This window comes from Spongiibacter thalassae (genome assembly GCF_012272835.1).
Taxonomy (GTDB): Bacteria; Pseudomonadota; Gammaproteobacteria; order Pseudomonadales; family Spongiibacteraceae; genus Spongiibacter; species Spongiibacter thalassae.
The window spans coordinates 113,546-171,216 of sequence record NZ_JAAWWK010000004.1 but is presented as its reverse complement, the minus strand read 5'-3'; the positions used below and the strand labels follow the sequence as shown (position 1 = coordinate 171,216).

At 58.3% G+C, this 57,671-nt stretch carries 45 protein-coding genes and 1 riboswitch (2 of these 46 running past the window's edge); of the genes, 33 read left to right on the top strand and 12 right to left on the bottom strand.

All coding sequences use genetic code 11. The features are described from left to right. A protein-coding gene (locus tag HCU74_RS12020; protein WP_168450661.1) for a ketoacyl-ACP synthase III crosses the window boundary here: on the top strand, positions 1-639 show its 3' portion. 456 nt of this gene lie to the left of the window's left edge; 639 of the gene's 1,095 nt are visible here — the last part of the coding sequence; the start codon falls outside the window, past its left edge; its stop codon occupies positions 637-639. Positions 640-682: 43 nt separating this feature from the next. Here HCU74_RS12020 and HCU74_RS12015 read toward each other — a convergent pair whose 3' ends face one another. From HCU74_RS12015 to HCU74_RS12005, 3 genes are read right to left on the bottom strand one after another with little or no spacing between them, the layout of a single operon-like run. After that, the gene (locus tag HCU74_RS12015) at positions 683-1,921 is read right to left on the bottom strand and encodes an SAM-dependent methyltransferase (protein ID WP_168450660.1); all 1,239 of its coding nucleotides are present in this window, start codon (positions 1,919-1,921) and stop codon (positions 683-685) included. 29 nt (positions 1,922-1,950) lie between these two features. Further along, complete coding sequence (locus HCU74_RS12010) at positions 1,951-2,727, bottom strand: DUF1365 domain-containing protein (protein WP_168450659.1); 777 nt, start codon at positions 2,725-2,727, stop codon at positions 1,951-1,953. Next, on the bottom strand, positions 2,724-4,067 hold the full coding sequence (locus HCU74_RS12005) for an NAD(P)/FAD-dependent oxidoreductase (protein WP_168450658.1): 1,344 nt from the start codon (positions 4,065-4,067) through the stop codon (positions 2,724-2,726). The genes HCU74_RS12010 and HCU74_RS12005 overlap by 4 nt, the downstream gene beginning before the upstream one ends. A gap of 201 nt (positions 4,068-4,268) precedes the next feature. Here HCU74_RS12005 and HCU74_RS12000 point away from each other — a divergent pair, with 201 nt between their 5' ends. From HCU74_RS12000 to HCU74_RS11980, 5 genes are all read left to right on the top strand, one after another. Beyond that, a complete protein-coding gene (locus tag HCU74_RS12000; protein WP_168450657.1) occupies positions 4,269-5,498 on the top strand; it encodes an MFS transporter in 1,230 nt (409 codons plus the stop codon). After that, positions 5,491-6,033, top strand: coding sequence for a chalcone isomerase family protein (locus HCU74_RS11995; RefSeq protein ID WP_168450656.1), 543 nt, complete (start codon positions 5,491-5,493; stop codon positions 6,031-6,033). Before HCU74_RS12000 ends, HCU74_RS11995 begins: the two co-directional genes overlap by 8 nt. A gap of 154 nt (positions 6,034-6,187) precedes the next feature. Further along, positions 6,188-8,620, top strand: coding sequence for a TonB-dependent receptor (locus tag HCU74_RS11990; protein WP_168450655.1), 2,433 nt, complete (start codon positions 6,188-6,190; stop codon positions 8,618-8,620). 165 nt (positions 8,621-8,785) lie between these two features. Then, the gene (locus tag HCU74_RS11985; protein ID WP_168450654.1) at positions 8,786-11,221 is read left to right on the top strand and encodes an acyl-CoA dehydrogenase; all 2,436 of its coding nucleotides are present in this window, start codon (positions 8,786-8,788) and stop codon (positions 11,219-11,221) included. 198 nt (positions 11,222-11,419) lie between these two features. Beyond that, positions 11,420-14,032, top strand: coding sequence for a TonB-dependent receptor (locus HCU74_RS11980; RefSeq protein ID WP_345889688.1), 2,613 nt, complete (start codon positions 11,420-11,422; stop codon positions 14,030-14,032). Positions 14,033-14,496: 464 nt separating this feature from the next. Here HCU74_RS11980 and HCU74_RS11975 read toward each other — a convergent pair whose 3' ends face one another. After that, on the bottom strand, positions 14,497-14,958 hold the full coding sequence (locus tag HCU74_RS11975) for a hypothetical protein (RefSeq protein ID WP_168450653.1): 462 nt from the start codon (positions 14,956-14,958) through the stop codon (positions 14,497-14,499). Between the two features lie 226 nt (positions 14,959-15,184). Between HCU74_RS11975 and HCU74_RS11970 the strand changes: the two genes are divergently transcribed. The 6 genes from HCU74_RS11970 (at position 15,185) to HCU74_RS11945 (ending at position 20,955) form a co-directional block, all read left to right on the top strand. Then, complete coding sequence (locus HCU74_RS11970) at positions 15,185-16,567, top strand: glycosyltransferase family 4 protein (protein WP_168450652.1); 1,383 nt, start codon at positions 15,185-15,187, stop codon at positions 16,565-16,567. Beyond that, the gene (locus HCU74_RS11965; RefSeq protein WP_168450651.1) at positions 16,554-17,267 is read left to right on the top strand and encodes a class I SAM-dependent methyltransferase; all 714 of its coding nucleotides are present in this window, start codon (positions 16,554-16,556) and stop codon (positions 17,265-17,267) included. The genes HCU74_RS11970 and HCU74_RS11965 overlap by 14 nt, the downstream gene beginning before the upstream one ends. Next, a complete protein-coding gene (locus tag HCU74_RS11960; RefSeq protein WP_168450650.1) occupies positions 17,264-18,346 on the top strand; it encodes a prenyltransferase/squalene oxidase repeat-containing protein in 1,083 nt (360 codons plus the stop codon). The genes HCU74_RS11965 and HCU74_RS11960 overlap by 4 nt, the downstream gene beginning before the upstream one ends. Positions 18,347-18,834: 488 nt before the next feature. Then, positions 18,835-19,251 carry a hypothetical protein gene (locus HCU74_RS11955; protein WP_168450649.1) on the top strand — a complete coding sequence of 139 codons (417 nt, stop codon included), beginning with the start codon at positions 18,835-18,837 and terminating at the stop codon, positions 19,249-19,251. 355 nt (positions 19,252-19,606) lie between these two features. Beyond that, entirely contained in the window at positions 19,607-20,011 is a 405-nt protein-coding gene (locus tag HCU74_RS11950) for a hypothetical protein (RefSeq protein WP_168450648.1), read from the top strand. A 116-nt stretch (positions 20,012-20,127) separates the two neighbouring features. Beyond that, positions 20,128-20,955: a DUF547 domain-containing protein gene (locus tag HCU74_RS11945; protein WP_168450647.1), complete on the top strand. Its 828-nt coding sequence runs from the start codon at positions 20,128-20,130 to the stop codon at positions 20,953-20,955. Positions 20,956-20,985: 30 nt separating this feature from the next. Here the strand turns inward: HCU74_RS11945 and HCU74_RS11940 are convergent, their stop codons facing one another. The 5 genes from HCU74_RS11940 to HCU74_RS11920 all read right to left on the bottom strand — a co-directional run bounded on the left by HCU74_RS11940 (position 20,986) and on the right by HCU74_RS11920 (position 33,196). Next, positions 20,986-24,096 (bottom strand): efflux RND transporter permease subunit, encoded by a 3,111-nt coding sequence (locus tag HCU74_RS11940; protein ID WP_168450646.1) that lies wholly within the window; start codon positions 24,094-24,096, stop codon positions 20,986-20,988. A 3-nt stretch (positions 24,097-24,099) separates the two neighbouring features. Beyond that, entirely contained in the window at positions 24,100-25,134 is a 1,035-nt protein-coding gene (locus HCU74_RS11935) for an efflux RND transporter periplasmic adaptor subunit (RefSeq protein WP_168450645.1), read from the bottom strand. Positions 25,135-25,289: 155 nt separating this feature from the next. Continuing rightward, positions 25,290-28,028 carry a class I adenylate cyclase gene (locus HCU74_RS11930; RefSeq protein WP_168450644.1) on the bottom strand — a complete coding sequence of 913 codons (2,739 nt, stop codon included), beginning with the start codon at positions 28,026-28,028 and terminating at the stop codon, positions 25,290-25,292. Positions 28,029-28,099: 71 nt separating this feature from the next. Further along, positions 28,100-30,091, bottom strand: a complete 1,992-nt coding sequence (locus HCU74_RS11925; protein WP_168450643.1) for a hydantoinase/oxoprolinase family protein — start codon at positions 30,089-30,091, stop codon at positions 28,100-28,102. A 105-nt stretch (positions 30,092-30,196) separates the two neighbouring features. Continuing rightward, a complete protein-coding gene (locus HCU74_RS11920) occupies positions 30,197-33,196 on the bottom strand; it encodes a transglycosylase domain-containing protein (protein ID WP_168450642.1) in 3,000 nt (999 codons plus the stop codon). A 275-nt stretch (positions 33,197-33,471) separates the two neighbouring features. Here HCU74_RS11920 and mutM point away from each other — a divergent pair, with 275 nt between their 5' ends. Continuing rightward, positions 33,472-34,287, top strand: a complete 816-nt coding sequence (gene mutM / locus HCU74_RS11915; RefSeq protein ID WP_168450641.1) for a bifunctional DNA-formamidopyrimidine glycosylase/DNA-(apurinic or apyrimidinic site) lyase — start codon at positions 33,472-33,474, stop codon at positions 34,285-34,287. Between the two features lie 3 nt (positions 34,288-34,290). Here the strand turns inward: mutM and ggt are convergent, their stop codons facing one another. Continuing rightward, entirely contained in the window at positions 34,291-36,042 is a 1,752-nt protein-coding gene (gene ggt / locus HCU74_RS11910; RefSeq protein ID WP_168450640.1) for a gamma-glutamyltransferase, read from the bottom strand. Positions 36,043-36,207: 165 nt separating this feature from the next. Here ggt and glyA point away from each other — a divergent pair, with 165 nt between their 5' ends. From glyA to HCU74_RS11835, 15 genes are all read left to right on the top strand, one after another. Then, a complete protein-coding gene (glyA, locus tag HCU74_RS11905) occupies positions 36,208-37,470 on the top strand; it encodes a serine hydroxymethyltransferase (protein ID WP_168450639.1) in 1,263 nt (420 codons plus the stop codon). A gap of 202 nt (positions 37,471-37,672) precedes the next feature. Continuing rightward, positions 37,673-38,167, top strand: a complete 495-nt coding sequence (nrdR, locus tag HCU74_RS11900; protein ID WP_168450638.1) for a transcriptional regulator NrdR — start codon at positions 37,673-37,675, stop codon at positions 38,165-38,167. Beyond that, positions 38,164-39,303, top strand: a complete 1,140-nt coding sequence (gene ribD, locus HCU74_RS11895; protein WP_168450637.1) for a bifunctional diaminohydroxyphosphoribosylaminopyrimidine deaminase/5-amino-6-(5-phosphoribosylamino)uracil reductase RibD — start codon at positions 38,164-38,166, stop codon at positions 39,301-39,303. Before nrdR ends, ribD begins: the two co-directional genes overlap by 4 nt. Continuing rightward, a complete protein-coding gene (locus tag HCU74_RS11890) occupies positions 39,304-39,963 on the top strand; it encodes a riboflavin synthase (RefSeq protein ID WP_168450636.1) in 660 nt (219 codons plus the stop codon). A gap of 1 nt (position 39,964) precedes the next feature. Further along, complete coding sequence (gene ribBA, locus HCU74_RS11885; RefSeq protein WP_168450635.1) at positions 39,965-41,092, top strand: bifunctional 3,4-dihydroxy-2-butanone-4-phosphate synthase/GTP cyclohydrolase II; 1,128 nt, start codon at positions 39,965-39,967, stop codon at positions 41,090-41,092. A 40-nt stretch (positions 41,093-41,132) separates the two neighbouring features. Further along, the gene (gene ribH, locus HCU74_RS11880) at positions 41,133-41,594 is read left to right on the top strand and encodes a 6,7-dimethyl-8-ribityllumazine synthase (RefSeq protein WP_168450634.1); all 462 of its coding nucleotides are present in this window, start codon (positions 41,133-41,135) and stop codon (positions 41,592-41,594) included. 68 nt (positions 41,595-41,662) lie between these two features. Further along, positions 41,663-42,154: a transcription antitermination factor NusB gene (gene nusB / locus HCU74_RS11875; protein WP_428480341.1), complete on the top strand. Its 492-nt coding sequence runs from the start codon at positions 41,663-41,665 to the stop codon at positions 42,152-42,154. A gap of 32 nt (positions 42,155-42,186) precedes the next feature. After that, positions 42,187-43,146 carry a thiamine-phosphate kinase gene (gene thiL / locus HCU74_RS11870; RefSeq protein ID WP_246864617.1) on the top strand — a complete coding sequence of 320 codons (960 nt, stop codon included), beginning with the start codon at positions 42,187-42,189 and terminating at the stop codon, positions 43,144-43,146. Positions 43,147-43,175: 29 nt separating this feature from the next. Further along, on the top strand, positions 43,176-43,649 hold the full coding sequence (locus HCU74_RS11865; protein WP_168450633.1) for a phosphatidylglycerophosphatase A family protein: 474 nt from the start codon (positions 43,176-43,178) through the stop codon (positions 43,647-43,649). 27 nt (positions 43,650-43,676) lie between these two features. Beyond that, positions 43,677-44,858, top strand: coding sequence for a formate-dependent phosphoribosylglycinamide formyltransferase (purT, locus tag HCU74_RS11860; protein WP_168450632.1), 1,182 nt, complete (start codon positions 43,677-43,679; stop codon positions 44,856-44,858). Between the two features lie 83 nt (positions 44,859-44,941). Further along, positions 44,942-45,054, top strand: a riboswitch (TPP riboswitch). 83 nt (positions 45,055-45,137) lie between these two features. Then, positions 45,138-47,024: a phosphomethylpyrimidine synthase ThiC gene (gene thiC, locus HCU74_RS11855; protein WP_168450631.1), complete on the top strand. Its 1,887-nt coding sequence runs from the start codon at positions 45,138-45,140 to the stop codon at positions 47,022-47,024. A 159-nt stretch (positions 47,025-47,183) separates the two neighbouring features. Then, positions 47,184-48,257 (top strand): glycine oxidase ThiO, encoded by a 1,074-nt coding sequence (gene thiO, locus HCU74_RS11850; RefSeq protein WP_168450630.1) that lies wholly within the window; start codon positions 47,184-47,186, stop codon positions 48,255-48,257. Continuing rightward, on the top strand, positions 48,254-48,457 hold the full coding sequence (gene thiS / locus HCU74_RS11845; protein ID WP_168450629.1) for a sulfur carrier protein ThiS: 204 nt from the start codon (positions 48,254-48,256) through the stop codon (positions 48,455-48,457). Before thiO ends, thiS begins: the two co-directional genes overlap by 4 nt. A 49-nt stretch (positions 48,458-48,506) precedes the next feature. Further along, positions 48,507-49,307: a thiazole synthase gene (locus tag HCU74_RS11840; protein ID WP_168450628.1), complete on the top strand. Its 801-nt coding sequence runs from the start codon at positions 48,507-48,509 to the stop codon at positions 49,305-49,307. 2 nt (positions 49,308-49,309) lie between these two features. Next, on the top strand, positions 49,310-50,038 hold the full coding sequence (locus HCU74_RS11835) for a thiol-disulfide oxidoreductase DCC family protein (protein ID WP_168450627.1): 729 nt from the start codon (positions 49,310-49,312) through the stop codon (positions 50,036-50,038). Between the two features lie 190 nt (positions 50,039-50,228). Here HCU74_RS11835 and HCU74_RS11830 read toward each other — a convergent pair whose 3' ends face one another. After that, positions 50,229-51,347 carry a helix-turn-helix transcriptional regulator gene (locus HCU74_RS11830; protein ID WP_168450626.1) on the bottom strand — a complete coding sequence of 373 codons (1,119 nt, stop codon included), beginning with the start codon at positions 51,345-51,347 and terminating at the stop codon, positions 50,229-50,231. A gap of 465 nt (positions 51,348-51,812) precedes the next feature. On the opposite strand from HCU74_RS11830, the gene HCU74_RS11825 reads away from it, so the two are divergent. The 4 genes from HCU74_RS11825 to thiE all read left to right on the top strand — a co-directional run bounded on the left by HCU74_RS11825 (position 51,813) and on the right by thiE (position 56,536). Then, positions 51,813-52,223 (top strand): hypothetical protein, encoded by a 411-nt coding sequence (locus HCU74_RS11825; protein WP_168450625.1) that lies wholly within the window; start codon positions 51,813-51,815, stop codon positions 52,221-52,223. A 178-nt stretch (positions 52,224-52,401) separates the two neighbouring features. Further along, on the top strand, positions 52,402-53,901 hold the full coding sequence (locus HCU74_RS11820; protein WP_168450624.1) for a YiiX/YebB-like N1pC/P60 family cysteine hydrolase: 1,500 nt from the start codon (positions 52,402-52,404) through the stop codon (positions 53,899-53,901). Positions 53,902-54,209: 308 nt separating this feature from the next. Continuing rightward, the gene (locus tag HCU74_RS11815; protein ID WP_168450623.1) at positions 54,210-54,848 is read left to right on the top strand and encodes a glutathione S-transferase family protein; all 639 of its coding nucleotides are present in this window, start codon (positions 54,210-54,212) and stop codon (positions 54,846-54,848) included. A gap of 191 nt (positions 54,849-55,039) precedes the next feature. Beyond that, positions 55,040-56,536 carry a thiamine phosphate synthase gene (gene thiE / locus HCU74_RS11810; protein WP_168450622.1) on the top strand — a complete coding sequence of 499 codons (1,497 nt, stop codon included), beginning with the start codon at positions 55,040-55,042 and terminating at the stop codon, positions 56,534-56,536. Here the strand turns inward: thiE and HCU74_RS11805 are convergent. After that, positions 56,526-57,380 (bottom strand): sterol desaturase family protein, encoded by an 855-nt coding sequence (locus HCU74_RS11805; protein WP_168450621.1) that lies wholly within the window; start codon positions 57,378-57,380, stop codon positions 56,526-56,528. The genes thiE and HCU74_RS11805 overlap by 11 nt on opposite strands. A 93-nt stretch (positions 57,381-57,473) precedes the next feature. On the opposite strand from HCU74_RS11805, the gene HCU74_RS11800 reads away from it, so the two are divergent. Then, positions 57,474-57,671, top strand: the start of a protein-coding gene (locus HCU74_RS11800) for a LysR substrate-binding domain-containing protein (protein WP_168450620.1). The gene runs 711 nt beyond the window's last position; 198 of the gene's 909 nt are visible here — the first part of the coding sequence; the start codon lies at positions 57,474-57,476; the stop codon falls past the right edge of the window.

Genomic DNA, 57,671 nt, shown 5'->3' with positions numbered 1-57,671 from the left:
TCCGTGCTGTTTGGCGATGGTGCCGGGGCGGTGATTCTTGAGGCCAGCGAGCAAGAGTGCGGTCTGCTGGCGGAAAAGCTTGGCTGCGACGGCGATGCCCGTGACATTCTTACCGCCCGCGATGCGGGTACGGCGCGGGAGCGCTTCGGCGGCATTGACGGTTATTTTGACGTCAACTTTGAAGGGCAGGAAATCTTCAAGCGGGCTGTTCGCGGGATGGGCCAAGCGATTACTGAAGTGCTGGAAAAAACCGGCCTTCAGGGCGAGGACATCGACTTGATGGTACCCCATCAGGCCAACCTCCGCATTATTGACACTTTGGCCAAGCGGCTGAGAATGCCGCCGGAAAAGGTGGTGGTCAATATTGAGAAGTATGGCAATACGTCCGCCGCGACAGTGCCGATTGCCTTGTGCGAGGCGTTGGATGAGGGGCGGATCAAACCGGGTGACACACTGTTGACGGCGGCCTTTGGCGCCGGTCTGACCTGGGGGGCAGCACTTATCAAGTGGGGTGATCGGGTGACGCCGATTGCCACCAGCGACAAGGAATTGCCCGCCAGCGACCTGACGGCCCTGCAAATCATGGAGCCGTGGATCAAGGGCTGTCAGGCTGCCGCCGCGGCGAAGGCAGCCAAATAAGCCAGCAGGACAGGGGGTCTGTCCCCGGGGACAGACCCCGGGATTATGCGGGCTTGCTCAGTACAAACTGATAGACGTCGATGGACTCGGCGCGAAAGCCCCCTTCGCAGTAGCCCAGATAATACTGCCACATTCGCTGAAAGCGCGTGTCGAAGCCCAGTGGCACAATGTCCTGCCACTGTTTATTGAAGGCGTCAGCCCACGCCGCCAGGGTGCGGGCGTAGTCCAGGCCAAAGTTGAATTCGCTGTCTATTGTAAAGCCCGCGTTGCCAGCCTGTTCGCGGAAGGCGGTTGGGCTGGGCAACATGCCGCCCGGGAAAATATAGGTTTGAATAAAGTCGGGTTCGCGGCGGTAGCCCTCAAACCGGGATTCGTCGATGGTGATTACCTGAATGGCGGCCTTGCCACCGGGGCGCAAGCGCTTCATCAGCGTTGAGAAGTAGCTCGGCCAGTAGTCTTCTCCCACGGCCTCCAGCATCTCGATGGACACAATAAAATCGTAGTGACCTTCGATGTCGCGGTAGTCGGTCAAATGGAATTCCGCGTGTTCCTCAAGCCCTGCTCTGGCGATGCGTTGTCTGGCGTAGTCCAGCTGTTCCCGCGAAAGGGTGACACCGTGCAGGCGAGCGTCTACTTGTCGGCATAACTGTTCGGCAAATCCGCCCCAGCCACAGCCGACTTCCAGCACCCGGTCTCCGTCGCCAATCGCCAGCTCGTCAATAATCCGCTGGTATTTGTTGTGTTGCGCCTGCTCAAGGCTGTCTTCGCCGCTGCGAAAGATGGCCGCCGAATAGGTCATGCTGGAATCCAGCCACTGGCGGTAGAAGTCGTTGCCGAGGTCGTAGTGGTAGGCGATATTGCGGCGGCTGCCGCGCTTGCTGTTGGCGTTGCGTCGGTGCTGCCAGCGTTGCAGCAGTCGTTGCCAGCGGCCACTGGCCAGCATGTCGCCAAAGTCGCCCTCATTGCGGGCAATCCACTCGACGAGCACGGCAATATCTGCGCACTCCCAGTCGCCATCCATAAAGGCTTCACCCCAGCCGATGGCGCCGCCGGTAAAGGCCTTTTTAATGCAGTTCCAGTTATTCAGGGTGATGGCGGGGTTGAGGTATTCGCAGGGGTGTTGCCCAAGTGTCATGGTACTGCCATTGGGCAGGGTGACACTGAGCACCCCCCGCTGGGCGCGGGCGAGGGGGGCGAGAACTTTTTCCATCAACAATTGCTGGCGTTTCGCCCACCAGCCGGAGGGGGCGGTGCGGTCGAGGGGTAGTGAGGCTGATTTCATAGTGAACCCTGTACGGCAAGTAACGTAATTTACTGATCAGTACGGGAAATTCGCCGTTCCGGTTCATCGGGTCTGGGCAAAATTCGCAGTCCTTTGATAAATAACTTAGCAGCCTGCCAGTGGATCGCCAGCACAATGCGCAGGGTCATCATCGGCAGGCGACAAAAGCTGCCCAGCAGGCTGCGATCGCTCAGTGACTGACGCTCGCCGCGAAATACTGCGTGGAGCAGGGCTCGCTGGTTTTCGGTTTCGCGTATCGCCAGTAACAACTGTTCGCCGGGTCGCCGCAGGCGAAAGTGATAGCGCGCCTCCATTGGAATAAAAGGCGACACGTAAAAACCCTTGTTGCAGGCCTGGCGGAGATAGTCGGCTTGCTGCTGTTCGGTCTTGACCGGCAGAAAATAGCTGTGGCGTTGACCAAAGGTGTTACTGACCTCATACAGCACCGCAAACAGGTCGTCGCTGCTGCTGTAACAATAATAGACGCTCAGCGGATTAAAGGTGTAGCCGAGAATACGCGGATAGCACAGTAACTCAATGCGCGCCGGATGTTGGTCGCAGCCCTGCTCGGTCAGCACGCCTTCAATATACTGGCGGCCAGTGGTGCCGTCGCTGTTGCCGAAGTCGCGGTGGTAAAAGCTGAACAGATTAAACCGATCGACGGAAAACCAGCGCAACTGGCTGCCTTCCTCTTGCAGGGTGTCGAGATTGAATAAAAAGCTGTCTACCTTGTAAATAAAGCGATGCCGCTTCGGGCGAAAGCGATGATGCATCACTTCGCCGCGGTAGATCGCACTGTGGCTCATGCCGCGGCACTGGCTCGGGAGGGCGTTGGCGGCGCACCGACGCAGATGCGGTCGCTGGCATTGCTCAATGACCAGGGGCGGGGGCGCTCACCCAACTGCTCGGCCACCGCGAGGCCGGACTGTATTCCATCTTCATGGAATCCGTAACCAAAGTAGCTACCGCAGAACCAGCTGCGTTGCTGGCCCTGGAGGGACCACAACTCCTTTTGTGCCGCCAGTGCCGGTTCATTGAACACCGGATGCTGGTAGCTGAATTGGCCGTAAATAGCCTGGGATCGGGGCGGACGCAGTGGGTTGAGACTCAGCACCACCGGCTCGGCACAGGGCAGGTGTTGTAATAGATTCATCCAGTAACTCACCGACACGCGCCGACTATGGGCGTCGCTGTTGGCCAGGTAATTCCAGCTCGACCACACCTCGCCCCTTTTAGGCATCAGCGCCTCGTCCCGGTGCAGTACTGCCTCGTTGTGTTCGTAGCGGAATGCGCCCAACAAACGTTGCTCTTCGTTGCTGGCGTCGCTGAGCATGGCCAGGGTCTGGTCAGCGTGGCAAGCAAAAACGATATGGTCGAAATAATGGGTTTCGCCCTGTTCGTCGCGAACTTCAACACTGTCGGCATGGCGTGTCACCATGGCTACGCCGCAGTTCAATTTGACCCGGTCAGTGAAGTCGGCGCTGATCCGTTTCACATACTCCTGGGAGCCGCCGATCACGGTTTGCCACCGGGGACGCTCTTTAACCTTGAGCAGGGCGTGATTGTCGCAGAAGCGCAGAAAGGCCTTGGCGGGGTATTCCAGCATTTGATCCACCGGTGTTGACCAGATCGCCGCACCCATGGGCAGCAGGTGGTCGTCACAGAAGCCGGGGCCGAATTTCTCCTGGCGCAGGAGTTCACCCAGCGTCATGGTTTCCGGCAGGGTGTCCAGCCAGTGTTCGCTGCTGCGATAAAAGCGCAACAGGTCGATCAGCATTTTCCAGAAGCGGGGTCGGAGCATATTACGCTTTTGGGCAAACAGGGTGGCGATGGAGTCAGAACCGCTGTACTCAAGGCGGCCGTCGTCAATGGACACCCCGAAGGACATTTCGGTCCCCTGGTAGGGCACGCCAAGGTGTTTGAACAGGGCAACCAGATTGGGGTAGCACACCTCGTTGAATACGATAAAGCCGGTATCGACGGCGATGGTGCCTGCCGTCGTGCTGATATCAACGGTATTGCTGTGGCCGCCGAGACGGCTGTCTTTCTCAAAAACGGTGATATCGTGGTGTTGGTTCAACAGCCAGGCACTGCTCAGGCCTGATATGCCGGTGCCGACAATGGCGATCTTTTGCTTATGCTGCATACGGTTATGTCTATGTCTGATTTATTGGTTATGTACGTAGTTTTACATAATTGAGATCACAATGCAGATGCGGTCGGGGTCGATAAATTGTCGGTGAGACCTGGCGCATGATTTTATGCGGTGTGGCTCAATCGGTTGACGGCGGAACTGCGTACAGACCAATAATCAAGCAGCTCTGCGCTGCACTCTGACCGGAGACTTATGGCCGCCGTACAACAATTGCGTTATGCCCTGCCCGGCTTGTCCCTGGCGATACTCGGGCTGCCCTTCTATATCTACGTGCCGCTGTGGTTGGCGGAAGAGGGCGGCTATGGCTATGGCGCGATAGGCGCTATCTTCTTTGCCGCCCGGCTGGGGGATATTGCCACCGACCTGCCGGTGGGCAGTATTGCTGACCGAGGTTTCGGGCACCGTCTGCCCCTCCTGGGCTGGCTGCTACTGGTCGCTTCGGCGGCGGTGCTTATTGGCGCACCTCATCCCTGGCACAGTGGACTTCTGGTGCTGGCATTGGTGGTGCTGATGCTGGCGTGGTCTTTCATCACCATTCCCTGGTTGGCCTTGCCGGTGCTGCTGAGCAAAAACCGCGACGAGCGGCTGGCCTACAACAGTAGCCGCGAGGGCATGCTGCTGTTTGGTACGCTCATCGCCATGCTGGCCCCAGGCATCTTTGACGCGAACACCCTGCGTGTCACGCTGGCGGGTATGCTCGGATTTCTACTGCTGAGTTTACTGGGCTTGCCCAGTGCGCCGAAAGGACGCTCGGCGTTGACCAGCAGTTATCGCCAGCTGCTGGCCGATCCACGGGTGCGCCACCTCGCCGGGCCGTGGTTTATCAATATGCTTGCCAACGCCATACCCGGCACGGTGCTGGTGCTGTTCATGCGTGAAGTACTCGGCGCAGAGGCGCTGATTCCGCTGGCCCTGCTCAGTTATTTCGCTGCCGGCTTTCTGGCCATGCCAATCTGGTATGCGGTGGCGCGGCGTTGCGGCAGATTGTGGAGCTGGCGGCTGGGTCTGTTGCTGTCGGCGGTGCTGTTCAGCCTGGGGCTGGGTCTTGGCGACGGCGATGGCTACTGGTTTATCGCCATCAGTATTGGCACCGGCATGATGCTCGGGGCAGATCAGGCCATTCCCTCAACCATGCAAACGACTCTGGCTCAGCGTTTAATGGCAGAGCAGCCAAATACCGCAGTGGCGGCGCGCCTGTTTGCCCTGTGGAGCATGCTAAACAAGGCCGCGATGGGGCTGGCGGTGGGGGTTGCCTACCTATGGTTGGGCACGCAACAGACCGGCGTTGGCACACCCCCGCCGGAATGGGCGATCTGTGCCGCGTATATTGTGGCGCCGGTGGTGCTCAAATTGCTGGTGTTTGCATTACTGGGGCGGCCGCAAATGGCTTATCTGGGACACGAGGATGGTGGTGATGTCTAAGCGAGCAAAATACCTGTGGTGGATGTGCTTGCTCATGCTGAGTACGGCGGCCTCCGCCGAATGGCGTACAGTGGGCAGTGACGAGTTCAAGCTGCTGTGGAAAACGCTGGTTCACACCGAGTTGCAGGTGAACCCCGAGCAGCCATTGCCCGACAGCGGAGACATACTCGACAGCGGCTACGACAAGCGCATTATTATTCGCTACCACGTGGGAGTGTCAGCGGAGCGTTTTCGGGACATGACGCTGGATGCACTGCGGGATAATATTTCGCCGGAACGCCTGGCGCCCCACTGGGCAGAGATCGAGGAGTTCGCCAACTGGTATTTGCCGGTAAGCAAAGGTGACCACTACCAGCTCAGTTGGCAGCAGGGCGAAGGCTTGAGCCTGGTGCACAATACTCAATTGCTGGGGCGTATTGCCCAGCCGGAAGCTGCGGCACTGATTCTCAGTGTGTGGCTTGGCGAGGCGGCGGTGAGCGAGGCGCAACGGGAGGCCTTTCTGCAGGCGTGGCGGCAGAGCTTGAGCAAAAAGTAATAAGCTTATAACCAACTAATCTTAAGTCTCGCTGAACTGAATCAGTGCATTTGCTAGCATTCCGGCCTTTTTACCGGGTGGCGCGTCTGCCGCCGCTAAAGAGGCTTTTACCTTGTATCTCAATCGACCTGTAAACCTCCTTCTGACTGGTGTTTTGGCGGCGACTACTGCCTTTTCGGCGGCAGCAGCGCCGGGCAACCGGGGCCTCAATATCGAAGAAATACTGGTGACCGCCCAGAAAAAGGAAGAGGGCGCGAACAGCGTGCCCCTGGCGATTGCCACCTACACCGGGGAAGATCTTAGTGCCCTGGGGGTGACAGATACCCGCGATCTGGGCCGATTGTTACCGGGGTTCTTCTATGCCGATGGTGGCTTCAATGTGCCGATATATACCCTGCGCGGTGTCGGCTTTAACGAAAACAGCCAGACCGCCAGCGCGACGGTCGGGGTTTACCTCGACGAATTTAATTTGCCCTTTCCGGTGATGAGTAAGGGTGCGAGCCTCGACCTTGCGCGGGTCGAAGTGCTTAAGGGCCCCCAAGGCACTCTCTACGGGCGCAATACCACCGGGGGTGCGGTGAACTATATCGCCAATCGTCCGAGCGATGAGCTCGAGTACGGCGGCGAAGTAAGCTATAGCCGTTTTGAAACCTGGACCAGTGAAGCCTTTGTCAGTGGTCCGCTGAGCGAGGGGCTTAAGGCTCGGTTGGCGGTACGTCATATACAGTCAGGGGATGGCTGGCAACGCAGTCGTACCCGACACCCCGACAGTGACGCCTACAACGGTGACACCGGCCGAAATATCGGCGGCCAGTACGAGCAATTCGGTTACGACACTCTGGGGCAGGTAGACAAGGCCAGTGCCCGGCTGCTGCTGGACTGGGCCGGCGCAGAAAGCTGGCGTCTTAGCATGCACCTGAATGGCTGGCGGGACCGTTCAGAGCCGCAGGCACTGCAGGTGATTGCCATTGAGTCGCAGAATGCGACCACCGGCGAGGCGGGACTGCATCCCGATGTGGCGAATTACCCGGTGAATGATGCGAATACCGACGATAGTCGCGCCGCTGACTGGCCGAACAACGGTATGCGCTTTTTACTGAATGACAGCTTCTACTCCGGCGGGCTGCGTTTTGACCAAACACTGACCGAGTCTGTGGAAATGGCCCTGTTGGTGTCGTCGGGAAAATTTGAGTCTGACGGCAGCTTTATTCCCCAGTCCGGGGTCGATACGGTGAACACCGAGCGCAATGTGTTCGCCACCAGCGAGTTCTACAATATCGAGCTGCGGTTCAGCGGCGAGCCCAGCGATAGCCTGTTCTGGCAGTTTGGTTTTAACTACAGCGAAGACGACGTCCAGGAGTTTCAGCGCCTGCACCACGACACAGTGAGCATTGTATTCCCGGTGGATTCCCCGGACGGTGATGGTGAAGCCGGGCTGGACAATCGCTCCGGTTTTGGCGGCAATCAGGTCGCCGAGGTCGCAGCGGTATTTGCCCACGGTGAGTGGCGTTTTGGCCGTGATTGGAAACTGAGCGGCGGGCTGCGATACACCGATGAGGTGCGTGACTTTAACGGCTGCTCTCAGGATGTCGATGTTGAAGATGAACCGGGGGCGGATCAGGATGCGCCGGGGGCCCGCAACGAGGGCACCGGCCTGAATAATGCGTTCAGTGGCATCAGTGCGTTACAAGCACCTGCTGCCGGGTTTGCCCCCGGCTCGGCGGAATCCGGCGGGTGTTTTACCCTCGACAACGAAAGCCGTCGGCCCCAGCGTTTTTACGGCGTGCTGGGAGAGGACAATGTTTCCGGGCGCGTCGCCCTGGATTGGGAGTTTGCTGCGGATAAGCTGGTATACCTTGCCCTGAGCCGCGGCTATAAATCGGGCAGCTTCCCGGTGATTAATATTTCCGACTCGGTGCAGTATGAGCCGGCGACCCAGGAGCGTCTCGACGCTGTGGAGTTAGGCAGCAAGCTGCGCCTTATGGACATGGTGCAGTTGAACAGCTCCGTGTTTGACTACCGCTATCGGGACAAGCAGCTGGTCACCAATTTCCGCGACCCCGTATTCGGTGCCTTGCCGGTGTTGCGCAATGCGCCGCGATCGCGGGTCAGTGGCGCGGAGCTGGATCTGAAAATCACCCCGGCAGAGGGCTTGTTTATCGCCCTGCAGGCCAGCTATCTGGACACCGAAGTCGAGGAGTTCGTCAGTGGTGACAGCAATGGCGACGAGTTTGACTTTGCCGGTAAACCCTTCAACTACAGCCCCGACTGGGAGTACACCCTGATAGCGGAATATCGCCTGAACGTGTTCGATCACTACGAGGTGTCGCTGGGGGCTGATGTCAGTTATCGCAGTGAAACCAACGCCTCTCTGGAGGAGGATGACCGTTTCTTTATCGACGATTACACAGTGTTTAACGCGCGCCTGGGTTTCTCCTCCTACACGCAACCCTGGCAGCTGCAGCTGTGGGGCCGCAATATCACCGACGAGTACTACTACAATAATGTCACCAACCAGCTGGACACCATCGGCCGCTATACCGCCATGCCGGTGGTGTGGGGTGCGACGCTTAGCTACCGAAACTGAGTGCCATCAGGGCGGGGGGCATCCGCCCTGATTAAAACAGCACGTTAATTCCCGCATTGTAATAAACCGGCGATGGCGCTGTCCCAACACTGGGCCTACACTCAATCGACACACGCTTGGGTATGTGCCCGGTCACGGCGTGTGTCCTCAGCGAGGGAGCGAGCTATGACGACGGTATTATCACTACTTTTATTGGTGGCTGTGTTATTGGGGATTTTCGCCGCGGGCTTGTCGCGGCGGGCGGGGGCTGCTGGCTTTACGGTGGCCTATTTGTTGCTGGGCATAGTGCTAACGCCGGTGCTGCTGCATCCGTTATTACTGTTGCTGCTGTTTGCGGTATTGGCGGTATTGCTGATTGATTCCCTGCGTATTCGCTTGATCAGCCAGCCAGCACAGGGGGCGCTGAAAAAAATGATGCCCCCCATGAGCGCCACGGAAAAAGAAGCACTTGAGGCGGGCACCACCTGGTGGGAAAAGGACCTGTTCTCCGGTAAGCCGGATTGGCGGAAATTTGCCGGCATGAAGTTGCATCGACTGAGCCAGCGGGAACGGGCTTTTCTCGATGGCGAGACCGAAGCGCTTTGCGCCATGCTGGACGAGTGGCAGATTCACCACGAGCTTAAAGACCTGCCCGAGGACGCCTGGCAATTTATCAAGGACAAGGGCTTTCTCGGCCTGATTATTCCCGAGGAATACGGCGGTCTGCATTTCAGCCCCTATGCCCAGAGCCGGGTGCTGAGCAAGATTGCCAGCCGTTCCAGTGTCGCGGCGGTGAGTGTCATGGTGCCGAATTCGCTCGGCCCGGGAGAGCTGTTGGCCAAATACGGCACCGACGCGCAAAAATGCTACTGGCTGCCGCGCCTTGCGCGGGGCGAGGAGATTCCCTGCTTCGGCCTGACCAGTCCCGAGGCGGGGAGCGACGCCGGGGCGATTCCCGACAACGGCGTGGTCTGTCGCGGTACCTACGACGGTGAGGAGGTGCTGGGGATTCGCCTGAACCTGTCCAAGCGCTGGATCACCCTGGCCCCCATTGCCACGGTCGTGGGGTTGGCCTTCAAATTGCGCGACCCCGACGGTCTGCTGGGCGATCAACAGGATCTGGGGATTTGCTGCGCGCTGGTGCCCGCTGGGCTGGAGGGCATGGAGATTGGTCGTCGCCACAACCCCGGCGCGGCATTTATGAACGGCCCCATCACCGGGCGCGATGTATTTATCCCGATGGATCTGCTGATTGGCGGCCAGGACTACATCGGACGCGGTTGGCAGATGCTGGTGGAATGCCTCGGTGCAGGACGGGGAATTTCCCTGCCGGCCTTGTCGACGGCGGCGGGCGAGAGCGCCTATCTGCTGGTGGGGGCCTTTGCACGGATTCGCCGTCAGTTCGGGATACCGGTAGGCAAGTTTGAAGGGGTGCAGGAAGCCAGCGCCGAAATTGCCGCCAGTGCCTATACCCTTGAGGCCTACCGGGCCTTTGTAACCCGGGCCCTGGACGACGGTGCGCCCTCGGTGCTGACCGCAATGGCCAAATACCACGCCACGGAAATGATGCGTCAGGTGGTCAACCTGAGTATGGACATTCTCGGTGGTCGCGGCATACAACTGGGGCCGCGCAATTTTATGGCGTTGACCTATCAGGTGGTGCCCATTGGTATCACCGTGGAGGGGGCAAATATTCTCACTCGGTCGATGATTATTTTTGGTCAGGGCGCGATGCGCTGCCACCCCTATCTGGCCGATGAGCTGGCAGCTCTGGATGACGATAGTCCGGCGGGGGTGGCCCACTTCGACCAGCTATTTACCGCCCATATCGGTCACACCCTGTCGGTGATCAGCTGCGGGATTCTTCAAGGTTTGGGGCTGGGCTGGTTGAGCAAATACGACTTTGCCCCGCCGATCATGCGGCGGTGGTATCGCCGTTTTGACCGGCTGGCCGCCGTATTTGCCGCCACTGCGGATATTGCTCTGGCGACTCTTGGTGGCGACCTCAAGCGTCGGGAAATGTTGTCTGCCCGCTTGGGGGATGTGCACAGCCAATTGGTGATTGCCTCTGCGCTGATAAAATTTCACAGCGAGCAGCCTCACTCCCGGGACAATGACGAACACGCGGAATATGCCCTTCAGCGAGCGCACGGTGCTGCCCTGCAGGCCCTTGATGGCCTGTACCGCAACTTCCCCCAGCGCTGGCTGGGTTGTTTGCTGCGGGTAGTGTTCTTCCCTCTGGGGCTGCCGACAGCGCCAGTGACCGATGAGCAGCGCCGGCGTCTCGGCGATGCCATGCTCAAGGATCAACCGGTGCGCCGAATGCTGGCGGAGCGGGTGTCTCTGAATACCGAGCCGGACGACGCCATGGGCCGGGTTCACGCCACCTTTGCCCTGTTGCAGGAGGTGGAGCCCTTCTACGAACAGTATTTGCGCGCCGAGGACAGCTTGCCGGGGAGCAGCGTTGCTGAAAAGCTCGACGCTGCGGTGAAGTCGGGGATTGTCACTGCGGAGCAGGCGGAGCAGCTCGCACGCTACGATGCCATGCGCTACGACTGTTTGCTCACTGACGCCTTTGATCGCAATCTCGAAAGCCTGGATGTGCGCCCGAACCGGCCCTGAGGTCGAGGGCTGGCTGCATTGATTTGACTCAAACGTCTCTACTACGCCGTCGGTGCAGCCAATGCACCGACCTTCCTTTTGCCAGACACTTCCCAATCTGCCCGTGATGTGCGGGCAACATCACTGCACATAAAAAAACAGGCCCCTTTAGCGGGTCGCCCAAAAATAACATTTGAACCGGCATACCAAGAGGTCTCAGTGAAATTCATCAACGTTGAATCTGTTACTCATACACCCGAAGCGCCTGTTGGCACCCCCATACTCCCCCGAGGGCTTGCCGGGATGTTGCTGCCGCTGTTCATGGTGGCTCCTGCTGCTGTTCAAGCCGCACCTATGCTTGAGGAGGTAGTGGTCACGGCCCAGCTGCGCGAGCAAAGTCTGCAGGATGTGCCGGTGTCGGTCAGTGCAATCAGCGGTGACAAAATGATGGAGGCCGGACTGGCCAAAATTGAAGATTTGCAGGCCTATGTGCCCAATTTCACCATGTCCGAGTCGGGTATCGGCACCGATATTTATATTCGCGGCATCGGCTCGGGGGAAAACCAGGGCTTTGAGCAGTCAGTGGGGATGTATGTCGATGGCATCTATTACGGCCGCGCCCAGCTTGCGCGGGCGCCTTTCCTCGACCTGGCGCGGGTAGAGGTATTGCGCGGCCCGCAGAATATTCTGCTGGGTAAAAACAGTATTGCCGGCGCCATCAATATCAAAACCGCTGATCCTACCGAGTATTTCGAGGGTAGCAGCCAGGTCACCTACGAGCCGGTACAGAACGAGCGCATCGTCGACCTGATGCTCAGCGGGCCGCTGAACGAGCGCTTTGATTTTCGCTTTGCGGTGCGCAAGCGCGAGCTGGATGGCTTTATGGAAAACCTGGTGTTGGACCGGGATGAAACCCAGCGGGATGAGCTGACCCTGCGCTTCAAGCTGGCCTGGGATGTCAACGACGAGGTCAGTGCCTCGTTGAAGGCGGAAATGGGCAGCTTCGATGTGGTTGGGCGGAACTCGGAAATTATTACCAACTATCCGTCCAACTCCGATGTCTTTCTGTTCTCTGGTCGAACCTATGGCGAAATCATGGATCGCACGGTGTTTCCCGATGCCGGGGCCGGGGGCGCGGCCATTGGTCTGTTGCCCGCAGCGGTGCTGAACGTGCTGCAAATTCAGGGCAATGGCTCGGTGATTGATATCGACTCCGACTCCGGGGTGTTAAACAATACCGCCGACTACAAGCGCCACTCCAACGGCGATTACAGCAACAACGACACCTACAACCTGACCCTGAATCTGGACTGGTATCGCGAGGGGCATCAATTCACCTCCATCACCGGGGTAATGGGCTATGAATACGATGAGGATTGCGATTGCGACTTTACCGGTGCGCCTCTGTTTCAGGTGGAGTTTGCCGAGCAATACCGCCAGCTGAGCCAGGAGATTCGCTGGATCTCCCCAGGTGCAGAGACCTTTGATTTCATCGGTGGCATGTACTTCCAATACAGTAAACTGGATTTCTTTGACTCCCTGTACCTGCCCTCGGACATCGTTCCACAACTGGTGAACGCCGCCGACTTGTTGGAAGGGGGTGCCCGCGGTGATCGCGACCCCGGTGCCGATGGCAGCACCGGCTTTGAGGCCCTGGGCTTTGGCGATGCGGGTAACGCACTGCGGGGTATCCGCACTCCCCGTGACTTTACCAGTGAGTCGAAAATAGTCTCGGCGTTCCTGCAAACGACCTGGAATATGGCCGATGCCTTCCGTATGACCTTTGGTGGCCGGTTGACCTGGGAGAACAAGGCGGGGGCGCGCCAGCTGGAATTCGGCTTTGATGACGGCAGCATCCAGCCTCTGGGTGAAGTGGATACCGCCGCTGCGGTGAGCTTTGCGGCGGAACGGCACAACCTCAAGGGCAAGCGCACCGAAGTGCAGTTCGCACCGCTCATCAACGTTCAGTGGGACGTCAATGATGTGATGATGAGCTATTTTTCTGCCAGCCAGGGCTTCAAGTCCGGCGGCTTTGATGCTCGCTCAAACTCCTCGCCCAGTGCTGAGCCCACGCCACTCAATCCCAATGCCCCCGGCGGCACCAACCAACAGGTACTGATCGGCAGCTTCGAATATGACGAGGAAGAGGCTCTGAGCATGGAGCTGGGGCTGAAAACCACCCTGCTCGACGGCGCGGCGGAGTTAAACGTCGCCCTGTTCCGCACCGAGTTCGATAACCTGCAGGTCAGCGTGTTTGATGGCACCCTCGGCTTTAACGTCGGCAACGCTGCCAGCGCGATTTCCCAGGGTATTGAATTCGATGGTCGTATGGCCCTGACGGAAAATCTGATGCTCGCCGGTGGCCTGGCCTTCCTCGACTTTGAATTCCAGGATCACCCGCTGGGCACCTGTATTCAGGATCAGGCGCCCGATAACCCCAATGGCATCAACTGTGATTTCAGCGGGAAGACCAATCAGTACGTGGCGGATTATTCGGGAAATGTGCTGTTGGCCTATGAGAGTCCGCTGGGTGATGAGTTTATGCTGAGGGCTAACCTCGATGCGATCTTCACCGGCGCCTACCATCCCTCACCCAACCTGGATGATCGCATCAAACAGGATGCCTATGTGCAGTACAACGGTCGAATTGCGCTGTCGTCCATCGACGGCGTGTGGGAAGTGGCCCTGCTGGGTAAAAACCTCAGCGACGAGCTGGTCGTTGCCTACGGTGTCGATGCACCTACGGCCAAAACCATCACCGGTGCGACAACGCATCATGGTTTAATCAACCCACCTCGCACTTTGGCGCTTCAGGCGAGCTATCGCTGGTAAAAAACACGCTACTCGCGCTCCGCGGTCTTGCCGCGGGGTCTGCACCGTGTAACAATCGGGTCACTTAGGCTGAGAATGTCGGCTGTGTCGCCGATTCTGGACCGCAGTCAATTATAATAATGAAGGGCCGGGTCCATTCGGTCCTGCTGGCAGAAAATGCTTGGTAAGGCTATGAAAATTCAGTCGTTTCTCTACCCCAGCAAAGTTTTATGTACCTTTCATGCCTGCTTTCAGCCGAGTTTGCGCGCCAGTGGATGGCGCGTGGGCTGTGAGAACTACGGATAGACGTTAGTGCACCAAGGATTTTTACTGTTGCTGTCAAGGCTGCCCAGTGCGGCGCTGTGACGGATGATTTGGGACGGGTGGCATCACCATAGGGGAAATTGCCGATATGGGCGGCAGTGGACTGTTATGATGGCACCGGATTTTTGGGGCTCCTTTGGAGCCCCTTTTTTTCACCTGCGTCAGCGGGACGTGCTCTCCTGATAGCGGCATTCGCCGCGAATTTTGATTTCATCCAGCACCACGTACTCATCCAGAATGATATAGCCGTTGGGGCAGTACTCCTTCACCCGCGAGTCGCGTTTTAACAGTAGCTTGGCGTGGTGTAACTGGTTTTCGGGCTTGAGCATTTCCCGCTCGCGGGCGAGTCTTTCAGGGTCGGTGGTATGGGTGATGGGCCGGACCTGCTGCTGTGGCCGTCGAAATTCGTATTCAAACAGTCGCAAACCGCCATCGCGCTCCAGTTGGGTAAAGCGACCGAACTCCTGACGGCGGCTCTGTGGGCCGCTGCAGGCGGCGATAAAACAGGCCGACAGACACAGCAGTGCCAGCCGGAAGCGGGTTCGGGTGCTCAGTCGAAGGACTGAAAAATGGGCCATTGCCAGGTGATCCTCTGAAAGTGCAGCAAAGCTCGATTGTAACATGACAAAGTGGTAATCCCCGTGCTCCTGACAGCGGGGGTATGTCGGTAGATTTATCGCATGTCGATGGTTAGAATCCATTTACTTATGGTCGGGAGGGCGCAGAATCGCCAGTCTCCACGACCGCTGCGGCGGCCCGGCGCAGGCACTGTTATAGCGCGTCAGGCGCTCGATATGGTGACGCGGTATTGGGCTGATCCGATATACCAACAACAAAGTGAACCCCGATATGGCACAAGACCCGACAGGTGCTCCGCGAACAGCGGACAGTTCAACCCGGGCAGTACGCCCTGCAGCACCGACCTCGGCAACGGTGGTACCGCTGAATCCGCCCACTGGAGAGACGGCTCCGCAGCGGGCACTGCATATCTGCTTGTTAGGCTATCGCAGTGCGCCCTTTGGCGGCGGTCAGGGCATTTACCTTAAATATCTGAGCAAGGCTCTGGTTGATGCCGGGCACCGGGTGGATGTGATATCCGGTCAGCCCTATCCCCATCTTGATCCGCGGGTACGCCTGATCCCCATGCCGGGTTTGAACCTGTTTGAAACCGGTCTGGGGTCTTTGCGCTTTCATCACCTGAGCTCGCTCACCAATATTATCGAGTGGACCAGCAAGCTGAGCGGGGGCTTTGCTGAGCCCTATTGCTTTGGTCGCCGGGTGGTGAAGTACCTGAAGCGCTTTGGACGCCACTACGACATTATTCACGACAACCAGAGCCTGAGTTACGGCATGCTGGAACTGCAGCGTCTTGGTTTTCCGCTGGTAACGACGATTCACCACCCCGTAACCAGCGACCTGCGCATTGCCCTGAAGGCGGCGAAAAACTGGCGCGAACGGCTGTTTATCAAGCGCTGGCACTATTTTTTGAAAATGCAAAAGAGAGTGGCGGGGGAGCTGCACCATGTGGTGACGGTCTCCGAGCGGTCGCGGGAGGATATTGCCGCGGCCTTTGACCTCCAGCCTGCGGCCATTCATCTGGTGCACTGTGGTATTGATACCGAGGAGTTCCGACCACTGCCTGAGGTGAGCAAAATCCCTCGCCGCCTCATGGCGACGGTGTCGGCGGACCAGCCGCTGAAAGGTGTGCGCTATTTGTTTGAAGCCCTGGCAGAACTGCTGCCGAAGTACCCGGATCTGGAGTTGCTGCTGGTCGGCAAGCCCCACGCGGGCGGCGAGGCCGACCAGTTGATTGATAAATTGGGACTGCGTGGATATATCCGCACGGTTTCCGGTATCAGCACTGAAGAGCTGGTGCGTTACTACAATGAAGCCGAAGTCGCTGTCGTGCCCTCGGTCTACGAAGGCTTTGGCCTGCCCGCCGGCGAGGCGATGTCCTGTGGCACCGCGCTGGTGTCCACCACTGGCGGTGCCCTGCCAGAGGTGGTTGGCGATGCGGCATTGCAGGTGCCGGTGCGCGACAGTCAGGCGCTTGGCGCGGCGATTGATCGTTTGTTGAGTGACGGCGATCTGCGATGCCAACTGGAGCAAGCGGGTCGGCGCCGCATTGAGTCGTTGTTCTGCTGGCATCGCAGCGCAGCGCAAATGCTGGACTACTACCAAACAGTAATTCATCCCCCCCATAGCACAGGTGACGCACTTGAAAACTGTTGATTTCCGGCACTTTGAATTACAACCCGGCGATCGCCTGCTGGACCTCGGCTGCGGTGAGGGCCGTCACGTTATCTCCGCCTATGTCGAGGGCGAGATTACCGCCATTGGTGTCGATTTATGCCTCAATGACCTGAAAACTGCCCAGCAGCGGGCAACAGACTTTGTCGATGGCGAGCGTACCGACAAGTCACTGGCCCTGGTCAATGCCGACGGCATGAAGCTGCCCTTTGCCGATAACAGCTTCGACAAAATCATTTGTTCGGAGGTGCTGGAGCATATTCCCGACTACCAGGCGGTATTGGTTGAAATCGAGCGAATTCTCAAGCCGGGCGGACTGTTCTGCGCCTCTGTACCGCGGGCCTGGCCGGAAAAAATCTGCTGGGCCCTGAGCGATGCCTACCACCAGGTCGAGGGTGGGCACTTGCGTATATTCAAAGCCTCGACGCTGCGCCGCCAAATACAATCGCTGGGCTTTCGCTTTTATCGCCGCCATTGGGCCCACGCCTTGCATGTGCCCTATTGGTGGCTGAAATGCGCGTTTTGGGAGAAGGACGATAATCCACTGGTGAAAACCTACCACCGGTTTCTGGTGTGGGACCTTATGGACCAGCCCTTCGTGACCCGCGCACTGGAGCGTTCGCTGAACCCGGTGATGGGCAAGTCGGTGGTAATGTACTTTCAGAAGGGATCGTCGTCATGAGTGGACTTTTTCTAAGCAAGGGACTGTACCCGGAAGAATTTTTTCGCCCTACCGTAGATTTTTTGCTGCGCGCACAGCAGGCCGATGGCAGCATTCCCTGGTTTGACGGCGGCCATGCAGACCCCTGGGATCATGTCGAATCGGCGATGGGACTGAGCATTGGCGGCGAATTCCGCGCGGCGGAGCTCGCCTATTACTGGCTGCGGGATATTCAGCTGCCAGACGGTAGCTGGTGGGCAGCCTACCGCAACGGCGACGTCGACAACTGTGAGCGTCGGGAGACCAATTTTGTCGCCTATATCGCCACCGGTGTGTGGCATCACTACCTGATTAGCAAAAATTGCCAATTTCTGCGGGCGATGTGGCCCTGCGTACAATCGGCGATGGAATTTGTCCTGGCCCAGCAAAGCAGCCACGGCGAGATCAATTGGGCGGTAAATGCCGACGGCGAGCCGCTGTGCGATGCGCTGGTCACCGGCTGTTCTTCCATTTATAAAAGCCTGGAGTGTGCCTGGAATATTTCGGTCAGCCTGGATGATCCCCGGCCCAAATGGCGCAGCGCCCGCGAGGCGCTGGGGCAGGCCCTGCGCAACAAACCCGAGCGCTTTGATCGCACCTGGGAGAGCAAGGCGCGCTATTCCATGGACTGGTTCTACCCGGTGCTCACCGGCGCGCTGCCGCGGGCTCAGGCCAGCGCCCATTTGCAGCGCCGCTGGAATGAGTTTGTCGAGGAGGGCATGGGCTGCCGCTGTGTGGCCGATCAGCCCTGGGTCACGGTGGCAGAATCCTGTGAGCTGACCATGGCATTGCTTGCGGCGGGGGACCATGCCCGTGCAGTGGTGGTTTACAGTTGGTTGCACCAGTGGCGGGAAAGCAATGGTGAATACTGGACCGGCTACCAGTTTGCTGAAGACCTGTTATGGCCCAACGAGCGTCCCACATGGACTGCAGCGGCCATTTTGCTGGCGGCTGACGCGCTCACCGAGCACAGTGCCGCCCACCACCTGTTCAAAGAGGTACGCCTGCTTCGCCTCGCCGAGTCGGCGACGGAAGCAGAGCTGGAGCGCGCCCGCCTGTAGCGCCTGCCGTGGGTTCCGTCTGTCCGGGGTGGGACTCACTAATTCTCATTTTTTGTCGCTATGACTCATCTTTTCGCCGAGTTTGTCACAGCCTGCCGACAAAATAATTTTCTCCCTTGATGCACGTTTAGCGTCCCCTTAGCGTAAATGTCGCAGCACTCGTTTTGTGAGTTGTTGCGCATGCGGTGTCGTCCAGAGACTTCTACCCAGGGAGCGAGAAAACACCCGTGCTACGTGCCTCCATACTTTGACGCTTGGCGCTTTCTGATGGATTCGGAGTGCCGTGGGGGAGTCTTCCGGTGCGATTGCTGGCGTATCGGCGGATTCACTACACACCCTGACAAGCGCTGAAGTCGGCGCGGTTCTTCCTCTGTCGCCGGTGGTCGCACCCCTCAAAGGCGCGACTCACTTTTTCTGTCGTCGCGGATCACCTGTCGGTGAGCCGCCGATGGTCGGTGGCACTACCCGATTCCAAAGGAGTGTAAATCGTGAAAAATTGCATCAAACCAGCTGTCCTGGCGGCGGCTCTTGGGTTTTCCTGTTCCAGCTATGCCCAGATTCCGGCGCTGCCCGTCGATGTGGGAGCGATAACCGGCGGCAGCGTGATTGGCGCGCTGCCCTCGGTGGGGTCGCTACCCCTGCCGGATCTTGGCACTCTCCCGGTGGGGGTGGGCACGGTGCTGAGCGTAGTCGGCATGGTGCCCTTTGAGCAGCTGCCGGTTAGCGTTGAAACCTTGCCGCTCCCCGGCCTCGGTACTCTACCCGTGGGCGTCGGCACCGTTTTGCAGATTGTAGGCATGGTGCCGTTCGAACAATTGCCCTCGGTATGGAGTCTGCCGTTGCCGAACCTGGGGGCTTTGCCTGTGGGGCCGGGAACGGTACTGGGAATTGTTGGAAGTTTGTAAGTTGAAAGACGGCTCCGAACACTGTTCGGAGTCGTCTTTCACGGGCGGGTAAGCCACTATTACTCACCTTTTGGCGCTGTCTGTCACAGCTTGTGGACAAAATTCCTTTCTTTCTTGCAGCTGTTTTTGGGTCGCATTAGCGTTAACGATGCAAAGCGATGAAATCGTGCTGTAAGTGCCTTGAATGCCATAGATAACGATGTAAAAAAGCAGAACAACGGCGTTTCGCACCCTTGGCGCAGGGCGGTTTAAACCACATTGGTGGTTGGCGTCAGTGCCGAGGCCCAAGCGCTGTTGCCCGCCAATCCCTGTCGGGATTCCCGGGTCTGAGTCTGATATCACAGGAGTGACAGCCATGAAAAAAATTCTTAATGCAGCAGTGCTGACAGCGGCAGTGGTGGCCTACCCCGCGGCGGCCCAGTTGCCAGCACTTCCGCTGGATCTTGAGGGCATCGTCGGCGGCCTTGGCGGCGAATTGCCGGCGCTGCCGGGCCTGGGGGAGTTGCCGGGCGCGCCCGGTGAACTGCCCCTTCCAGGCTTGGAGGAGTTGCCAGGGGCGGGAGAACTGCCAGAGCTGGCGGTGCCGGATCTCGGTGGTCTCGAAAACTACGTGTTCAATGTGGTCGGCCTGGCGATGATTCATGTGAATAACCCCAGAGCGCTGCCCAAGAGCGTGGTTTATTCCGCACTGCCCTTTGTCACCCCCTATGCTCCGGTTGACGAGGTGCTCGATCCAGTATTGTCGCTGGTCTTTCCCTGAAACCGGCAGTGGGTGAGAGTGGCTTGCAAAGCCCGGACCGGAAACGGTTCGGGCTTTTTCGTTTTTGCCGTAAGGCTGCAGTACACTGGTGGTTTCCCATCATCGAGGTAGCCGCTATGGCAGCGACGCAAACAGTTCGATGCAAGCGAGGAGGGCAGCTGCTGATCGCGCTGATTATAGCGGTGGCTGCTCCCGCCGTTGCCCAGGTGCAGCACGACGGTTTCAGCCAGTTGCTGGCCGACCATGTACAACCTTCGGTGGGTGGGCACAGCAGCCGGGTGAACTACCGGGCGTTGAAGGAGGACAGTGCTCGGCTGGATCGTTATCTGACGGTATTGTCTGCGGTGTCGCCGGCGCAATATGCGGCCTTCGACCGCCGGGAAAAAATGGCCTTTCTCATCAATGCCTATAATGCCTTTACCCTTCGCCTTGTGCTGGATCACTACCCCGGCATCACGTCTATCAAGGATATCGGTGGCTGGTTTTCGAGCCCATGGAAGCTACGTTTTATTCCGCTGTTGGGCGACAAGTTGAGCCTTGATGATATAGAGCATCAGCGTTTGCGGGAGCCGGGGGTGTTCGACGACCCGCGTATTCATTTTGCGGTGAACTGTGCCTCGGTGGGATGCCCCTCACTGAGGGAGGAGGCCTATACTGCGGAGGCCCTCGATCGCCAACTTGATGACCAGGCGCAGCGATTTATGTCCGACCGCTCCCGCAATCGCTACAACCCTCAGCGCCAGCGGCTGGAGGTGTCGAAAATCTTCGACTGGTACGAAGACGACTTCACCCGCGGCTATCGCGGTCATCACTCCCTGAAGGGCTTTCTGGCGGGCTTCAGTCAGCAACTGGCTGACGAGCCGTCGGCCCGGAACGCCATCCGCGAAAAGCAGCTTTCGGTGAGTTTTACCGACTACGACTGGCGGCTGAACGATAGCCAATAACGGAATATATCAAGCGCAAAAGTTCAGGGCTTATTCGGTGCGCTCCTTGTCTTCAATTTGCGCGAGTTCCTTTGCCAACTGATGGCTGACATCCATCGGTGAGCCGGTATGACGGGCCAGCTTCTGGTAGGCCATCGGCACCACGAACAGGGTGAACAGGGTGGCCGAGCTCACTCCAAACACAATCACCACTCCGATAACAAAGCGTGATTCGCTGCCCGCGCCAAAGGATAGCAGCAGGGGCAGGGCGCCCATAATGGTGGTGATTGCCGTCATAATAATCGGGCGCAGGCGCAGCTCCGCCGCGCGCAGAATCGCGTCTTCAAAGGCTACGCCCTGATCCCGGAGTTGGTTGGTGAACTCCACCAGCAAAATGCCGTTTTTGGCCGCCAGTCCGACCAGCATAATGAGCGCCACCTGGCTGTAGATATTCAGGCTTTGTCCGGTCAGGTAAAGCCCCGCCAGCGCGCCCGCCACAGCCAGGGGAACGGTCAGCAGAATCACCATGGGGTGTACGAAACTTTCGAATTGGGCGGCCAGCACCAGATAGACCACGAGTAAGGACAGGGCAAAGGTAAAGTACACCGAGGCTCCGGCATTGACATAATCCAGTGACTCCCCTTTGTAGTCTATGGAGGCCTCCGGGGCGACTCGGCGGGTCAGCTCCTCCAGATATTGAAGGGCTTCACCAAGGGGGTAACCGTCGGCAAGGCTGGCGTTAAGGGTAATAGCGCGGACGCGGTTATAACGATTAAGCACAGCGGCGTCGCCGCGCTCGTCAATGGTGACCAGATTCGACAGGGGAATAAGGGCATTGCTGTTGGCGCGAACATAAATATTGTGCAGGTCTGCCGGGCTGCTGTGGCGGTCGGGTTCCCCTTCAAGAATGACGTTGTATTCTTCGCCATCCAGCATAAACGTGGTTACCTTGCGCGAGCCAAGCAGGGTTTCAAGGCTGCTGTTGATCTCACGGATACTCACGCCGAGGTCGGCGGCGCGGTCGCGCAATACCTTAACCACCATTTGCGGTTTGGTTTCTCGAAAGTCGCTGTCCAATGCCAGCAGGCCGGGATTCTTGCGCGCTTCGCTGAGAATGCTGTCGCGCCACTGGGTCAGCTGCCGGTAGTCGCCGCCGCCAATCACAAACTCCACGGGTTTGTTAAAACCGCCGCCGAGGGCCTGGGGTTGAATGGGGAAAATCGTCAGGGCGGTAAAACCTGCCATTCGGCGACGAATATCCGCGACAATTTCGTTGCTGGGACGCCGTGTTCCCCAGTCGTTCAGTACAATGATGGAAAAGGCTTCATTGTAACTATCGGCGCCGCCGCGACCACCGGGAGCGCGCACCAGCAGTCGGTTGATCTCGCCGTTTTCCACCAGGGGCATCAGCCGCCGCTCGAACTCGACCAGGTTCTCGGTAACAAATTCGAAGGAGGCACCTTCCGGGCCGCGTATCAGCGCGAAAATGACCCCGCGATCCTCCTTGGGCGCAAACTCATTGGGCACGGTTTGCATGAAGAACACCGAACTGCCCAGCGCAGCGAGTACTACCAGCACAGACAGCAGTGGACGGCGCATACTCACGCCGAGTTGCCGGCGATAGAGGCGTTCCATTCGGTGGAGCAGACCCTCAACGAAGTTTGCCATGCGCCCGTGGATGGCGTCCCGCCGCAGTAGTTTGGCGCAAATCACCGGCGACAGGGTCAGGGCGACAAGACTGGAGAATACCACTGCGACCGCCATTGCCACGGCAAACTCGCCGAACAGGCGACCGAGGTCGCCGTCGAGCAGGGTGATGGGGATGAACACGGCCACCAGTACCAGCGTTGTGGCAACCACAGCAAAGCCGACCTGGCGACTGCCGCGAAAGGCCGCCACTAACGGCGTTTCGCCGTTCACCAGACGGCGGTGGATGTTTTCCAGCACCACGATGCTGTCATCCACCACCAGACCAATGGCCAGGACCAATGCCAACAGAGTGAGCAGGTTGATGGTGTACCCCAGTGCCGACAGTACGGTGAAGGTGGCGATCAGTGACACCGGCACGGTGAGTGCGGGAACGAGCATCGCGCGGACATCGCCCAGAAACAGGAAGATCACCAGCACCACCAGCGACGCGGCGATAAACAGCGTGCTGTAGACCTCCTTGATCGCGCTGTCGATAAATACTGAACTGTCGAAACTATCGTGCAACACGGTGCCCTCGGGCAGCCCCTTGCGCAGTTTATCGGCCTCGCGCTTAGCCGCTTCGGCGACCTCCAGAGTATTGGCCACCGACTGCTTGATAATCCCCAGGCCAACCTGGGGAATACCGTTGCCGCGAAACATGTTGCGGTATTCCTCAGCGGCCAGCTCCACCCGTGCAACATCACCCAGACGCAGTAAATACCCGTTGCTGTCGCGACGGATGACCAGCTCGGCAAAGTCCTTCGGGGTCAGATACTCCCGCTCGATTTTCACCACAAAGTCGCGGTATTGGGACTTTAGCGTGCCCGCGGGCAGCTCGACGTTTTCCCGGCGCAGAGCGTCTACAATGTCGCTGGCAGTGAGTTGCCGGGCCGCCAGGGCTTCCTGATCCAGCCAGATTCGCATGGCGTATTCGGGGCCGCCACTGACCCGAACCCTGGCGACGCCGTTGAGCACCGACAGCCGGTCTACCAGGTAGCGCTGGGCGTAGTCGGCCAGTTCGAGGTTGGTCATTTTCTCCGAGGTCAGATTGAACCAGAGAATCACCTGCTCGTCGGAGGTGGCCTTTTGCACCTGCGGGGCATCGGCCTCGTCGGGCAGGCTGTTGATCACCCGCGACACGCGATCGCGAATATCGTTGGCCGCGGCGTCGATGTCGCGGCTGAGCTTGAACTCGATGCTCACCGAGGAAAACCCGTCCTGACTGCTGGAGGACACGGTTTTAATGCCCTCGACACCGGCAATTTGGTCCTCTATCACCTGGGTAATCTTGGATTCTACAACCTCCGCCGAGGCGCCGAGGTAGGTGGTACTGACGGTGACAATAGGTGGGTCAATGTCGGGGTATTCACGCAGCGGCAGGCGGTCGAAGGCGAGGCTGCCAAAGGCCACCAGCAGCAAACTGATAACCAGCGCGAAAACCGGCCGCTTGACCGCCGTATCCGATAACAACATGGCCTAGCCCTCCTGAATAGCGACGGGGCTGCCGGGGCGAAGCATAAGAAAACCCTCGGTAATCAGCTGCTCGCCGGGGTTCAGGCCGCTGACGATTTCCAGCTCACCGGCGCGGCGAAAACCCGGAGTGACCTGTCGCTTTTCCGCTTTGCCCTCGTCGTTGACCAGCCACACGTAATGGGAATCCTGGGCGCTCTCCAGTGCCTGTTCCGGAATAATAATGGCTTCGCGCTGTTCTTTTAGCAGCGACAAGCGCATCAGCATGCCGGGTTTCAGCAGGCGCTCAGGATTATCGAGGCGGGCGCGCACGGTGACGCTGCGTGATACCGGGTCGATACGGGGATTGATTGCAGTGACCTCGGCGCTGAACTCCCGATCCAGTGCCTCGCTAAAGGCGGTAATTTTCTGGCCGACGCTCAGGGCGCTGAGCAACAGGCTGGGGACCTGCAAGTCCATACGCATCACACTGAGATCGTCGAGGGTGGTAATGCTGTCGCCCGCCGACACCAGCGCGCCGGGGCTGAGGTTGCGCAGTCCGGTGGTGCCATCGAAGGGCGCGCGCAGCGTGCGTTCGGCGATTTTGGCTTCGACTTCGGCGATACGGGCATGGGCGCGCTCGCGATTGCTCACCCGCTGGTCGTATTCATTGCGCGCGGTCACCTGAGAGGCAATCAGGCCCTGAAGGCGTTTGACCTCGCGCTCCTGTTCCGCCAGATCAGCTCGCGCCGAGCGCAGCTGGGCCTGTTCTTCCGCCTGCTCAAGAGTGGCGAGCAAATCGCCCCGCTTGACCTGTTCGCCCTCGTTAAAGTGCAGGGCCGCGACCTTTTCCGATACGGTGCTGGTAATCAGCACCGACTCCCGTGCGAGCAGGGTGCCGAGTGCGGGAATGCGCTCTTCAAGTTTGCGCGGCGCCAATGGCAGGGTTTTTACCGCTGCGGGTGGGCGTGCGGACTGGGGGGAATCTCCCGGGGTATCGCAGGCAGACAGCGCCGTGATGATGGCCAGACTGAACGCGATTCGGCTCATGGCAGAGAGCATGGGGCAGAGACTCCTTTCGACTATCGGTAAACAGAAACTTGAGGGTCGCACGGGATGGAAAACAGTGAGACGCAGTACTTTAACACCGTGGGTGGAAGAACCCCTCGCAGAAATCATGCCATCCACCCAAAAAGGCGTCGAGGCCCCGGCAGGCCTTAATACTCCTTGTTGAGCAACGTTTCGAGATAATGCTTGTAGCGCAGATAGACCGCGCTTTGTTCGTACTGGCCTTCACCCAGCGAAATGCGGTCAATACGGAAGTAGTCGTGATGGGGGTAGCGTTCGCGCAGCTGTTGTTGCAGGCGCTGCATAAGTTTTGGCCCCTCGTCGCTGTGGCGTATCCACTGATGGTTCCAGCGGAAGTCGAAACTGGCCTGGCCATTTTCCCGCTCAACCGCGTGGGCTTCGATGTACAGCGTGCTGCCGCTGACCTTGGGTGGCTTGAGCGGGTGGCTGACCCAGCGGCCGCGATGCTGGCGCAATTCGTAGAGGTGAAACTGGTGGGTATTACCCTGTTCCTGTCGGCAGTGGAGAAGGAACAGCAGTAGCTGGGCCAGAAAGCGGTCGGGGTTGCTGCACGGGCTGGAGCGGTAGCTAAGCGAGCCCCGTTCATCGCGCACAAACAGGTCTATCCAGCCATCGCGTGTGTGATAGAACAGGTGGCAGTCTTCCCCATGACTGTTCTCGACGATGCTGGCCAGAGCGGAATCCGGCACGCAATAGGGGTCGAGGACAATCGGGCTGAAACGCTCCTGGCCCCGTTCCAGGCATTCGACCAGGCTGGAATAACTGTCTGCCCGCACCACATCCAACTCGTCGTCCCGCACTTGCAGAATATGGAAGCCGCTACTGAGCTTGATGACATAGCGTGGCGGCGTCTGTGTGTTGGTAAAGCAGCGGTTGATGCCGAGGGTCAGTTCCTCGATGCGGGTGACCAATTGCCCCTTGGGATCGTTAAAACAGATCACGTCGATGTTTTGCGGCGCCTTGCCCGCGGCCACGGTGAGCTGCTGGTAGGCATTCAATGTGTCGAGCAGGGTATCTTCGCCATTGAAACTCTGGGCGATCACCTCGCCCCAGCTGTTAATGCAGACCATTTCCACCGAGGTGACCGGATAGTTGCTGCGGTGCTGGGTAATACCGTGGCTGTTGAGCTGGCTCAGTGGATCCTGCCCGAGATTGAGGAAAAAAAGGGTGGATAGCGGCACCTTGGGTTGGGCAAAGGCCTCGTGCTGCCGCGGGTCGCCTGCCGGAACGTGGCTGGGCAGGTGGCTGCGCAGCCGCTGGGCCATATGATTGAGGTCTTCCTCGCTGATGCCCTCGCGGCGACCGCTGAGCCGCAGGCGGCTGTTGTCCTTGACCAGTCCGTTACAGAAGCACCAGCACAGCAGGGCGCTGAGCTGACTGTCTTCCTGAAGAATGGCGTCGGCTTCGAAATCGTGCCGGGCGCTGGCGCTGACCACCCAGCGGCGCTGTTCGCCAAAACCCAGAGTGTGAAAGTACAACTGCTGTTCAGACAAGTCCGGGGCAATGCCCGGATTGAGCCATTCGATTTTGTTGCGCTTGCGCTCAAAGGCGGCGTAGAGCTTGCGCCCGAGCAGGGTCAACTCCTCGGAGTTAATCAGCGCCTTCTGCTGGCTCTGCTCGGCAAACTCCTGCAGGAAACGGTAGCTGTTGGTGAGTTCAGCCACGAGAAAGCGGTGTTCATCCCTGACTCGGCGAAGCTTCCAGCGGTGACGGGTGTCGAGATTGAGCAGGTGCTCAGGCTGCCAGTGCCACTGGCTGGTCAGTTGCTCCAGTAACAGCCGTCGCTGCTGGTGTTTCATGGAGGTGCTGAGCGACAGGCGTAGCCCGGTTTTGAAGTAAAAGGCGCGCCGTACCAGTTCCAGGCGGTCGCGTTCCTGGCGATCGCTGAGATAGCTCTCCAATCGGCGGTAAATCAGAATATAGGGGTCGAGCTTGTCGATGTCGCTTTCGCCGAGGTGCACCTCGCGCTTGAAGCCGATGGAAATAGGATCGACATTGGGGAAGTTGCGCGCATAGGCCTCGGTAAGCAGTAGCTTGAGTACGGCTTTATAGGGTGACGAAATCGCCTTGTAGAGCTGCCATACCCCGGCGCCGATAAATTCCCCCGCTGGAATATGGGCGACACCGCCAAAGTCGATGGACTCGTTGTCGCGTACCAGCCCCTCAGTCCGTAGTTGAGCGGTGTATTCCTCGTAGTGCTCCTCGGCCTCCGGCGGTACCAGCCACCAGATGGGATAGCGCCCGGCGAGCAGCAGGGCGGAGCGATAGAACTCGTCGAGCAGCAAAAAATGCTGGCTGGTGCCCGCCGCGTCGGCGTCCAGACGATCCCGCTTGCCGCGGCGAAATTGCTCGCAGTCCATCAGGAAAAAATGCAATTCCAGCCCCAGTGACTCTGCCCAGCAGGTGATCTCCCAGGCTTTTTTGCGCAGCAGGGTCAGCTCCGGTTCGCTCAGGTCGGCGCTGTGACACAGCCAGGCGTCGAGGTCCGAGCTATCTGACTGGGCAATGCTGCCGCAGGAGCCCATTAAAAACAGGCTGTGAATCTGTGGCTGTCGGGGCTCCTGACAGGGATAGTCGAAACTGCGGGCAATGTGTTGATGCACGCGGGTGAGGGTGGCATCGTCGGGGGTGTAGCCATCGATACCGCAGGGAGCGCTGGCGTTGACGTAGCCGGGTAAAATCGGGTGGTTGACGTGAAACAGCAAGGGCAGCAGGTCGAGCAATATACGCTGGTGATCCTGCAGCGATGTGCGGCTGCGCATCAACCGCTGCTTGTTCAAATTCAGGAAGCGCTCGCGCAGCTCGGCGACCCGGCTCGCACTTATGGCGAGATCGGAGAGCGACTGTGCGGAAGACTCGACGGGCATGGCGGGCGGCGCGTGTGTGAACGGGTTCCTACACTTTAGCGATACCGGCAGTGAATGTCATTGTTAGTGCGCTAATCCCGATGTCGATGCAGATTGAGGTTGCCCTGTGTATCCACTTCGGCGCGCCAGCCGGTCTGCACGAAACAGCTGGCCACCGGCTCGCGGATCAGTGCCGGGCCGGTCAGCGAATCCCCCGGCGCCAGCGTTTCGCGGTCGAAGCCGGGCACGGGTGTGTCGATACCCGCCAGTGAATAATAGTTGGGCTCGCTCTTGCCGGGACCGCGGTGATCGGGCATGGCCGTCAGGGTGGCGGGAGCGCGCAGCGCCACTCGAATATTGATTAACTGCACAGGCAAGTTCAGGCGGTGACCGTAGCGCTCGGCATGGTGGGCATGGAAGCGGCTGATGAGTGCGGGAATATCCTCCTGCCACGGCAGGTTCAGCGTATAGGACTGGCCGTGGTAACACAGGTCGAGGGAGGTGTGGGCGGTGATCTGGTCGCCGTGAACCCCCTCGGCGGCCAATTGCTCTCGGCCGGTCGTTGCCATTGCTGCCTGAAAGTCGCGCAATGTCGCGGCCAGTGCCGGCGTCAGCGGCTGGTTTACCGTCTGTGACAGCTGCCGTTCACGGGGGGCCAGCAACATGCCCAGTGCGGAAAAGACACCGCCGTGACGGGGCAGAATGATCTGTCGGCTACCCAGTGCCTCGGCGAGATCACAGACATGCAGGCCGCCGGCGCCGCCAAAGCAGCACAGGGCAAACTCGGCGGGGTCGAAGCCGCGCTGAACGGAGATTACCCGCAGCGCGCGTACCATGTGTTCATTGGCGATGGCGATGATCCCTGCGGCGGTGTCTTCAATACTCAATGACATAGCGTTGGCGAGGGAGGCGATGGCAGCGCGGGCGGCATCGGCCACAATGGGCATGCCGCCGCCCAAACGGGTGTCGGCGGGGAGGCGGCCGAGCACCACGTTGGCATCAGTGACAGTGGCCGAGGTGCCTCCCAGTCCGTAGCAGGCAGGGCCGGGGTTGGCGCCAGCAGACTCCGGGCCAACCCGGAGCAGGCCGCCGGCGTCGATATAGGCGATCGAGCCGCCACCGGCGCCGATGGTATGCATATCCACCATGGGCACGGCCACCGGATAGGGGCCTATGCGGCCCTCGGTGGTAAGGGCAATATCGCCGTCGATCAGCGCGACGTCACTGGAGGTGCCGCCCATATCGAAGGTCATCAGCTTTGGCTGGCCCAGTCGCTGGCCCAGGTGTCGGGCGGCGGCGAGGCCACCAGCCGGGCCGGACAGCAAAAGATTGACGGCGCGCCGCCCCGCCGTCGCGGCATCGGTGGTGCCGCCGGAGGACTGCATTACCGACAGTGGGCTGTCGCCGAGGGCCTTCTGCAAACGGTTCAGGTAACTCTGCACTCGAGGGCCGATCCAGGCGTTGAGCCAGGTCGCCATCCCCCGCTCGTATTCTTTGTATTCAGGCAGTACCTCCGATGAGCGGGACACAAACAGGGTGTCCGGCAGGGCCTCGGCAATGGCGATTTCGGCATCGGGATTGAGAAAGGAAAAGAGCAGGTTTATTGCCACGGCGTCCGCCTGACATTGCTTCACTTGTTGAACCAGTGCTTGCAGTTCCACTGTATCGAGGGCGCGAAGTTCGTGACCCTGGGCGTCTACCCGGCAATCTGCCGCCAGGCACAGCTCAGGGGGCACCGGCGGGGTGCTGGGCTGTGGCAGCAGGTTGTACAGTTCGGCGCGGTGTTGGCGGCCAATGCTGAGCAGGTCAGTGAAGCCGCGATTACCGATATACACAGTGCGCACGCCCTTGCCTTCGAGGGCGGCGTTGGTGGCGACCGTCGTGCCGTGAACCACGTGCAGGCGACCGTCGTCTACGGCGCCTTGCAAGCCCAGTGCGGTGATGCCGTCGAGAATGGCGCGCTCTGGCTGGTCGGGGGTGGACAGACACTTGTGGATACGTACCTGATCGCCGCTGACGGCGACAAAATCAGTAAAGGTGCCGCCGGTATCGACACCGAGGTAAATGGCTTGGGCTTCAGTCATAGTGTGTACAGGCGTAGGAGCAAAACGCCTATTGTCGCGGCTGCATCGGCAGATGTCATGTCCGGCGTGCCCCCGGCGCTGAATGGCCGGGGGCTGCGGGGGACGTCAGTTTGTGCTGCCGGGGCTTGCCGGGGCCGCCGCCGGGGTGGCGAGCAGCGGCGTCAGCGCCGGCTGGATGATTTTCAGCAACTGGGTGGCAAGGCCGCTGGTGAATTCAAAGCCTTCGGCCTTGTTGCCGCCGACGTGGGCGAGAATTACGCCAAAAAAACGGTCGCCAATATAGAAGGTGAACAGGGCGTTGCGGTTGACGGCAGTATCGCCTATCAACCTGCCTCCGGCGCCGTAGGATTTCATACGGTGATCGCCGGTGCCGGTTTTGCCACCCACTTGCACGGGTTTGCCCTGGGCGTCGACAAAGAGCCCTTTCAGACGCCGCGCCGTGCCGTTTTCCACCACGCCGGCGAGGGCCTGGCGCACGGTCTGCGCCAGCTCCACCGACAACACCCGTTGCCCGGCAGGTGGGTTGATGGTCAGCTCTGTTTCGTAGGGTGTGTTGCGAGCGAAATGGACTCGGTCTATCTGGCGCAGGGGAACACGCACACCGTCGTTGACGATAATACCCATCAGCTCAGCCAGTGCGGTGGGGCGGTCTGCGGAGGCACCCAGCGCGGTGGCATAGGAGGGCACCAGACTGCTGAAAGGATAGCCCAGCCGTTGCCACTGCCGGTGAATACCCACGAAGGCGTCCCGTTCCAGCAGAATGCGAATGCTGCGGTCCTGTGCGCGGGCCTTGCGCGAGCGGGTCAGCCAGGCGTAGGCGTCCTGACGCACCGCTGCGCTATCTTCAACAATTTTGCTGTGGCTGATGTCCGCTTGCTCGAGCAGCGACTTGACCAGCCATAGTTCCAGTGGATGCATGCGCGCGAGGTAGGCGCGGTCGTTGCTGTTGAAGCGTTCGGGGTCGTACTGGCGATACAACTTGGCGATATCGACTTCCTCCAGAGCGTCGGCACTGAGTCGCAGTTGTATAAAGCGCTCCAGCTCTTCCAGATCTGCCTCGGGCTTTACCGAGCGAAAGGCCATTGTCAGGCGTCCGGGAAAGGGCTTGGTGCGCTGCGCCAGGCGCTGGATGATCTGCTGGGGGTCGAGGTTGCGGTAATAGCTGTAGAACTGGTTGAGATAAATCTTCCCTTCCAGGTCGGCAAAACGGCTCAGGTAGTCGCCCCGGCGGGGATCGCCCCGGTCGAGCAAAACTTCCCGTGAACCGGGGATTTCCATGGTGTAGTAGCGGGTGATGTCGCGCATCATGCGGATAAATACCAGATTCACCGAGCGATTCATGGCATCGGCAACGGTCAGTACGCGGCTATTGTCGAGTTTGTCGAAATTGCTGAATTTGTGCAGGCCACCGGCGGTGAAAAAGGATTCGGCGGGGCTGGCGGAATAGCTGCGCAGCATCGCGGCGTCGAGCAGGCTTCTCAGGTCGATGCCCGGATTGTCGATCAGCCGCTCCAGCGTCCACTGGCGCAGGGGGTCTTCGGCGACGTTGCGGGCGAAGGCGAGATCGGCCGGCGGCATGCCGCGGTATTTCAAATACACCATCTCGATGATTTCAAGATAGCTGATCAGGGTGCGTAGTTTTGCCGTTGAGCCCAGGTCCAGTTTGGAGCCGGTGTTCATATCAAAGGGCATGTCCAGATTGTCTGTCTGCACCCGCAGCACATTGCCGGTTGCAGTGCGCTCGTAGAGCACCACACTATAGCTAAGGGCGCTGAGCTGACCTTCACGCAGCAGCTTCTCGCCGAGCAGTCCGGACTGTTTGGCATAGTCCAGATTCGCCGCGCGCTGCAACAGATTGCCCACCTCGGCCTGGGTGTCTCCGGCAATGGTGGTGGTCGCGGTGAGGTCGAGACGGTCCAGGGTATACAGGCTGTTTACCCCCAGAATGTTCATCAGTTCGCTGCGCACATTGTTCACCGCCTTGCGCGAGACGAAGGCGGGGGGCGGCAGAAAACGCTCGCGATCGACAAAGGTCAGTGGCTGGCGCATTGCGGCGTCGCGCAGCTTTTCGCCAATAATGCCGTTGTTCGCCAGCACGCGCAGGTAACTGGTAGTGAGCTGGTCGAGATCGCTCCGCCCTTCAAGCAGATAGTGGGAGGGGCGCCGCTGGGACAGTAGCAGGCTCAGTGCAGCCTTGAAGACCCGCGCCTTTTCGTCGATGCCAACTACCTCTGAGGGTGCGGTGAGCACATAGTTGGCGTGTTTGAAGTCAATGCCGTACCACTGCTTGAGACCGTCGCCAATGCCGTGAATTTCCCCGTGCCCCGCGCGCCCGGAGAGGGGGGTTGAGTTCAGGTAGGACAGCACAATGGACTTGCGGCTGTCGCGGCTGGTTTCACCCGAGTGGTAGTAGCGCACACTGGCAGACACAATCTGGCGCAGCTTTTCCCGATGGTCGGTGGTCATGCCGCCTGGGGAATAGCGGTATTTCTCCATTTGTGTGGCCAATGTGCTGCCGCCGGGGCCGCCTTCGCCGGGGTGGAGGATGCGACCCATCGCGGCCTGAATCAGTCGGTCCCATTCCACTACCGGATTCTTTGTCGGGCTTTTTTCAGTCAGTAATTCGCGGTTTTCAATAAACAGCAATGCCTTGAGCAGCAGTTGTGGAATGTCGTTGAAGTGCCGGTAGACGAACTCCGGCTCGCGCGCGGCGAACAGGGTTTTGCCGCCGTCGCCGAGGATGGTGAGGCCGGTTTGGCTGGGCACTGCGTAGGGTGGATTGCCTCCCCAGTTTGCGTAGGCCAGCAGCTCCGGAGAGAACTCCGCCTGACGGCTGATGGTGTAGCCCTTGCCTTGCAGGCGCTCTGTGAACACCGGCAGGCGGGTATAACCGTTCTGGATGTTGTAAGGGCCGTGCTGGGGAAAGCGAATATGTTCGGCGGCACCCTCGCGCAACTCGAAGTGAAGGTCCTTGGCCAGGGCGGAAAAATAACGCGACTGAAAGTATGACGTGTGATACTCAATGGCGACAACAGCCACCCCTGCGAGGGACATTGCAAGGGCGAAATACAGCACCGACTTTTTAAGCTTGTTCCGGGTAGTCACAATAATGGTTGCCAATGTTTGCGTAGGAGTTTGTTCAGGACCTGAACCCTGGAGAGGATAGCAGTTTATAAGCCCGAATGCGGTGCCGGGGTTAAAGTGGTGCGGAGCATAATCCAGTGCAAAGGCTTGCGATAGAGGGCTGGACGGGAATATTTCGCCATCTTGTTTTGCCGGGGAAAGTACTACGGTTTCGCAGTGTCATCACGCCGCTAAACGCGTTTCCAAATGGCACTCCACTCAGTAGAATTCGGGTTTTCTTGCCGAGAGACAGCGACGTGCCCGAATTACCTGAAGTCGAAACCGTGCGCCGAGGGGTCAGCCCCCATTTGCTGGGGCGGGTGATTACCGGGGTGACCGTGCGCGAGTCCCGCCTGCGCTGGCCGGTGCCTGTCGATCTCGCCCAGAGGGTGTGCGGGCAGCAAGTGCTGGGGGTTTCGCGGCGGGCCAAATACCTGCTGGTTGAGTTTGATCAGGGCAGTTTGATGATCCATCTTGGCATGTCTGGGCGACTCTATTTTGTCGCGCCGAATACCCCGGTAGAAAAACACGATCACCTGGATTTTGCTCTGGATAGTGATCAGTGGTTGCGTTACAGCGATCCCCGTCGCTTTGGGGCGGTATTGTGGCTGGAGGGAGAGGTCGGCAACCACAGCTTGCTCAGTCATCTCGGGCCAGAACCCCTCTCCGAGGATTTTACCGGAGATTACCTGGCGGCGCGGGCGAAGGGGCGTAGCGCCGCGATTAAAACCGTATTAATGGATGGCCGCATTGTCGTTGGGGTGGGAAATATCTACGCCAATGAAGCCCTGTTTATGGCCGGTATTCGGCCCGATCGTGCAGCGGGAAAAATCAGCCTGGCCCGCTATCGACGGCTGGTCGAGTGTGTTCAGCTGGTGCTGCAGCGGGCCATCGATCAGGGCGGCACGACCCTGCGGGACTTTGTCGGCGGTGACGGCAAGCCCGGCTATTTCAAGCAGGAACTGCTGGTCTATGGCCGTGCGGGTCTGCCCTGCCCCCAGTGTCGCGGCGTACTGAAAGAAATTCGCCAGGCCCAGCGCAGCACGGTATTTTGCCCCGCTTGCCAGCGCTGAGGCTCAATAGCCTCGAATAGCCCCCTCCCGCCGTGGATCGGCGCCACCCTCCAGCCCCTCCGGGCGAATGCGGATCGCGTGCAGGCCGCTGGTCTGGTCGCGCAGATCAATGCGGTGCCCGCGCTTTTCCAGGCGAGGTTTCAATTCGTCGTCAAAGCGGTTGATTTCCAGTTCGACGGTGTTGCCCATGGCGACGATATTGCCATCGGCAATGGCATCGGCGACGGGGGTGTTCTCCGCGAGAACCCGATAAATATTAAGAGCGACATAGTCAATAATGCGCGCGCCGCCGGGGCTGCCGGTGATGAGGACAGGGCGCGAACCCTCCATGACGATGGTCGGCGCCATGGACGAGCGCGGGCGCTTGCCGCCCTCGACCCGATTGGCAATGGCAACGCCGCGCTCATCACGCGGGGCAAAGGAAAAGTCGGTGAGCTGGTTGTTCAATAAAAAGCCGCCGACCATGATGCGTGAGCCAAAGGCGGTTTCTATACTGCTGGTCAGGCTGACCGCGTTGCCGCTGGCATCAACAATACTCAGGTGGGTGGTAGAGGGCAGCTCCAGCGAGCGGCTGGGCTGGCGCTCGGCGGCTCCGGGGGGAATGCCGGGGTTGGGGTCGCGAATGGCTCGGTTGCCGCTGATTTGGCGAGCTTTCTGTGCGAGATAACCGCGATCGACCAGGCCTTTTACGGGAACATCGACAAAGGCCGGGTCGCCGATATAGGTGTTGCGGTCGGCGAAGGCGAGCTTGGAGGCTTCAATGAAGGTGTGCTGCCACAGGCGCGTGCCGTGTTCCCGGGTGTAGGCGTCCAGCATACCCAGAATGGCCAGTACTGTCGTTCCGCCGGAAGAGGGGGGCGGGGCACCACACACCGAGTAGGTCATGAAGGGTGCGCAGATCGGGGTGAGCTGCTGTGCCCGGTAGGACGACATATCCGCCAGACTGAGGGCGCCGCTGCGATTGGGGTCATTGGCCACGGCGGTAACGATCTGTTTGGCCAGTTCGCCGCGATAGAACTCCTCGCTGCCCCCTTTGGCGATGCGCCGCAGGGTGCTGGCGTAGGCGGGGTTGGTGAGTATCGTGCCCTCGGGTTTGGGTTGCAGCCCGTCTTCCGCCTCAATAAAAAAATACTGGCGGATCTCGGGGTTGACCGCGAGCCGCGGCATGCGGCTCAGCAGGGCGTAGAGCCGCTCGGAAATGGCAAAGCCCTCTTCGGCCAGCGCGATGGCGGGTTTAAACAATGTTGCCCAGTCCAGCTTGCCGTATTTGCGGTGGCTGGTCTCAAGCATGGCAATAACGCCGGGTACCCCGACGGCGTGGCCGCCGACCACGGCATCGAAAAAGTTCATCGGCTTGCCCTCTTCGGTGAGGAAGTGGTTCTCGCCGATCCCGGCGGGGGCAGTCTCGCGGCCATCCCAGGCGGTCAACGCCTTGTCGCGGGCGCTCCAGTGCAACATAAATGCCCCGCCACCGATACCTGAGGACTGGGGTTCCACCAAGCCAAGCACCAGTTGGGCCGCAATGGCGGCGTCGACTGCAGAACCGCCCCGCTGGAGCATTTGCAAAGCGGCGTTGCTGGCGTGGGGGTTGGCGGTGACGGCCATGGCGCTGGCGTAGCGTGCGGCTTTGCGCTCACTGAAGCCGCTGGCGGCCTCTGGAACGATCAGTGGGTCACTGGCCAGGGCCGGAACGCTGGCGCACAACAGTGCGCTAACAGACAGTGCGCGCAGGGAAGATTTTATTCTGCCATTCATAGTCGAGTTTCGCCGATCGAAAGGATGAAAGGAGAGTGCCACGGCGTCGGGCCAAAGGCAAAGTGAGTCGGGGTGAATTCAAAACCGTGAAAACGGTGCCCAGACCGCGCAGATATTGTACAATGCGCGGCTTTTCTCAGCCTGTATCGACCTTGCGGGGGTTCCATGTTTAACAAAGAGATGACAATTGCCGGTTTTGACGACGAAATCTGGGCAGCAATCCAGGAAGAAGAAGTTCGTCAGGAAGAGCATATCGAGCTGATTGCCTCGGAAAACTACACCAGCCCCGCAGTGATGCAGGCACAGGGCACGGCCCTGACCAACAAATACGCCGAAGGCTACCCGGGCAAGCGCTACTACGGTGGTTGCGAGTACGTCGATAAGGCGGAAAACCTGGCCATCGAGCGCGCCAAGAAGCTGTTTGGCGCCGATTACGCCAACGTCCAGCCCCACTCAGGCTCACAGGCTAACGCCGCAGTCTATCAGGCGCTGGTGCTGCCCGGTGAAACCGTACTGGGTATGAGCCTGGACGCCGGTGGGCACCTGACCCACGGTGCCAAGCCCAACTTCTCCGGTAAAACCTACAACGCGGTGCAGTACGGTTTGAACAATGAAACCGGCCTGATCGACTACGCCCAGGTTGAAGCATTGGCGCTGGAGCACAAGCCCAAAATGATCGTCGCGGGCTTCTCGGCCTATTCGGGCATTGTCGACTGGGCGAAATTCCGCGAAATCGCCGACAAGGTGAATGCCTACCTGATGGTTGATATGGCCCACGTGGCGGGTCTGGTTGCCGCCGGTGTGTATCCCAACCCCATGCCCTTTGCCGATGTGGTGACCACAACTACCCACAAGACTCTGCGCGGCCCCCGCGGCGGTCTGATTCTGGCCAAGGCCAACGAAGAAATTGAGAAAAAGCTGAACTCTGCGGTATTCCCCGGTGGCCAGGGTGGCCCGCTGATGCACGTGATCGCGGCCAAAGCGGTCAGCTTCAAGGAAGCGATGGCACCGGAATACATTACTTATCAGAAGCAGGTTGTCGCCAATGCCAAGGCAATGGCAAAGACCTTTATCGAGCGCGGTATCAACATCGTTTCCGGCGGCACCGAAAACCACCTGATGCTGGTGGACCTGATCGGCAAACCCTACACCGGTAAAGATGCCGACGCCGCACTGGGCGCCGCGAACATCACCGTAAACAAAAACGCCGTGCCCAACGACCCTCGCTCACCCTTTATTACCAGCGGCTTGCGCGTGGGTACTCCGGCGGTGACCACCCGCGGCTTTAAAGAAGCGGAGTGCGTCGATCTGGCCAACTGGATGTGCGACGTGCTGGAAGCATTGGAAGCCGGTGACGCGAGCGCAAAAATTGAAGAAGTGAAGGCGAAAGTGCTGGAAGTGTGCAAGCGCTTCCCGGTGTACGCGTAAGAATGGCGAGACGCTAAACGCCGGACGTGAGACGCAAAAGAATGGCTAGACGCAAAACGCTGGAACGGAAAGACAGGCGAGGCGCTTGATGCCTGGCCCGGAGGTCATACGCTCTCTAGCGTCTAGCGTCTAGCGTCTAGCGTCTAGCGTCTAGCGTCTATGCTAAACTTTTTGCCACCCATTATTGCCCCGAGGCATTCACATGCGCTGCCCTTTTTGCAGTTTTGACGATACCAAGGTCATCGACTCACGTCTGGTCGCCGAGGGTGGGCAGGTGCGTCGGCGGCGGGAGTGTTTGTCTTGCTCTGAGCGGTTTACCACTTACGAAAGCGCTGAGTTGTTGATGCCCAAGGTGATTAAAACCGACGGCTCACGGGAGCCCTTCGACGAAGAAAAGCTGCGCTCGGGTATTCGCAAGGCATTGGAAAAACGCCCCGTCAGTGTGGAGGCGATTGAAACCCAGATCAGTGAATTGAAGCGGCGTTTGCAGGCCACCGGTGAACGCGAGGTGCACAGTCGCGACGTTGGCGAGCTGGTAATGGAGGCGCTGCGGGCGTTGGATCACGTTGCCTTTGTGCGCTTTGCCAGTGTCTATCGCAGCTTTCAGGATCTTGAGGAGTTTCGCGCGGAAATTGATCGCCTGTCGGCGGAGCCTCGGGAAATCGTTGCCAACAAGATTCAATCTGACAAGTCATGAGCAGTGACGTGGTTGACCGCGAGATGATGGCGCGGGCCCTGCGCCTGGCAGAGCGCGGGCGCTATTCGACCAGCCCCAACCCCCGAGTGGGGTGCGTGATTGCGCGGGGTGACAAGGTGCTGGCCGAGGGCTGGCATATTCGCGCTGGCGATGGTCACGCCGAGGTCAACGCCCTGGCCAAGCTCGAGGGCGGTGCCGCGAGAGGGGCCACCGCCTACGTCACACTGGAGCCGTGCAGTCATTATGGCCGCACGCCGCCCTGTGCCGAGGCTCTGATCAAGGCTGGGTTGGCGCGGGTGGTGGTGGCGATGACTGACCCCAATCCGCTGGTGGCAGGGCAGGGTATTGCCATGCTAAGGCAGGCCGGAATTGTCTGTGAAAGTGGGCTGCTTGAGGATCAGGCGCGGGAGCTGAATCGCGGGTTTATTCAGCGAATTGTCGGCGGGCGGCCCTGGCTGCGAGCCAAGTCGGCAATGAGCCTCGACGGTCGCACGGCAATGGCCTCGGGTGAAAGCCAGTGGATCACCGGTCCTGAGGCGCGGCGGGATGTTCAGCGTTTGCGCGCCCAGAGCTGTGCCATTATCAGTGGTGTCGACACCGTATTGCACGACGACGCCGCGCTGACGGTCAGGCCGGAAATGCTGGCGGGGGAGCTGGATTGCGCAGACAGCTGCCGGCAACCCCTGCGGTTGATTATGGACAGCCAGTTGCGGCTCAGCCCCGATGGACGTTTGTTCAGTGGCGGTGGTCCAGTCATTGTTGCGACGCTGAGCCGGGACGACAGCAAGCGGCAGCGCCTGGAACAGGCGGGTGCCGAAGTGATTCGGCTTGAGCCGGATCGCGATGACCGTATGCCGGTATTGCCGGTACTGATGCTGCTCGCCGAGCGCGGCTGCAACGAAGTCATGTTGGAGGCCGGTGCGCGATTGACCGGCAGCTTCGCACAGGCGGGGCTGATCGATGAATGGTTTGTCTACATGGCGCCGACGCTGTTGGGTAGCAATGGCCGCCCGCTGGTGACCTTGCCCCTGGACAGCATGGCCCAGCAGCGGGGGCTGGTCATCAAGGATATACGTGCGGTCGGAGCAGACTGGCGCATACACTGCGCGCTGCGCCAGCCGGATACGGGGAGCTAGATGTTTACCGGAATTATTGAAGCACTGGGTGATATTGCGGCCATCGAAATGCGTGGTGGCGATATGCGAGTGCGCATTCGCAGTCGCGACCTGCCGATGTCTGAGGTCAAGCTGGGCGACAGCATTTCCACCAATGGTGTCTGCCTGACTGTGGTGGAGCTGCCGGGGGATGGCTACTGGGCCGATGTCTCCAGAGAAACCCTTAGCCACAGCAGCTTTGCCCAGGCGAAGATCGGCCAAAGGGTGAATCTGGAGCGGGCGATGGCGGCGACCAGCCGCTTCGACGGCCATATCGTCAGCGGCCATGTCGACGGGGTTGGCGAAGTGGTGGAGTGCAGCAAGGATGCCCGCTCGATACAACTGCGAATACAGGCCCCGGAGGAGCTGGCGCGCTACATCGCCAATAAGGGCTCTATCTGTGTCGATGGAGTGAGTTTGACGGTGAACCGCATTGAAGGTGCCACCTTTGACCTCAATATTGTTCCCCATACCGCGGCGGAAACGATTATTACCGGCTATGTTCGAGGCAGTCGGGTGAATCTGGAAGTCGATGTGGTCGCACGCTACCTCGAGCGCTTATTGCAGGTGGGGCAGAAGCCTGCCCCCCGCGGCATTACACTGGCCACACTGGCCGAAAACGGGTTTATGAAGGCGAGATAATATGGCGTTTAGCAAAATAGAAGATCTGATTCAGGATATCCGTCTGGGCAAGATGGTCATTTTGATGGACGACGAAGACCGGGAAAATGAGGGTGATCTGGTGATGGCGGCAGAGTGCGTTCGCCCCCAGGATATCAACTTCATGGCGACCTACGGGCGCGGCCTGATCTGCATGCCGATGACCCGCGAGCGCTGCGAACAGTTGGCACTGCCACTGATGGTAGACCGCAATGCCTCCGGTTTTGGCACCAAATTTACGTTGTCCATTGAGGCCGCGACCGGAGTGTCCACGGGTATTTCCGCCGCCGACCGCGCCCACACCGTGCGCACCGCTGCGGCGCGCAATGCAACGGCCAAGGATATTGTGCAGCCCGGCCATATCTTTCCGCTGATGGCCGAGCCCGGCGGCGTGTTGAGCCGCGCGGGGCATACCGAGGCCGCCTGTGATATGGCCCGTCTGGCTGGCTTTGAGGCAACCGGCGTGATCTGCGAGATTATGAACGACGACGGCAGTATGGCCCGTCGTGAAGATCTGGAAAAATTTGCAGCCCAACACGACCTTAAAATGGGTACCATCGCCGACCTTATTCACTATCAGGTGTTGAACGAACAGACTGTTGAAAAACTGAGCAGCGGCTCGATTAACACTGATTTCGGCGAGTTCACCCTGCACGCCTACCGCGACGCTGTAGCCGGTGAAATCCATTTTGCCGTGCAAAAAGGTGAAATCACCCCCGACCAGCCAACTCTGGCCCGGGTGCATCTGGGCTCTACGGTGCGCGACCTGCTGCAAAGCCAGCCGCCGGGTTCAACCAGTGGCTGGAGCGTTAACCGCAGCCTGCAAGCGATTGCCGATCACGGTGGGGTGCTGGTGCTGCTGGCCCATCAGGAAAAGGGCGAAGATATTCTGGCCGAGCTGGATATTGCCCGGGGCATGAAGGCCCCCCTGCAGGGTGACAGTTCACAATATCAAAACACCTACTTCAACATTGGTCTGGGGTCGCAGATCCTGCGCGATGTAGGTGCCGGAAAGCTGCGTTTGATGGGCGCGCCGGTGAAATACAATGCGATTTCCGGTTTCGATCTTGAGGTGGTTGAGTTCGTCAGCCCGGACGATTTCGCCTCCTGAGCCCCCGCGCTCGACAAACATGAATTCAAGAGGGTATGACATGAAAACAATTGAAGGTACATTCACCGGCGTCGCCGGCAAGTTCGCCATTGTTGTGGGCCGCTGGAACAGCTTCGTGGTAGAAAGCCTGCTGGAAGGTTCACTGGACGCCCTGCGTCGTCACGGCGTCAGCGATGACGATATCACAGTAGTGCGGGCCCCGGGCGCCTTTGAAATTCCTCTGGTATGCCAGAAGGTCGCGGCCAGTGGTAACTACGATGCCATTATCGCCCTCGGTGCGGTGATTCGCGGCGGCACCCCCCATTTTGAATATGTTGCCGGTGAGTGCACCAAGGGTCTGGCCCAGGTCTCCATGCAGTATTCCCTGCCGGTGTCCTTTGGCGTGCTGACTGTCGATTCCATCGAACAGGCCATTGAGCGTGCCGGTACCAAGGCGGGTAACAAAGGCGAAGAAGCCGCCATGTCCGCCATCGAAATGGTTAACCTGCTCAAGCAGATCTAAACTGCCGATACACCTTACGGCACGGCCCCAAGCCCGTGCCGGTTCTTTGACGATTTCTGGAGTCCCCTGTGGCTGAGCGTTCCGAACAACACGTTAAAAACCAGATGGCCGCAGGCCGTCGCAAAGCCAGGCACTACGCCTTGCAGGCCCTCTATCAGTGGGAAATGGCGCGGCAGTCGCTGAATGAGATCGAAGCCCAGTTCCTTACTGACTACGATATGCGCAATGTGGATAGCCAATTTTTCCACGACCTGGTGCACAATGTGCCCGCCAAGCTCGGCGAGCTGCACGCCAGTTTTGAGAGCCTGCTGGACCGCAAGCTGGATGACCTCGATCCCATTGAGCTGAACCTGCTGCGCATGGGGGCCTATGAGCTGATGTTTCGCATCGATGTGCCCTATAAGGTTGCAATCAACGAAACCGTCAACCTGGCCAAGCGCTTCGGCGCCACCGATGGCTACCGCTATATCAACGGGGTGCTGGATCGGGTTGCGGCGGAACACCGCCAGGTCGAGATGCAGGCCAATCGCAAGTCCTCTTCACCGGACGCCTCTGCTTAACAATGACGACGCCGGCTTTGTCGGAGTTCGCCATGATCGAGCGCTTCTTCCGACCTTTGTCCCGTCACACTGAAGTGGTGCAGCGCGGTATTGGCGACGACTGCGCAGTGCTCTCGGTGCCCGCCGGTGAAGAGCTGCTGATCTCGGTCGATACCCTTGTTGAGGGCGTGCACTTTCCTGCGAATTACCCCCCTGCACAGCTGGCGCGAAGGGCGCTGGCAGTATGTGCCAGCGATCTTGCCGCCAGTGGCGCCCAGCCTCGGGCCTTTACCCTTGCACTGTGTTTGCCCGAGCTGAATGCCCCCTGGCTGGAACAGTTCAGTGCTGCCCTGGCGGCGGACGCGGCGGCCTACGATATGGTGTTGGTCGGCGGTGATACCACCCGCGGGCCGCTGTGTATCACCCTGCAGGTGATGGGTACCGCGCCCCGTGGCACGGCCCTGCTGCGCAGTGGCGCCCAGCCCGGAGACCGAATATTTGTCTCGGGCACGGTGGGCGATGCTCGTGCGGCACTGGATTTTCTCTCAGTTGTCCAAGCCAGCGCCAGTCAGCAGTATTGTCTGGAGCGCTATCATTCGCCCCAGCCGCGGCTGGCCCTCGGTATGGCATTGCGTGGTATTGCCAGCGCCGCGCTGGATATTTCCGATGGCCTTGCCGCAGATCTGGGGCACATATTGACCGCCAGTGGCGTCGGTGCCCGGCTGGAAGTTGATCGGCTGCCGGTGTCAGCGGCCTTGCGGCAGCTTTATCCCGAGGGCTCTGCCAGGGTTGATGGTATGCCGGTGGCGTGGCGTTACGCCCTCAGCGGGGGCGATGATTACGAGCTGTGTTTTACCGCTGCGCCGGAGCAGCGGAATAGCATTGAGGCGCTGGCGCAATCGCTGTCGATAGCGATCACCGAGGTGGGAGAGATCGTTGCCGATAGCGGGCTTCGCTGCGTTGATAGCAATGGCGCGGCAGTGAGCCCGGCGGCAGGCTATCAGCACTTTTAACCACAGACCTTAAGGCAGATGATAACCCGATGAAAACCATTCCCCCCACCATGCTGCGCGACCCCCGGCACCTGTTGTCGCTGGGTTTTGGCAGCGGTCTGGCGCCCAAAGCGCCGGGCACCTTTGGCACGCTTGCGGCGCTGCCGTGCTGGTATCTGTTACAGCTACTGCCAACCGCCAGCTATATTGTGGCGGTGGTGGCCGCCTTTGCGCTCGGCGTCTACCTGTGCGGCGAAACCGCCAAGGCGCTGGGGGTGCACGACCACGGAGGCATAGTGTGGGATGAATTTGTCGGCCTGTGGATCGCGCTGTTTTTGCTGCCATCAGACTGGTATTGGCCGCTGCTGGGCTTTGCCCTGTTTCGCCTTTTTGACATCTGGAAGCCCTGGCCCATCAGTGTGCTCGACCGCAGGGTGCACGGTGGCCTGGGCATTATGATCGACGACGTTGTCGCCGGGTTCTATGCGTTTTTTGTAATTCAGGGTTTGTTTCTGCTGATGTGATTGGCGGTTAAACCGAGAGAGGTTGATATGGTTTCATTGGGTACTCCCTTCAGTAACACCGCCTGCAAGGTGTTGTTGTGTGGCTCCGGCGAGCTGGGCAAGGAAGTGGTGATCGAGTTGCAGCGCCTGGGTGTCGAGGTGATTGCCTGTGATCGCTACGCCAATGCGCCGGCGATGCAGGTGGCGGATCGCAGCCACTGTTTTTCCATGCTGGATGGTGCCGAGCTGCGGCGGGTGATCGAGCTGGAGCGGCCCGACTATATCGTGCCGGAAATCGAGGCCATCGCCACCGATACTCTGGTGGCGCTTGAGGCCGAGGGCTTTAATGTTGTGCCCACCGCCCGTGCCGCGCAGCTCACTATGAACCGCGAGGGCATTCGCCGTCTGGCGGCTGAAACCCTCGGGCTTGCCACATCACCCTTTCGCTTTGCCGACAATTTTGCGGATTTCAGCGCGGCGATAACTGAGGTGGGGATGCCCTGCGTGGTCAAGCCCATTATGAGCTCATCGGGCAAGGGGCAGAGCGTGGTACGCGCCGCCGAGGACATTGAGCGGGCCTGGACCTATGCCCAGGAAGGTGGCCGTGCAGGTGCGGGGCGAGTGATTGTTGAGGGCTTTGTCGACTTTGACTACGAGATCACCCTGCTGACGGTTCGTCATCGGGACGGCACCAGTTTTTGCGAACCCATTGGCCACAGGCAGGAGGCCGGGGATTATCGCGAGTCCTGGCAGCCTCAGCCGATGTCGGCGGTGGCATTGGCCAAGTCCAAGGAGGTTGCCGAGTCGATTACCGCGGCCCTGGGTGGCTGGGGGATATTCGGTGTCGAGCTGTTTGTGAAGGGAGATGAGGTGTGGTTCAGTGAAGTATCACCCCGCCCCCACGACACCGGCATGGTGACGATGATCTCCCAGGATCTGCCCCAGTTTGCCCTGCACGCGCGGGCCATTCTCGGTCTGCCGATCCCCAATATTCAGCAACATGGCCCCTCCGCCTCGGCGGTAATTCTGGTGGAGGGTGAGTCCACCCGGACCGCCTTCGGCAACCTCGACAAGGCACTCGCAGAGCCGGATACCCAGTTGCGTTTATTCGGCAAGCCAGAGGTGTCCGGTCAGCGTCGCATGGGGGTTGCACTGGCCCGTGGCGGCTCCGTAGAGGAGGCGGTTGACCGCGCCAAGCGTGTCGTGGCTGCGGTGACTGTCAGCCTTTAAGCCGCGCCGTGTCGGGGAAGCTGGCGACATCGCGCCGGCGGCCCGCCCTTCTTGCGCTTGCAGGTCGATGAGCCTACACTGGCGGGGTCTTGTCGGGGTGCCCGCTTCATTGAAGCGTATGGGCTGAGATCGCAGAGCGAGTCCCGTTGTACCTGATCTGGGTAATGCCAGCGTAGGGAACAAGGTCGCCTCAGCGTTATACCGTCTGTCTGAAGACGATCTCTTTCCCCGCGTTCACTAATGCAAATGCAGCCGGCGTCAGCTGACTGGGGGGAATCTATGAGCACATCTGAATATCCACTACTTCGCGAAACCGCACAGGTCGATGCCGCCGCCGTTGAACCGCTGCCGGCGTCCAGCAAAATCTATCTACAGGGGAGTCGCGAGGATATTCGCGTGCCGGTGCGTGAAATCAAGCTCACTGCAACCCCGGTACAGGGCGCCGATGGCAGTACCCGTCTTGAGCCGAACCCGCCGGTGCGGGTATACGACACCTCCGGGCCCTACACCGACCCCAAGGCCGAGATCGATATTCGCAAGGGCTTGTCGCCGATTCGCGAGCAGTGGATTCTCGACCGCCAGGATACCGAACTGCTGGACGGCGATAGCTCGGAATACAGCCGTCGTCGCGCGGCGGACCTGAGCCTTGAACAGTTGCGCTTCGACTTGAAGCGCAAGCCCCGCCGTGCCTTGCCGGGTAAAAATGTCAGCCAGATGCACTATGCGCGTCAGGGCATTATCACCCCGGAAATGGAATACATCGCCATTCGCGAGAACATGGCACTGGCTGAAGCGCGCGAAGCGGGCGATCTGGCGGTGCAGCACCCCGGCAACAGCTTCGGTGCCAGTATCCCCCAGGAAATCACCCCGGAATTTGTCCGCGACGAAGTGGCTCGTGGGCGGGCAATTATTCCGGCGAACATCAACCACCCGGAATTGGAGCCGATGATTATCGGTCGCAACTTTCTGGTGAAGATCAACGGCAATATCGGTAATTCGGCGCTGGGTTCCTCCATCGAGGAAGAAGTGGCCAAGCTGACCTGGGGTATTCGCTGGGGCGCGGATACCATGATGGACCTGTCTACCGGCAAGAATATCCATGAAACCCGCGAGTGGATCGTGCGCAACTCCCCCGTGCCAGTGGGGACAGTCCCCATTTATCAGGCGCTGGAAAAAGTGGACGGTGTCGCTGAAGACCTGACCTGGGAAGTGTTCCGCGACACCCTGATCGAGCAGGCCGAGCAGGGCGTGGATTACTTCACCATTCATGCCGGCGTGCTGCTGCGCTATGTGCCGCTGACCGCCAAGCGCGTAACCGGAATCGTCTCCCGTGGTGGCTCCATCATGGCCAAATGGTGTCTGGCCCACCACAAGGAAAACTTCCTCTATACCCACTTCGATGACATCTGCGAAATCATGAAGGCCTATGATGTGTCCTTCTCGCTGGGTGATGGCCTGCGCCCCGGCTCGGTGGCTGACGCCAATGACGAGGCCCAGTTCGGTGAGCTGCGCACATTGGGCGAGCTGACCAAACGCGCCTGGGAACACGATGTGCAGGTGATGATTGAAGGCCCCGGTCACGTGCCCATGCACATGATCAAGGAAAATATGGAAGAACAGCTCAAGCACTGCGACGAAGCGCCTTTCTATACCCTTGGGCCATTGACCACCGACATTGCGCCGGGCTACGACCACATCACCTCCGGCATCGGTGCCGCACAGATTGGCTGGTACGGCTGCGCGATGCTTTGCTACGTCACGCCCAAGGAGCATTTGGGCCTGCCCAACAAAGACGACGTGAAGACCGGCATCATCACCTACAAGATTGCCGCCCACGCCGCCGATCTGGCCAAGGGACACCCCGGTGCCCAGTTGCGGGATAACGCCTTGTCAAAGGCGCGCTTTGAATTCCGCTGGGAAGACCAGTTCAACCTAGCCCTCGACCCGGATACTGCGCGTTCCTTCCACGATGAAACCCTGCCGAAAGAGTCGGCAAAAGTAGCCCACTTCTGCTCCATGTGTGGACCGAAGTTCTGTTCGATGAAAATCAGCCAGGACGTGCGCGACTACGCCGACCAACTGGAAAAAGACCAGCTGCAGGAAGAAATGCAGAAAAAATCCGCTGAGTTCAAAGAGCAGGGCAGTGAGATTTATCACAAGGTGTGATCGCTTGCGAAACGCAAGAGGCCAGACGCGAGGCGCTGGGTGTTGGAATTCCAACACCGGTGCCCCGCAGCGCCCCAGCGTCTTGCGTCCAGCGTCTCCCGTCAGGGGTCTCCCGTCCGGCGTCTCCCGTCTCCCGCATAGCCTCCAGCGGTTCCTGCCATGACGCAGTCCATCGCCATTGCTGGTGCGGGTTTGCTCGGCCGCTTAATGGCCTGGAAGCTGTTGTGCCGAGGGCATTCGGTCACGCTGTTCGACAATGGTAGCCGTCAAGGGGAACTCAGCGCGGCGCGGGTGGCGGCGTCGATGCTGGCGCCCTATACCGAAGTGGCCAGCGCGGAGCGGCGGGTTTTCGATTGGGGCTTGCAGGCACTGGACTGGTGGCCGGGGCTGGTCGCTGAGTTGACCGAGGTGACGGGGCGGGACATCGCCTGTGCCCGCAACGGCAGCGTTGTAGTGGCCCATGATCTCGACAAGGCAAATCTGCGTCACTTCCAGCAGCAGTTGCAGGCTGTGGTGCCAGATCAGATGGCGCGGGTAGAATCCCTGAACCGTGCGCGATTGGCGGAGCTGGAGCCGGAGTTGGCGGCGCGGTTTAACGAGGGCCTGTATCTGCCTGATGAGGGCTATCTCGACAATACCGCCTTGCTGGCGGCACTGACCGAGGCACTGACGGCGGGTGGAGTGAACTGGTGTGAGCACACCGCCGTCAGTGAGGTGGCCCCGGGACAGGTCAAACTTGAGGGTGGCTGGCAAGCTTTTGACTGGGCGATAGATTGCCGGGGCCTGGGCGCCAAAGACCAGCTGACCGGGCTGCGGGGTGTGCGCGGAGAGGTGCTGTGGTTGCACGCACCAGAGGTGGACTTAACCCGCCCGGTGCGGTTGATGCACCCCCGCTACAAGCTGTATGTGTCGCCTCGGCCGGGTCGCCGCTATGTGATTGGCGCAACCGAAATCGAGAGCGAATCGATGGCACCGGTAACCGTGCGCTCGAACCTTGAGCTGCTGTCGGCGCTATACAGCTTGCACAGCGGTTTTGCCGAGGCGACGGTGGAGCACGCCTTTGCCCATTGCCGCCCGGCGATGCCGGACAATTTGCCAGTGGTACAGGGCGAAACCGGGCTGCTACGCATCAATGGCCTGTACCGCCACGGATATTTGCTCAGCCCCCATGTGGTGGAAACGGCGCTGGCCCGGTTCGATGAAATGAATGATCTGCGGAGAGTGAGTGCGTGATTTCCGTTAGTGTGAACAACGAAGTAAAACAGTGTGACGATAGCCGCGAGCTCAGTGAGTTGCTGCGGGAATGGGGCTTTGAATGCGAGAAAATCGCGGTGGCGATCAATGGCGACTTTGTTCCCCGTTCACAATACAGCGCTTGCCAGCTTAAAGCCGGCGATCAGTTGGACGTGCTGGCGCCAGTGCAGGGGGGGTGACTCCATTGCACCCGGGCGTCTGGCAATGCAGTGGCGATAGAGAGGTGTTATGACCGAAACCACAAATGACATCTGGCGGCTTTACGGCCGGCCCTTCAGTAGCCGATTGTTGATCGGCAGTGCTCTCTATCCGTCGCCTCAGGTGATGTGCGAGGCGATACGTGCCTCGGGCGCCGAGATAGTCACCGTGTCGTTGCGTCGGCAGTCGCCGGAGCAGGGTGGGGGTTCGGCGTTTTGGGAGCAGCTAAAGGGCTTGAATAAAACCCTGCTGCCAAATACCGCCGGCTGCCACTCGGTAAAAGAGGCGGTCACCCTGGCGCAAATGAGTCGCGAGCTGTTTGAAACCGACTGGCTAAAGCTGGAGGTGGTCGGTGATGATTACAATCTGCAGCCTGACCCGCTGGGGACAGTGGAGGCCGCGGAACAATTGATCAAGCTCGGGTTCAAGGTGTTCCCCTATTGCACCGACGATCTGGTGATTTGTCAGCGACTGCGGGATGTCGGCTGCGAGGTGTTGATGCCCTGGGGTTCTCCTATCGGCACGGGCCGGGGGCTAATGAACCCCTATAATTTGCAGACAATCCGCGAGCGGCTGCCGGATATGCCGCTGATCGTCGATGCCGGGATTGGCAAGCCTTCCCATGCGGTGCAGGCAATGGAGCTGGGTTACGACGGCATTCTGCTGAATACGGCCGTTGCCCAGGCCAGTGCTCCGGTGGTAATGGCAGAGGCGTTTCGCGCGGCCCTGCTCGCGGGACGGTTGGCGCGTCTGGCGGGGGCGATGCCCGAGCGACAGACGGCGGCGCCTTCAACACCGACCTTGGGTATGCCGTTCTGGCACCAGCAGTAAGCATGAACGACCCGCATCCGGTGGTGATTTTCGACGGCCACTGTCAGCTGTGTAACGGGGCGGTGGACTTTATTATTCGGCGGGACCCCTCCGCCCGATTCCGTTTTGTCCCCAGTCAGAGTGAGGCCGGGAAGGCCTTGCTTGCAAGGCATCACCTCACTGAGCAGAGTAGTGAAACGGTGGTGCTGATCTGCGGTGACCGGGCTCTGTTGCGCAGTGACGCCGCGCTGACGATTGCCCGCTCGTTGTCGGGTGGCTGGCCGCTGCTGGCGGTGCTGCTTTGGTTGCCGAGGGGGCTTCGTGATGGGGTTTACCGCTTTGTTGCCCGCCGGCGCTACCGCTGGTTTGGGCGGCGCGCCAGTTGTCGCCAGCCGATAGCCGCATCGCCACAAATGAGCAGCGCAATGGCGAAATGCGATCGCCTTGCCACGGCGCCGCTAGCGAATGAGCAATATCAGGCTGCCCGCCAGAAAGAAAATTTTGTTGTACAGCGCCTGGTGCTAACTGAAACGCAGTGGCAAGCGCTAGAGGAACTGGCTGGTGAGGGTATCTCATTAAAGCAGGGCGCAAACGCTGGTTATTGGCTATTGCAGCTTCATAGTGAAGCAGATGCACAGCGCTGGCAGAAAGCCTTGCCAGATTCTGAGCGGAATACATTCTGGCCAATTGCTCAGCGAATTGATATTGAATTAGAGCTAGCCGAAACGCCACGCGGTGACCGCAATGAATAATGCCGAGGTTGACGCACTCTTTGTAGATATTCAGGCCCTCGACGCAAACACGCGCTGACCCCGTTCCAGACAGGTTTTTCCGAAAATTTACCCGCTTCTTGCAACTCCGTGGTGTGCCAGAGTCCGAGTCAGAAGGCCTGGTGCGCTCAAAATTGACGGACCGCTACCGACAAGCGAGTAAAAATGAATTCTAAACGACATCGGCCTGTGTTCTTGCGAGCGATGCCATGATTTTGCTGAGTAGCTCTGGTTGTGAGCATACATCAAGTTTTGCGTAAACCGCTTTCAGATGCGAGCGTATGGTGCTTTCTTTCACGCCCATGGCCTCGGATATTTCTTTCACCACCAGGCCCTTGCAAAGCAACCGTGTCACACCGGCTTCAGTGTTGGTTAGCCCGTATAAAATTTCGAGCCCGGCAAGATCAATGTTGACATTGGTATCGCTATTTTTGATTTGCAGTAGCGCCCCAAGTTCCTGTGCTCCTGGTACAAGACTTGGTAGCAGATGGGGCTCGATACTAATTTGATATTGCTCCATGCGCGCATAATTTCGGCAAGATGTTGCACGATTATGAGTGAATTCCTGCAGGCTATTCATGAGCTGAGCTATGGTGTTGCGCAACTTATGGGATCGAAAAGACAGCTTTCCTGCAGCAATACAGGCGATATCTTGTTGCAGTAATTCTTCTGCTAATGCGTTTTGCGAGACTATCGACATGTCTGGTCGTAGTAAATATGCCGCGCTATCAATAATGTTGCTTATGGAGTCGAAGCCCCTTTGCAGTGACTCCAAGGCAATATTGCGTTTGTATATTGCCAGTGCGTTTTGCAAGTGAGGAACAAAGAGGTTGAGGGTTTGAAGTTCTTCTCGACTAAAGGGATTGTGCTGATGGCCGCGCTGAATGGTCACGCGAAAAGCTTGACCGATTTTTGGATTTTCAATATAGGCGCCACAGGCGTATCGAATATCGAGTGGCTTGGTGTAATCAGCGTAAAACTCGGAAGATAAAAGCTGCCGATCCAGGACGACTTCACTGCTATGAAACTGGAATAGTGGCAAATCGGCCATGGCTCCTGCCCAGAGGTCAGTGTGAATATAGTGTTCACCGTACACCTGCAGCTCGTCATTGTTTAAATGCCTGGATAACACGATATCGGTATCGTGGGTTTGAATATCTTCAAACATTAGTGTTGTGGAGCGCGACGGTATTTCTGTCTCAAGCATGGCAAAAAAAGCCATCCAGCCATCGGCTTGGTGGGCGTGCCGGTAAAGCTCACCAATCAGCTGGGATAATTTACTGCTTTGCATTCCCGGGGTATTTGCCAGTCAAGCGCGTTTTGACGCACTTCTTGTGAGTCGTTATCGCGGTAATCCTTGCTTCTCCCCAATCTAGGGGAGGTTGTGGATAGACTATACTGTTAGATTTGGCGGTGGGCAAATCCAACAGATATTACCGAGCTTGGCTGACATGGATGTGGCTATAAATTGTCTTGGTGATGTTTGCTTGGTGTAGTGAATAGAAGTTTACGCTGATCGGTCAGTGCCTAAAGCAGGGAAGCTACCCTTTATTGCAGTGGTCATTCACGCAAACGAGTCTATAACCGATTTAGGAACGGCGCATGGAGCGGAGTTCTGCGACAAGGCTTGGGCATGATTTGAAATCAAAAAATGCTGCGTGATTGCTAGTGGGAGTGGGTTCTTGTTGGCTGGCCTCGGTAAGGATGCGATGCTTGAAAAGCTTGAATACCCTCCATTAAATTGGAGAGTTAATAAATGAAAGTGTTTACTGTATTTTTTGCGGCCGTGATATTGTCAGGCTGCGTCGGTAATACCCTGCCAGCCCAGAACCCCGTGTCGGCGCAGCAAAGTCAGTGGCGGACTGAACGTTATCGTACGCCAGGTAACGATACCGGAGTGCTTATAATTAGTCGCGATACCGGTAATAGGGGAGCAGCCTGCATCCCTTTGATTACGCTTGATAAAGAGCATGTCGCGCCACTTAATGTCGGTGAAAAGCTCGAGCTGCACGTTACCGGCGGGCGACACTTGCTTCGCGCCTTTCCAAATAGAAACTGTGCCGCCAGTCCGATAGAAGCCGTCGTTGATATTAAGAAAAATCAAGTGATGAATTATCGACTTGGATTTCAGGGGACTGCAATGGTTTTTATACCCGTCGGGTATTAGTTGATGTTTAGGGCTGCTGACAATTTTATAAGGCGGATATTGACTTGTATTTATTTCCCGCCTGTTAAGTCGGCAGCCCTGTTGTAGTGGCTTGGTAACTATGGAATCTTTATTAAAGCCTTAAAAAATCATTAATAAGAAACGATATTCCGCTTAATTTAAGGCCAGCTAATATTTTGTGTTTTTTAAACTGAAGTCCAAAAAAGTAATTATTACTAGTCTGTCATTGCTGCGGGTGAAAGAGCTTTCTGCATTTTTTATCCTTGTTTTTGTTTCGGTTTCTGTGTGCTCATCTGAGTTGTCGGGATTTGAAAAAAACTTGGATATAATTAAATACAATTCTGATTATTCGGCTAATGAAAAGCATCTTGCTATATACCAGCATACCCTTGCTTTAGGGAGCTATGGGGTTGACTATCTGTCGTCAAGACAAAGTGTTAATGGTTTGTTTTTGACTTTGGTAAAAGATAGTTGGGATGCCTATATTGCAGCCTCTGATCTTATATTGAAGTCATCAAGGCGAGGTTTTTCAGGGCGCGAAGCACTGGCCGAACTGTATTTAATCGAAAGAACTCAATTGCTTTATGATAAGTATATGGAGAGTCGCGCTACTCGATTTATTCTAAAGGATCAATCGACAATGATAGACAATAAGATAGAGAAATTTATTGGACGGATTTTGTCTCGGTCTAATAGAAATAAAATTCCTGGTCTTATTGATGTGGTTTTGAGAAAAAAGCCTGCCGGATATAAAGATTCAATTATTTATAGAAAATTCCATAATAAAGAACCATTGAATGACTTCGCAAGGCTGGATTATTTTTTTAGTGATGTGTTGGCGAGCATTTTCTTCGTGTCAACGCGATCCATAAGTCGGTCTTTTGGCGCCGTTGTTGGCCCAGTTGAGTGGTCGAGAAATGCGAGGATCGGTAGTGCCTCCCAGAAGCAGATTTTGGCTAAATTAAGACCGCTTGACATTATTTTTGAGAAAAAATCCAATAAGTTAACTGATTACTTAATACCCGGCTACTGGGGGCATAATGCTGTTTGGTTGGGAACAAAAGAACAATTGATTGAGCTGGGGATTTGGGGTGCAAAAGAACTGGAGCCTTTTAGAGAGAAAATTGAAAGTGGTTTCTCTATTATTGAAATGAGGAGGCATGGTGCTGCTTTTTCTCGTTTTCATGAGTGGATTGCCATGGACGCGTTTGCATCTATAAGGGTAAAAGGATTATTGGATAAGCCTGACAAAAATATATTGAAGGTGTTTAGTAATCTAAATGAACAAGCAGGGAAGGAGTATGACTTTGGTTTTAATGTTGACTCCGCCGCTAAGGTTACATGCTCAGAAGTGGTTTATTTGTCTTACGGCGACTATAAATGGCCAACTAAAAATGTACTTGGTAGAGCGACTGTTGGCCCAAATGAGATCGCGGAATTAATTTTTTACAAAGATTCACCGCTTGAATTAATAGCTTTCGTTACTGGTGATGAACGCGATAGGGCAGAGTTTCAAAGCAAGGAAGTATTGGCTGATTTAATGGGCTTCAATTTGCAGGAAGATGGCACGTTTAAAAAGAGATATAAATCGTGCTATACGGAAAAAGCCATACACAGTAGGAAAGGTATGAGAATAAAAAGGCGCTGCGTGGAAAAAGAAAAATATTTATATTTATAATAGCCGTGACCTTTCCCCAGAGTTAGCGCACATGGTTGTAGTGGTGCTCGCAAAACCCCGCTGCTGGTTGAGCGTTTCCACGTTGATTGCCCAGTAACCATACTGCTACGCTTGGGCCCTTGCTGTGTAAGGGCGGCAGCATGCCGATATGACGCATCACACGCTACCCCTGCGTGGATAGCAACTTAGTCAAAGCGAGGCAGAGCGCTTTCTGTTGTAACTCCGGGGTGATCCACGCGGGAAGATGAGCGTATAGTGAACGATCGTCGTTTTTTCGCTGCATTCACCACACCAATAAGGAAATCGTTATGCTCACAATTCATCACCTTGGCCTGTCGCGCTCGGATCGGATTATTTGGTTGGCAGAGGAATTGTCACTGGACTATAAGCTGGTCACCCACGTCCGCAACCCGGAAACCTTCCGTTCTCCTGATAGCCTGTGGGCGGTGAGCCCAATGGGCAAGGCGCCGGTGATTGAGGATGCCGGCCTGACCATTCCCGAGTCCGGTGCCATCGTCGAGTATATTCTGGACACCTATGGCAATGGACGGCTGCGCCCCGCCGCGGGTAGCCAGGCCTATATCGACTATTTGCATTGGATGCACGCCGCCGAATCCACCCTGATGACGCCTGTATTTATGAATATGATCGGCGGCATGAGCGGATTGGATAACCCCATATACGTCGGCTTTATCAAGGGCGAGTTCGACACTGTACTGGGTTATATGGAAAAAGTGTTGGCGGATCGCGACTACCTCGCAGGTGAATTTTCCGCAGCCGATATTATGGTGACCTTTCCATTAATGATGCTGTCGTCGCCAATGATTCCGGGGCCTGCGGGGGGCGATGTGTTGCACAACTATGAAAACATCAAGGCGTATTTACAGCGCATCCACGACCGTCCGAAATGGCAGAAGGCCGAGGCGATATTCCGCCCCGAGGGCTGAGCTTAGCCGGAGCGGAGCCGCGGAGCCGCGGAGGCTTGGGCTGCGGGCTGATTTTGGTAATATTATGTCGCGCGTGACCTTTTTTGTGTTATTGCCTGTTCCGGGCGTTATACTACGCGGCTCGTGCGGCCTCTAACTATTACATTAAGCTCGCCGCAATACTCACTGATGGACTAGGAAACCTCGACGATATGGCTAGCCATTCCAAGCCGATTGCCTGGACTATTGCCGGGTCGGACTCCGGCGGCGGCGCCGGAATCCAGGCCGACCTTGCGACCTTTAATGACTTTGGTGTACACGGCTGTACTGTTATTACGGCCATCACCGCCCAAAACAGCTTTACTGTCGGCCAGGTATCGACGACGCCCCGTCGCAGCCTGGCAGCGCAGATCAATGCCTTGGACAGTGACCTGCCTGCGGCGGCGATCAAGCTGGGCATGCTGGGCTCGGTCGAAGTGGTCGAGATGGTCGGCAAGTACCTCGCGAGCTACCCCCACTTTGTGGTGTGCGACCCGGTAATGGTGTCTACCAGTGGCGGCGACTTGATCGAAGATGGCGTCAGCGAAGTGTTGATGGATAAGGTAATCCCCTATGCCGACCTCATCACTCCCAACGTTGATGAAGCCCAGGTATTGCTCGGGCGGAAAATAAACGGTCTGGCAGACGTTGAACGCGCGGCTCAGGATCTGGTGGCAATGGGCGCCAACTCGGTGTTGCTGACCGGGGGCCATTTGCCCGCCGACGGCCAGCAGCGCCATGACTACTGGACAGATGGCATCGACGGCTACTGGCTGAGTGGTCCGAATATTCGCACCATGAATACCCATGGCACCGGTTGTACTCTGTCCTCTGCGATCGCGGCGCTGATGGCGCGGGGTTATGAATTGATCGATGCGCTGGTTATTGCCAAGGCCTATGTCAGTCAGGGCTTGCGCATGGCGGTGCAGCTGGGCGGCGGCCCCGGCCCGGTGGCGCACACCGGTTGGCCGCAGAGTGTCGATGATCTTCCCTGCCTGCAACGCAAACTGGAAATCGGCGTGGAGCCATTTCCCGACTGCGATGGCGAGCTTGGGCTGTATCCGGTGGTGGACAGCAGTGCCTGGATTGAGCGTCTGTTGAAATGTGGTGTCACCACCATCCAGTTGCGCATCAAGAACCGCCAGGCGCCAAATTTGCGCGGTGAAATTTTCCGTGCCGTCGCGCTGGGGCGTCAATATGGTGCGAGAGTGTTTATTAATGATTACTGGCAGATCGCGATCGAAGCCGGGGCCTACGGGGTTCACCTCGGTCAGGAAGATCTGGATATTGCCGATTTGGCGGCGATTCGTCGCGCCGGTTTGCGCCTTGGGGTGAGTACCCACAGTTACTATGAAGTGGCCCGTGCTCACGCCTTGCGCCCCAGCTATATCGCGCTGGGGCCGATTTACCCCACCCAGAGCAAAATCATGCGTTTCGGCCCCCAGGGGGTCAACCAGCTGAAACGCTGGATCGACATGTTGTCTTCCCGTTATACCCTGACCGCCATTGGCGGTATCAATGTGGCCCGCGCCCACGACGTGCTTGCGACAGGGATTGGCAGTTGCGCGATGATTACCGCGATTACCCAGGCCGCCGACCCCGAAGCCGTGGTGGCCAGGCTGCTGGCCATGCACGGCCAGCGAGGCAAGGCCGAGACCATCACACCCTGAGATCGGTGTGAAAGTAGCGGTACAGTGCGCTGTGCTCCTCTTCCGGTGCCTGGCGCCAACCATAAGTGGTGGGCTTTTCCTTCTCGATCACCAGTGAATCAAAGATCAGCCAGTCGTAAATGGCCAGCAAATTACACAGGTTTTTTGCCGAGTTGCGTCCCCGGGCGTGATGGTGATGGTGTTGGGTGGGAAAGGTCAGCACATGGCACAGGGCATACATCGACTTGCGCACCCAGGTCTTGGGGTGGTTGAGAAAGTAGAGGTCGTAGTTCCAGTTGACGTGGTTGTGCGCGGCCCACAGCCCCTTGAATACCGTGCCGATCACAAACACTTCGACAAGCCCCAGATACAGCGCAATAAACTGGAACCAGTAATTGGGCATGATAAACCACCACAGCCAATGCTCGACAAAGGTTTGCGTTACGCTCAGCTGGCCCTTGCCGTCGTTGCCACCGGAAAAGTGGTGGGGGCGATGACCGACCTTATACAGGCGCTGAAAGTATTGCAGCCCGCGATGGCGTGGGCGACGGGTGTGGGCAAAATAGTGTCCCGCACCGTGGGTGAGTTCTTCCAGGGCAATGTAGACCAGTAGCGTCGGCCAGAAATACTGGGCCTCCAGCCAGCTCAGGCTGCCCTGATACTGGGGGATGATGACGCCGCCCAGCCACGCGACGGCGAAAATCAGCGCCGGGCGCTGGATCAGGCTCATGCCGAGGGCGCTGATAAAGGCGATTTGCCAGTCCTCGCGGCTTTTTTGCTCGCGGCTGGCGCGCCCGGCGAACCACTCCCACACGGCGGCGACAATAATGAATCCGGTAACGATAAAGGCGGGTTCTATAGACATAGCAGTGCTCTCTTATTGGGGTTTCGACTTGCTATGCCCAGCTTAGCGTCTGTACTATATTTTTGAATTCAATAATTAATATAACAATTATCCATGAAACTGAATTTACGCGCCTTCGACCTCAATCTGCTAACGGTATTTGATGCGCTGATGCGCGAGCAGAATTTGACCCGGGCCGCAGAGCGTGTCGGTATGAGTCAGCCTGCGATGAGTGCGGCCTTGCAACGCCTGCGATTGTCGTTAAAGGACGAATTGTTTGTGCGCCACCGCAGCGGTATGACACCAACACCC

Bases quoted from the DNA above. Each gene is read 5' to 3' on its own strand.
- HCU74_RS12015 (WP_168450660.1), bottom strand. From the start codon at position 1,921: ATGAAATCAGCCTCACTACCCCTCGACCGCACCGCCCCCTCCGGCTGG.
- HCU74_RS12010 (WP_168450659.1), bottom strand. From the start codon at position 2,727: ATGAGCCACAGTGCGATCTACCGCGGCGAAGTGATGCATCATCGCTTT.
- HCU74_RS12005 (WP_168450658.1), bottom strand. From the start codon at position 4,067: ATGCAGCATAAGCAAAAGATCGCCATTGTCGGCACCGGCATATCAGGC.
- HCU74_RS12000 (WP_168450657.1), top strand. From the start codon at position 4,269: ATGGCCGCCGTACAACAATTGCGTTATGCCCTGCCCGGCTTGTCCCTG.
- HCU74_RS11995 (WP_168450656.1), top strand. From the start codon at position 5,491: ATGTCTAAGCGAGCAAAATACCTGTGGTGGATGTGCTTGCTCATGCTG.
- HCU74_RS11985 (WP_168450654.1), top strand. From the start codon at position 8,786: ATGACGACGGTATTATCACTACTTTTATTGGTGGCTGTGTTATTGGGG.
- HCU74_RS11975 (WP_168450653.1), bottom strand. From the start codon at position 14,958: ATGTTACAATCGAGCTTTGCTGCACTTTCAGAGGATCACCTGGCAATG.
- HCU74_RS11970 (WP_168450652.1), top strand. From the start codon at position 15,185: ATGGCACAAGACCCGACAGGTGCTCCGCGAACAGCGGACAGTTCAACC.
- HCU74_RS11960 (WP_168450650.1), top strand. From the start codon at position 17,264: ATGAGTGGACTTTTTCTAAGCAAGGGACTGTACCCGGAAGAATTTTTT.
- HCU74_RS11950 (WP_168450648.1), top strand. From the start codon at position 19,607: ATGAAAAAAATTCTTAATGCAGCAGTGCTGACAGCGGCAGTGGTGGCC.
- HCU74_RS11945 (WP_168450647.1), top strand. From the start codon at position 20,128: ATGGCAGCGACGCAAACAGTTCGATGCAAGCGAGGAGGGCAGCTGCTG.
- HCU74_RS11940 (WP_168450646.1), bottom strand. From the start codon at position 24,096: ATGTTGTTATCGGATACGGCGGTCAAGCGGCCGGTTTTCGCGCTGGTT.
- HCU74_RS11935 (WP_168450645.1), bottom strand. From the start codon at position 25,134: ATGCTCTCTGCCATGAGCCGAATCGCGTTCAGTCTGGCCATCATCACG.
- HCU74_RS11930 (WP_168450644.1), bottom strand. From the start codon at position 28,028: ATGCCCGTCGAGTCTTCCGCACAGTCGCTCTCCGATCTCGCCATAAGT.
- HCU74_RS11925 (WP_168450643.1), bottom strand. From the start codon at position 30,091: ATGACTGAAGCCCAAGCCATTTACCTCGGTGTCGATACCGGCGGCACC.
- ggt (WP_168450640.1), bottom strand. From the start codon at position 36,042: ATGAATGGCAGAATAAAATCTTCCCTGCGCGCACTGTCTGTTAGCGCA.
- glyA (WP_168450639.1), top strand. From the start codon at position 36,208: ATGTTTAACAAAGAGATGACAATTGCCGGTTTTGACGACGAAATCTGG.
- nrdR (WP_168450638.1), top strand. From the start codon at position 37,673: ATGCGCTGCCCTTTTTGCAGTTTTGACGATACCAAGGTCATCGACTCA.
- ribD (WP_168450637.1), top strand. From the start codon at position 38,164: ATGAGCAGTGACGTGGTTGACCGCGAGATGATGGCGCGGGCCCTGCGC.
- HCU74_RS11890 (WP_168450636.1), top strand. From the start codon at position 39,304: ATGTTTACCGGAATTATTGAAGCACTGGGTGATATTGCGGCCATCGAA.
- ribBA (WP_168450635.1), top strand. From the start codon at position 39,965: ATGGCGTTTAGCAAAATAGAAGATCTGATTCAGGATATCCGTCTGGGC.
- ribH (WP_168450634.1), top strand. From the start codon at position 41,133: ATGAAAACAATTGAAGGTACATTCACCGGCGTCGCCGGCAAGTTCGCC.
- thiL (WP_246864617.1), top strand. From the start codon at position 42,187: ATGATCGAGCGCTTCTTCCGACCTTTGTCCCGTCACACTGAAGTGGTG.
- HCU74_RS11865 (WP_168450633.1), top strand. From the start codon at position 43,176: ATGAAAACCATTCCCCCCACCATGCTGCGCGACCCCCGGCACCTGTTG.
- purT (WP_168450632.1), top strand. From the start codon at position 43,677: ATGGTTTCATTGGGTACTCCCTTCAGTAACACCGCCTGCAAGGTGTTG.
- thiC (WP_168450631.1), top strand. From the start codon at position 45,138: ATGAGCACATCTGAATATCCACTACTTCGCGAAACCGCACAGGTCGAT.
- thiO (WP_168450630.1), top strand. From the start codon at position 47,184: ATGACGCAGTCCATCGCCATTGCTGGTGCGGGTTTGCTCGGCCGCTTA.
- HCU74_RS11840 (WP_168450628.1), top strand. From the start codon at position 48,507: ATGACCGAAACCACAAATGACATCTGGCGGCTTTACGGCCGGCCCTTC.
- HCU74_RS11835 (WP_168450627.1), top strand. From the start codon at position 49,310: ATGAACGACCCGCATCCGGTGGTGATTTTCGACGGCCACTGTCAGCTG.
- HCU74_RS11830 (WP_168450626.1), bottom strand. From the start codon at position 51,347: ATGCAAAGCAGTAAATTATCCCAGCTGATTGGTGAGCTTTACCGGCAC.
- HCU74_RS11825 (WP_168450625.1), top strand. From the start codon at position 51,813: ATGAAAGTGTTTACTGTATTTTTTGCGGCCGTGATATTGTCAGGCTGC.
- HCU74_RS11815 (WP_168450623.1), top strand. From the start codon at position 54,210: ATGCTCACAATTCATCACCTTGGCCTGTCGCGCTCGGATCGGATTATT.
- thiE (WP_168450622.1), top strand. From the start codon at position 55,040: ATGGCTAGCCATTCCAAGCCGATTGCCTGGACTATTGCCGGGTCGGAC.
- HCU74_RS11805 (WP_168450621.1), bottom strand. From the start codon at position 57,380: ATGTCTATAGAACCCGCCTTTATCGTTACCGGATTCATTATTGTCGCC.